Annotated in this window: 49 protein-coding genes (1 of these 49 only partly in view); 24 read left to right on the top strand and 25 right to left on the bottom strand. The window is 67.5% G+C overall.

Annotated features, from left to right (window positions below; translation table 11 throughout):
- The 3 genes from RT697_RS12495 to RT697_RS12485 form a co-directional block, all read left to right on the top strand.
- Positions 1-50, top strand: partial view of an MFS transporter gene (locus RT697_RS12495; protein ID WP_313699239.1) — the end only. It extends 1,231 nt beyond the left edge of the window; only the last 50 of its 1,281 coding nucleotides appear in the window; its start codon lies beyond the left edge, outside the window; the stop codon is at positions 48-50.
- Positions 51-149: 99 nt separating this feature from the next.
- Positions 150-3,146, top strand: coding sequence for a GAF domain-containing protein (locus RT697_RS12490; protein WP_313699237.1), 2,997 nt, complete (start codon positions 150-152; stop codon positions 3,144-3,146).
- Between the two features lie 145 nt (positions 3,147-3,291).
- Entirely contained in the window at positions 3,292-3,654 is a 363-nt protein-coding gene (locus RT697_RS12485) for a hypothetical protein (protein WP_313699236.1), read from the top strand.
- 359 nt (positions 3,655-4,013) lie between these two features.
- Here the strand turns inward: RT697_RS12485 and RT697_RS12480 are convergent, their stop codons facing one another.
- On the bottom strand, positions 4,014-5,459 hold the full coding sequence (locus RT697_RS12480) for an RNA polymerase factor sigma-54 (protein ID WP_313699235.1): 1,446 nt from the start codon (positions 5,457-5,459) through the stop codon (positions 4,014-4,016).
- Positions 5,460-5,616: 157 nt separating this feature from the next.
- A complete protein-coding gene (locus RT697_RS12475) occupies positions 5,617-6,621 on the bottom strand; it encodes a sigma-54 dependent transcriptional regulator (RefSeq protein ID WP_313699233.1) in 1,005 nt (334 codons plus the stop codon).
- A 176-nt stretch (positions 6,622-6,797) separates the two neighbouring features.
- Here RT697_RS12475 and RT697_RS12470 point away from each other — a divergent pair, with 176 nt between their 5' ends.
- Positions 6,798-8,183: a sigma-54 dependent transcriptional regulator gene (locus RT697_RS12470; RefSeq protein WP_313699231.1), complete on the top strand. Its 1,386-nt coding sequence runs from the start codon at positions 6,798-6,800 to the stop codon at positions 8,181-8,183.
- Positions 8,184-8,189: 6 nt separating this feature from the next.
- Here the strand turns inward: RT697_RS12470 and RT697_RS12465 are convergent, their stop codons facing one another.
- A complete protein-coding gene (locus RT697_RS12465; protein ID WP_313699245.1) occupies positions 8,190-8,564 on the bottom strand; it encodes a hypothetical protein in 375 nt (124 codons plus the stop codon).
- 151 nt (positions 8,565-8,715) lie between these two features.
- On the opposite strand from RT697_RS12465, the gene RT697_RS12460 reads away from it, so the two are divergent.
- Complete coding sequence (locus tag RT697_RS12460) at positions 8,716-8,931, top strand: hypothetical protein (protein WP_313699229.1); 216 nt, start codon at positions 8,716-8,718, stop codon at positions 8,929-8,931.
- Between the two features lie 70 nt (positions 8,932-9,001).
- Here the strand turns inward: RT697_RS12460 and RT697_RS12455 are convergent, their stop codons facing one another.
- Together RT697_RS12455 and RT697_RS12450 are read right to left on the bottom strand one after the other, a co-directional pair.
- Positions 9,002-9,349 carry a DUF378 domain-containing protein gene (locus RT697_RS12455; RefSeq protein ID WP_313699227.1) on the bottom strand — a complete coding sequence of 116 codons (348 nt, stop codon included), beginning with the start codon at positions 9,347-9,349 and terminating at the stop codon, positions 9,002-9,004.
- Positions 9,350-9,386: 37 nt separating this feature from the next.
- Positions 9,387-9,653, bottom strand: a complete 267-nt coding sequence (locus RT697_RS12450) for a hypothetical protein (protein ID WP_056561174.1) — start codon at positions 9,651-9,653, stop codon at positions 9,387-9,389.
- Between the two features lie 180 nt (positions 9,654-9,833).
- Between RT697_RS12450 and RT697_RS12445 the strand changes: the two genes are divergently transcribed.
- Both RT697_RS12445 and RT697_RS12440 read left to right on the top strand, forming a co-directional pair.
- A complete protein-coding gene (locus RT697_RS12445) occupies positions 9,834-10,424 on the top strand; it encodes a hypothetical protein (RefSeq protein ID WP_313699225.1) in 591 nt (196 codons plus the stop codon).
- A 29-nt stretch (positions 10,425-10,453) separates the two neighbouring features.
- Positions 10,454-11,074 carry a DUF4142 domain-containing protein gene (locus tag RT697_RS12440; protein WP_313699223.1) on the top strand — a complete coding sequence of 207 codons (621 nt, stop codon included), beginning with the start codon at positions 10,454-10,456 and terminating at the stop codon, positions 11,072-11,074.
- A gap of 42 nt (positions 11,075-11,116) precedes the next feature.
- Here RT697_RS12440 and RT697_RS12435 read toward each other — a convergent pair whose 3' ends face one another.
- The 3 genes from RT697_RS12435 to RT697_RS12425 all read right to left on the bottom strand — a co-directional run bounded on the left by RT697_RS12435 (position 11,117) and on the right by RT697_RS12425 (position 12,673).
- On the bottom strand, positions 11,117-12,007 hold the full coding sequence (locus RT697_RS12435) for an SDR family oxidoreductase (RefSeq protein ID WP_313699221.1): 891 nt from the start codon (positions 12,005-12,007) through the stop codon (positions 11,117-11,119).
- Positions 12,008-12,089: 82 nt separating this feature from the next.
- On the bottom strand, positions 12,090-12,410 hold the full coding sequence (locus RT697_RS12430; protein WP_313699219.1) for a glycine zipper domain-containing protein: 321 nt from the start codon (positions 12,408-12,410) through the stop codon (positions 12,090-12,092).
- Between the two features lie 95 nt (positions 12,411-12,505).
- A complete protein-coding gene (locus RT697_RS12425; protein ID WP_313699217.1) occupies positions 12,506-12,673 on the bottom strand; it encodes a hypothetical protein in 168 nt (55 codons plus the stop codon).
- 309 nt (positions 12,674-12,982) lie between these two features.
- Between RT697_RS12425 and RT697_RS12420 the strand changes: the two genes are divergently transcribed.
- On the top strand, positions 12,983-13,234 hold the full coding sequence (locus RT697_RS12420; RefSeq protein WP_313699215.1) for a hypothetical protein: 252 nt from the start codon (positions 12,983-12,985) through the stop codon (positions 13,232-13,234).
- Here the strand turns inward: RT697_RS12420 and RT697_RS12415 are convergent, their stop codons facing one another.
- The gene (locus RT697_RS12415) at positions 13,235-14,287 is read right to left on the bottom strand and encodes a DNA topoisomerase IB (protein ID WP_313699213.1); all 1,053 of its coding nucleotides are present in this window, start codon (positions 14,285-14,287) and stop codon (positions 13,235-13,237) included.
- A gap of 183 nt (positions 14,288-14,470) precedes the next feature.
- Here RT697_RS12415 and RT697_RS12410 point away from each other — a divergent pair, with 183 nt between their 5' ends.
- The 3 genes from RT697_RS12410 (at position 14,471) to RT697_RS12400 (ending at position 16,006) form a co-directional block, all read left to right on the top strand.
- On the top strand, positions 14,471-14,635 hold the full coding sequence (locus RT697_RS12410) for a hypothetical protein (RefSeq protein ID WP_167427925.1): 165 nt from the start codon (positions 14,471-14,473) through the stop codon (positions 14,633-14,635).
- A gap of 46 nt (positions 14,636-14,681) precedes the next feature.
- Entirely contained in the window at positions 14,682-14,834 is a 153-nt protein-coding gene (locus tag RT697_RS12405; RefSeq protein ID WP_082578807.1) for a DUF3309 family protein, read from the top strand.
- 215 nt (positions 14,835-15,049) lie between these two features.
- A complete protein-coding gene (locus RT697_RS12400) occupies positions 15,050-16,006 on the top strand; it encodes a 2-hydroxyacid dehydrogenase (RefSeq protein ID WP_313699211.1) in 957 nt (318 codons plus the stop codon).
- 125 nt (positions 16,007-16,131) lie between these two features.
- Here the strand turns inward: RT697_RS12400 and RT697_RS12395 are convergent, their stop codons facing one another.
- Complete coding sequence (locus tag RT697_RS12395) at positions 16,132-16,968, bottom strand: universal stress protein (RefSeq protein ID WP_313699210.1); 837 nt, start codon at positions 16,966-16,968, stop codon at positions 16,132-16,134.
- Between the two features lie 128 nt (positions 16,969-17,096).
- Positions 17,097-19,232, bottom strand: a complete 2,136-nt coding sequence (locus RT697_RS12390; RefSeq protein ID WP_313699209.1) for an FUSC family protein — start codon at positions 19,230-19,232, stop codon at positions 17,097-17,099.
- A gap of 261 nt (positions 19,233-19,493) precedes the next feature.
- Between RT697_RS12390 and RT697_RS12385 the strand changes: the two genes are divergently transcribed.
- Positions 19,494-20,432: an EAL domain-containing protein gene (locus RT697_RS12385; RefSeq protein WP_313699208.1), complete on the top strand. Its 939-nt coding sequence runs from the start codon at positions 19,494-19,496 to the stop codon at positions 20,430-20,432.
- Between the two features lie 164 nt (positions 20,433-20,596).
- Positions 20,597-20,773 (top strand): hypothetical protein, encoded by a 177-nt coding sequence (locus RT697_RS12380; protein ID WP_313699207.1) that lies wholly within the window; start codon positions 20,597-20,599, stop codon positions 20,771-20,773.
- Between the two features lie 133 nt (positions 20,774-20,906).
- On the opposite strand, the gene treY is transcribed toward RT697_RS12380, so the two are convergent.
- Genes treY through glgA form a run of 8 tightly spaced genes read right to left on the bottom strand, consistent with a single transcriptional unit; the run spans position 20,907 to position 39,960 of the window.
- Positions 20,907-23,534, bottom strand: a complete 2,628-nt coding sequence (gene treY / locus RT697_RS12375; protein ID WP_313699206.1) for a malto-oligosyltrehalose synthase — start codon at positions 23,532-23,534, stop codon at positions 20,907-20,909.
- Positions 23,531-25,711, bottom strand: coding sequence for a 4-alpha-glucanotransferase (gene malQ / locus RT697_RS12370; RefSeq protein ID WP_313699205.1), 2,181 nt, complete (start codon positions 25,709-25,711; stop codon positions 23,531-23,533). Before malQ ends, treY begins: the two co-directional genes overlap by 4 nt.
- On the bottom strand, positions 25,708-27,495 hold the full coding sequence (gene treZ, locus RT697_RS12365) for a malto-oligosyltrehalose trehalohydrolase (protein ID WP_313699203.1): 1,788 nt from the start codon (positions 27,493-27,495) through the stop codon (positions 25,708-25,710). Before treZ ends, malQ begins: the two co-directional genes overlap by 4 nt.
- Positions 27,492-29,603 (bottom strand): glycogen debranching protein GlgX, encoded by a 2,112-nt coding sequence (glgX, locus tag RT697_RS12360; protein ID WP_313699201.1) that lies wholly within the window; start codon positions 29,601-29,603, stop codon positions 27,492-27,494. Before glgX ends, treZ begins: the two co-directional genes overlap by 4 nt.
- A 4-nt stretch (positions 29,604-29,607) precedes the next feature.
- Positions 29,608-31,812 carry a 1,4-alpha-glucan branching protein GlgB gene (gene glgB, locus RT697_RS12355; RefSeq protein ID WP_313699199.1) on the bottom strand — a complete coding sequence of 735 codons (2,205 nt, stop codon included), beginning with the start codon at positions 31,810-31,812 and terminating at the stop codon, positions 29,608-29,610.
- Positions 31,809-35,162, bottom strand: a complete 3,354-nt coding sequence (gene treS / locus RT697_RS12350; RefSeq protein WP_409517431.1) for a maltose alpha-D-glucosyltransferase — start codon at positions 35,160-35,162, stop codon at positions 31,809-31,811. The genes glgB and treS overlap by 4 nt, the downstream gene beginning before the upstream one ends.
- A gap of 19 nt (positions 35,163-35,181) precedes the next feature.
- The gene (locus RT697_RS12345; protein ID WP_313699198.1) at positions 35,182-38,379 is read right to left on the bottom strand and encodes an alpha-1,4-glucan--maltose-1-phosphate maltosyltransferase; all 3,198 of its coding nucleotides are present in this window, start codon (positions 38,377-38,379) and stop codon (positions 35,182-35,184) included.
- Between the two features lie 12 nt (positions 38,380-38,391).
- Positions 38,392-39,960, bottom strand: a complete 1,569-nt coding sequence (glgA, locus tag RT697_RS12340; RefSeq protein ID WP_313699196.1) for a glycogen synthase GlgA — start codon at positions 39,958-39,960, stop codon at positions 38,392-38,394.
- Between the two features lie 286 nt (positions 39,961-40,246).
- On the opposite strand from glgA, the gene RT697_RS12335 reads away from it, so the two are divergent.
- From RT697_RS12335 to RT697_RS12310, 6 genes are all read left to right on the top strand, one after another.
- Entirely contained in the window at positions 40,247-42,019 is a 1,773-nt protein-coding gene (locus RT697_RS12335; RefSeq protein WP_313699194.1) for a thiamine pyrophosphate-requiring protein, read from the top strand.
- A gap of 41 nt (positions 42,020-42,060) precedes the next feature.
- Positions 42,061-42,261 (top strand): hypothetical protein, encoded by a 201-nt coding sequence (locus RT697_RS12330; protein ID WP_313699193.1) that lies wholly within the window; start codon positions 42,061-42,063, stop codon positions 42,259-42,261.
- An 88-nt stretch (positions 42,262-42,349) separates the two neighbouring features.
- Complete coding sequence (locus RT697_RS12325) at positions 42,350-42,691, top strand: DUF883 family protein (protein WP_313699191.1); 342 nt, start codon at positions 42,350-42,352, stop codon at positions 42,689-42,691.
- Between the two features lie 212 nt (positions 42,692-42,903).
- Positions 42,904-43,332: a PRC-barrel domain-containing protein gene (locus RT697_RS12320; protein WP_313699189.1), complete on the top strand. Its 429-nt coding sequence runs from the start codon at positions 42,904-42,906 to the stop codon at positions 43,330-43,332.
- 19 nt (positions 43,333-43,351) lie between these two features.
- Positions 43,352-44,050, top strand: a complete 699-nt coding sequence (locus tag RT697_RS12315; protein WP_313699187.1) for a PIG-L family deacetylase — start codon at positions 43,352-43,354, stop codon at positions 44,048-44,050.
- Positions 44,051-44,182: 132 nt separating this feature from the next.
- Positions 44,183-45,286, top strand: coding sequence for a DUF748 domain-containing protein (locus RT697_RS12310; RefSeq protein ID WP_313699185.1), 1,104 nt, complete (start codon positions 44,183-44,185; stop codon positions 45,284-45,286).
- Positions 45,287-45,339: 53 nt separating this feature from the next.
- On the opposite strand, the gene RT697_RS12305 is transcribed toward RT697_RS12310, so the two are convergent.
- Genes RT697_RS12305 through RT697_RS12285 form a run of 5 tightly spaced genes read right to left on the bottom strand, consistent with a single transcriptional unit; the run spans position 45,340 to position 50,176 of the window.
- Positions 45,340-46,098 carry an alpha/beta hydrolase family protein gene (locus tag RT697_RS12305; protein ID WP_105238891.1) on the bottom strand — a complete coding sequence of 253 codons (759 nt, stop codon included), beginning with the start codon at positions 46,096-46,098 and terminating at the stop codon, positions 45,340-45,342.
- Positions 46,085-47,215 (bottom strand): DUF3182 family protein, encoded by a 1,131-nt coding sequence (locus RT697_RS12300; protein ID WP_313699183.1) that lies wholly within the window; start codon positions 47,213-47,215, stop codon positions 46,085-46,087. The genes RT697_RS12305 and RT697_RS12300 overlap by 14 nt, the downstream gene beginning before the upstream one ends.
- A gap of 8 nt (positions 47,216-47,223) precedes the next feature.
- Positions 47,224-48,225, bottom strand: coding sequence for a lysylphosphatidylglycerol synthase domain-containing protein (locus tag RT697_RS12295; protein WP_313699182.1), 1,002 nt, complete (start codon positions 48,223-48,225; stop codon positions 47,224-47,226).
- Positions 48,222-49,412 (bottom strand): cardiolipin synthase ClsB, encoded by a 1,191-nt coding sequence (clsB, locus tag RT697_RS12290; RefSeq protein ID WP_313699180.1) that lies wholly within the window; start codon positions 49,410-49,412, stop codon positions 48,222-48,224. The genes RT697_RS12295 and clsB overlap by 4 nt, the downstream gene beginning before the upstream one ends.
- A complete protein-coding gene (locus RT697_RS12285) occupies positions 49,409-50,176 on the bottom strand; it encodes an endonuclease/exonuclease/phosphatase family protein (protein WP_313699178.1) in 768 nt (255 codons plus the stop codon). Before RT697_RS12285 ends, clsB begins: the two co-directional genes overlap by 4 nt.
- Positions 50,177-50,372: 196 nt before the next feature.
- Here RT697_RS12285 and RT697_RS12280 point away from each other — a divergent pair, with 196 nt between their 5' ends.
- The 5 genes from RT697_RS12280 to RT697_RS12260 are packed head-to-tail and all read left to right on the top strand — an operon-like array spanning position 50,373 to position 56,308.
- On the top strand, positions 50,373-51,977 hold the full coding sequence (locus RT697_RS12280) for an ABC transporter substrate-binding protein (protein ID WP_313699176.1): 1,605 nt from the start codon (positions 50,373-50,375) through the stop codon (positions 51,975-51,977).
- Between the two features lie 9 nt (positions 51,978-51,986).
- Positions 51,987-52,961, top strand: coding sequence for an ABC transporter permease (locus tag RT697_RS12275; RefSeq protein ID WP_313699174.1), 975 nt, complete (start codon positions 51,987-51,989; stop codon positions 52,959-52,961).
- Between the two features lie 3 nt (positions 52,962-52,964).
- A complete protein-coding gene (locus RT697_RS12270) occupies positions 52,965-53,795 on the top strand; it encodes an ABC transporter permease (RefSeq protein WP_105238898.1) in 831 nt (276 codons plus the stop codon).
- A complete protein-coding gene (locus RT697_RS12265) occupies positions 53,792-55,429 on the top strand; it encodes an ABC transporter ATP-binding protein (RefSeq protein ID WP_313699172.1) in 1,638 nt (545 codons plus the stop codon). The genes RT697_RS12270 and RT697_RS12265 overlap by 4 nt, the downstream gene beginning before the upstream one ends.
- 36 nt (positions 55,430-55,465) lie before the next feature.
- A complete protein-coding gene (locus RT697_RS12260) occupies positions 55,466-56,308 on the top strand; it encodes a VOC family protein (protein ID WP_313699171.1) in 843 nt (280 codons plus the stop codon).
- Positions 56,309-56,332: 24 nt separating this feature from the next.
- Here the strand turns inward: RT697_RS12260 and RT697_RS12255 are convergent.
- Positions 56,333-57,063: SulP family inorganic anion transporter (locus RT697_RS12255; RefSeq protein WP_313699169.1), on the bottom strand; the 731-nt coding region annotated here is incomplete at its 5' end.

Genomic DNA, 57,063 nt, shown 5'->3' with positions numbered 1-57,063 from the left:
GGCGCACCGGACGGCGGCATGCCGCGGCCGGCGCCGCCGGTCCGGCCTGAACGCGCCCTTTTTTCCCAGGAAGGGTAGCGTCGCGTTACGCAGGGTTGCGCCACGCGTGCGTCTATCGCGATACATTCTGTATTGCGATAGGGGGAACCATGCTGACCAAGCAAGACCGCGTGTCCCTGCCATGGACCGACACGCTAGCTCGTCTTGAAGACGAACGCATCATGCTGGAGCGCATTGCTGCCGGCGTACCGCTCCGGCAGGTGCTGGAACATGTGCTGCACGCCATCGAGGCCCAATCGAGCGTGAAGCTGCGCGCATCCATCGCGCTGGTGGACGACGCGGGCACCGGATTGCGGCACTGCGCCGCGCCCGAGCTGCCGGACGCGTTCAATGCTGCCGTGGACCGGGTAGCCATTGGGCCCATGGCCGCGTCCTGGGGCGCCGCGGCGCACTCGGGCATGCCGGTCTACACGGACGACATCGCCAACGACCCGCGCTGGGCGCCGTGGCGCGACCTCGCCCTGGAGAATGGCCTTCGCGCCTGTTGGTCCACGCCGATCAAGGCGCCGGATGGGCGGATCCTGGGCGTCTTCTCCAATTACTACGAAGAGAGCCGGCTGCCGTCCGCGCAGGATATCGATGCGATCGCGCTGGTCACGCGCAGTGCGGCGCTGGCGATCGAAAGGCATCTGCTGGACGTCGCGTTGCGTCGCAGCGGCCAGCGCTGGCGGGCGATGTTCGACGGCATGCAGGAAGCGTTCTTCCTGGCCGAAGCCCTGCGCGGCGATAACGGCCGCATCGCCGATTTCCGCTTTCTGGAGGTCAACCCCGCCTTTGAACGCCAGAGCGGCATGCGCGAGGGCGACACGCTCGGCCACACGCTGCGCGAAATGATTCCCGGGGTGCCCAGTCAAATCCTGGAAACGTTCGCCCAGGTCGTGGAGACGGGCGAGCCCACCCAGTTCGAGTTCGTCGTGCCCGCGCCCAAGGAGGCGTGGTACGAGGCGCGGGCGCGCAAGGAAGGCCCCGATCGCATTATGGCGCTGTTTCTTGACGTCACCGCGCGCAAGGCCGCCGAGACCGAATTGTGGGAAGGCCAGCATCGCAAGAATTTCCTGCTGGCGCTTGGCGACCGCATGCGTGAACTGCATCTGCAGCCGGCCATCGAGGAGACCGCCTGCGCGGGATTGGGACAGCATCTGTCGCTGGGTTTGGTGGCGGTGCTGGACTGGGCCGGCGACGGCGCGGCGCCGGTGGTGTCCACCTGCTGGCGGTCCGAGGCTGATCTGGTCAGCCACGACGCCCTGGCGACTGAACAGCTCGGCGACGATTTTTTCGACGCGGTGCGCAAGGGCCGCACGACCTATCTGCAGCCGCTGGTGGCGCAAGAGGGCGGCGACATCCGCCCGTCGGCCATTGTGGTGCCAATGCGCCGCTGGGCGCGGCAAGGCGGCGCCCTCATGGTCCGGCCCTCGGCGACCAGCCGGCTCAAGCCCGCGGATCTAGCCTTCGTCGAGGAAGTCGCCGAGCGGATGTGCGACGCGGTCGAGCGTTCGCAATATGCGCGCATGCTGGAGCAGCGGGTGGAGCACGCCATCGCCGAACGCGACCGCATCTGGCGGATGTCTCCCGAACTGCTGGCCGTCATTGACGGCCGGGGCCGGTTTGCCAGCGTAAATCCGGCCGTGCAACCCATCCTAGGGTGGAGTCCCGACCAGTTCCTGTCGATGGGGCTTGCCGAGCTGATCCACCCGGGCGACCTGGACGCGACGCGCGCCGCCTGGTCTCCGCACGCGGGGGCGGACGGGGCGCAACCCGCCCGGCACCTGGAGAACCGCGTCCTACGGCGCGAGGGCGGCTATAGCTGGATCACGTGGAGCATGTCGTGGTCGCAGGACAGCCTGTACGTGGCCGGACGCGACGATTCGGATCTGAAGGCCCAGGCCGAGGCGCTCGCCGACACCGAGAATGCGTTGCGCCAGGCGCAGAAGATGGAGGCGGTGGGGCGCCTGACCGGCGGCATCGCGCACGATTTCAACAACATGCTCCAGGGCATCACGGGCGCGCTGTATCTCGTTCAGCGCAAGCTGTCGGCGGGCGTGCCCGAACAGGCGCAGCGTTTCATCACGGTGGCCATGGACTCGGCGAACCGCGCGGCCCACCTGACGCAGCGCCTGCTCACCTTCTCGCGGCGTCAGCCGATCGACCCCAAGCCGTTCAGCGTCGAGGCCACGCTGCATTCCATGACGGACCTGTTCCATCGCTACACCGGCGAGCGCGTGAAACTGGTTTTCGATCTGGACCCGGACCTGTGGCCCGTCAACTGCGACAAGAACCAGTTTGAGAACGCGATGCTCAACCTGGTGATCAACGCCTGCGACTCGATGCCCAATGGCGGCGTGTTGACGGTTGCCGCCACGAACACGCAACTGGACGCGACGTCGCTGCGGCAGAGCCCGGGCGTCACGCCGGGCTCCTTCGTCGAGGTTACGGTGTCCGACGTGGGCTGCGGCATGTCGCCCGACGTGCTGGCGCACGCCTTCGATCCGTTCTTCACCACCAAGCCGCTGGGCGAGGGCACGGGGCTGGGATTGTCCATGACCTATGGCTTTGCCAAGCAGGCGGGCGGCAGCGCGGTGCTGGAAAGCGCCGAAGGCGTCGGGACGTCGGTCCGGCTGTACCTGCCGCGCCATCAGGGCGTGCCGGAAATGGCCGCCGATGCGCCGCGGGCGACTGGCGCCCAAGCGGCATCGGCGGGTCAGGCCTTCGTCATCGTCGTGGAAGACGACACGAACGTGCGCGAGATGGTGCGCGAGTCGCTGGTCGACATGGGCCTGCATGTGCTGACGGCCGGCGACGGCGAGGCGGGTCTGGAACTGGTGACGTCCACCCGCAACCTGAGTCTGCTGGTGACGGATGTGGGTCTGCCCAACCTGAACGGCCGCCAGTTGGCGGACGCGGCGCGCGTCGCACACCCTGGCCTGCGCGTCCTGCTCATGACGGGCTACGCCGAAAGTGCAGCCAGCGCGGGAGGCTTCCTGGAGGACGGCATGGAACTCATCGTCAAGCCGTTCTCGCTGGATGCGCTGGGCGAACGGGTGCAGCGGATGCTGGAGCAGAGCGCGGGGCCGCAGCGCGCGGGGTAGGGGTCAAATGAGGGGTCAAGTGTTTCAACGGCAGGTAAAAAATGCCCCGCATGGCGGACTACCAGTGGGGGAGAGGACGGAGAGGAAGTCAGGCACGGGGCTTGCGACTAGGTTGAGGCATTTCAACCAAGGAAGGAGCTACGCTATGAAATACCGTGCCATGACTTGCGCGTTTGCCATGATTGCAGGCCTTGCTGCCGGCGGTGCCTATGCCCAATCCACGGGCCGCAGCACGCAACCCACCACGCCGGCGACCACGCCGAACGACGGGGCAGCCGTGCCGCCGAACACCCAGGTGCCTCCGGGCCAGATTCCGCCCGCTCCGAACGCGGCGCCTCAGACCGGCACCACCCCGCCGAATCTGGACAAGAGCGGCCACATGAAGTCCGACAAGAGCCATTCGGAAATGCCCAATCGCAAGCGCGAGGCCAATGACAACGTGCCGAAGACCCCGGCCGGCGGCGCCACGCCTCCTCCGGGATATCCGAACACGGGCGGCAGCAAGTAAGCAGCCAAGCCAAAAAGGCTTCCGAGAGGAAGCCTTTTTTTATGGGGTGTGGTGTCTTTTGGGACGGTGTCAGACACCCTTGGGGCGGCTTGGCAACTTGGCGGTTGCTTCTTGCGGGTGTCAGACACCTGGGAGTTGAGCAACTTGAAGGTTGCTTCTTGCGGGTGTCAGACACCTGGGAGTTGAGCAACTTGGCGGTTGCTTCTTGCGGGTGTCAGACACCTGGGAGCCGTTGGCGCTGGCACCTAGGTGTCTGACACCCGCTGAGCCGCCATCACGCGTTGACGATGCAGCGCCCGGGGTGTCTGACACCGTCTCGCGCGAGCGATATCGGCACCGGTTCAGGACGGCGCCGCGCGTCAATGCTGGCGGCGCAACTCGGCTGGCGGCACGCGCAACTGGCCGCGGTATTTGGACACCGTGCGACGCGCGAGCAGGATGCCGTTGGACGCCAGTTGCTGCGTCAGCGCCACGTCGGAAAGCGGCATCGACGGATCTTCGGCGTCCACCATTTCCTTGATCAGCGCGCGCACCGCAGCCGCGGAACACGAACCGCCCGATTCCGTGGCGAGTTCGCGCGAGAAGAAGTGGCGGAATTCGAAGACGCCGCGGGGCGTGGTCATGTACTTGCTGACCGTGGCGCGCGACACCGTGGACTCGTGCATGTTCAGGTCGTCGGCCACCTCGCGCAGCATCAGCGGACGCAGGGCGACTTCGCCGTATTCGAAGAACATCTGCTGGCGCTTGACGATCGCCTCGGCCACCCGCTGGATGGTGGTGTAGCGCTGCTCGACATTGCGCACCAGCCAGCGCGCCTCCTGCAGTTCCTGCGCCATCGGGCTGCGGTCGTCCAGCCGGGCGCGGCGGAACAGGTCCGCGTAGGCGCTGTGCAGCCGCGCGCGCGGCATGGCGCTGCGATTAGGCAGCACGCGCCAGCGTCCCTGCCATTTGTCGACAAATACATCCGGCACGACGTAGACCGGCGCGTCGCCGCTGTAGCGTCCGCCCGGCTTGGGATCCAGGTGCCGGATCAGGGCGCACGCATCGCGCAGGGCGTCGTCCGAACACCCCAGGGTGCGGCGCAGACCCACGTAATCGTTCTTGCCGAGACGCTCCAGATGGTCCTGCACGATGCGCTGCGCCAGCGCGCGGGTGGCTTCGTCTTCATCCGGCAGTGCCGCCAGTTGCAGCGTCAGGCATTCGCGTAGATCGCGCGCGGCGATGCCGGGCGCATCCAGCTGCTGCACCAGACGCAGGGCCGCCATCCATTCGCTTTCGTCGGGAACCGGATTGATGTCTTCGTCGGCAGCCGTGCATAGATTCTCCAACGGCGTGCGCAGATAGCCGTCGTCGTCCAGCGCGTCGATGATGAATTCGGCCAGCAGACGGTCGCGCGGCTGCACGTGATAGTTGCCCAGTTCGAAGGACAGGCGATCGCGCATCGATACGCTGGCGCAGGCCCATTGGCCCAGGTCGCTGTCGCCGCCGGAAGGGGCGTGCGTGGGGTAGTCGCCCGAGTAGGCGGGGGCGTCGGGCGGGGGCTCATCAATGTCCGGGGTTTCGGAAGCCGCCACGGGTTCCGGCGCGGGCTGGCCATCGGCCTGTTCCGTCATCTCGCCGCGGACGCCAGGCGCAGCCGGGGCCACCTCGGGCTCCGATTCGTCCGGATCTTCGAGAAAAGGGTTGGTGGCAAGCGCGTGTTGCACCGCCGTTGTGAACTCCAACGCCGACATCTGAAGCAGCTTGACGGATTGTTGCAGACGCGGCGCCAGCGTCATTTGCTGGCGCAGGCGAAGTTCTTGCATCGGGTGGCCCAATCGAGTCTCCTGAAGGGGCAGCCGCCGGAAGGCGGCTCATTCCTTTCATAGACGCAAAGATCGTGCCAGCCTGTCCTGAGGGGCATGGCCGCGCCGGGAACGCGACATGCTGGGACAGTATTACAAAGGGGACGGTAATAACTGCTCAGGCGGCCGCTTCGGGCTCGTCCTTTTCATAGACATCCAGACGGTTGTAGAGCGTCTTCAGACTGACGCCCAGCGTCTCGGCGGCCAGGCGTTTGTCGCCGGCGTGATGCGCCAACGTGGCCAGGATGAATTCGCGCTGGGCGCGACCCAGCGGCATGCCCACGGGAAAGTTCAGCGAACCCTCGCGCACCTGCGCCTGGTTCGGGCCGTGCTTGCGCGTCAGGAGCTCGGTGTCGAGCTGCGTGTCGGCCATGATGTAGGCGCGCTGGATCACGTTGCGCAGTTCCCGCACGTTGCCCGGCCAGTCGTGCGCTTTGATCGCTTCCAGCATGTGCGGAGAAAACGTCTTTTGCGTGCCGTGCTGCGCATTCAACGTGTCCAGGAATTGCTTGGCGAGGAGCAGGGCGTCGTCGCCGCGCTCGCGCAGCGGCGGCACGCGCAATGGAATCACGAGCAGACGGTGCAGGAAGTCCTGGCGCAGCCGGCCGTCCGCGACGGAAGCGGCAGGGTCGCGGTTGCTGGCGCAGATGACGCGCACATTGGCGCGCAAGACGTCGGTGCCGCCCACGCGCTGATACGTGCCGACTTCCAGCACGCGCAGAAAGTGCACCTGCATGTCCGGCGGCATTTCCGTGACTTCGTCCAGGAACAGGGTGCCGCCGCTCGCAAATTCGAAATAGCCGGCGTTCTGGGCCACCGCCCCGGTGAAGCTGCCTTTCTCGTGGCCAAAGAGTTCGGCATGCGCCAACGATCCGCTGATCGCGCCGCAGTTGACCGCCACGAAGGGCTGGTCGCGGCGATCGCTTGCGTCATGGATGGAACGCGCTACGATTTCCTTACCCGCGCCACTTTCGCCGATAATGAACACGCTTGCATCGGTGGCCGCGGCAAGGGCGATCTGGCTTCCCAGCTTTCGCATCTGCGGCGACATGCCGCTGGTGTCTGCGAACACGGAAGAGGGCGAAGGTGCGGTGTTTCGCGTAGCGGTATTTCGACTAGCCATGCTTGATCCTCAGTCCCGGACTCGGGCCTGCAATAAGCCCATCGTAGAGGGCGGCCGGACGTCTGATTGCGACGAGTTGCAAGCATTGGAAAACGTTAGTGGAATGCGACACATATTTGCACGGCCCGACCCCATAGTGACTATTCTGAGGGTTATAGAAGGGATACGGAGATAGCATGCCTCACCTGCTAATCGTCGATGACGACGATGCGATACGAGAAACACTGGCCGAAATCGGCCGCGATAGCGGGTTTTCGGTGGCCCTGGCGGCCAGCGTCAAGGACGCCCTGATCCAGCTCGAACGGCAAGCGCCCGACCTGGTGCTGACGGACGTCCGGCTGCCGGGCGGCAGCGGCATGGACATTTTCAAGAACGTTGCCGCGAGCAGCGCCGAAGTGGTGGTGATGACCGGCCACGGTACTGTCGACAACGCCGTCCAGGCTTTGCGCCTGGGTGCGACCGACTATCTGGTCAAGCCGATCTGCATGGAGCGCCTGGAGGAAATTCTCAAGCGCATCATGATCAATTCGGGCGGCGAGTTGCCCGGTACGCCTTTTGAGGAACCGGGCCGTTTCGGCAAGCTGTACGGCAAGTCCGAACGGATGCAGGCGCTGTACCGTCAGATCGGGCGCGTGGCGCCCACCACGGTCACCACCTTGCTGATCGGTGAAAGCGGCACCGGCAAGGAACTGGCCGCTCATGCCATCCACGAACTCAGTCCGCGCCGGCAGCGGCCATTCATCGCGGTCAACTGCGGCGCGATTTCGCCCAATCTGATCGAAAGCGAAATGTTCGGCCACGAGCGCGGCAGCTTTACCGGCGCCGATCGCCAGCACAAGGGTTATTTCGAACGCGCGGATGGCGGCACGCTGTTCCTGGACGAAGTCACCGAGATGCCGCTTGACCTGCAGGTCAAGCTGTTGCGCGTGCTGGAGACGGGGCAGTTCATGCGCGTGGGGACCAATCGCGAGATCGCGTGCGACATCCGTGTGGTGGCCGCCACGAACCGCAATCCGGAACAGGCCGTGCAGGAAGGCAAGCTGCGCGAAGACTTGTACTACCGGCTGAGCGTGTTTCCCATCGAGCTGCCGGCGCTACGCGATCGCGGTAGCGACATCCAGTTTCTGGCGCAGCGTTTCCTGCAGACGCTCAACGAAGAGTCCGGCAAGAGCAAGGCGTTTTCGCCCGAGGCGGCAGCGGCGCTTGAGCAATATGAATGGCCCGGCAACGTGCGCGAACTGAAGAACTTCGTTCGCCGCGCGTTCATCATGGCCGATGGCGATGTGCTGGATCTGGAAATGCTGGTGCCGCAAGTCTCTCCGGCTGGCGAGTCGCCGGGCGGCCAGGTCAGCGTGCCCGTCGGGGAGACGCTGGCAGAAGCCGATCGGCGTCTTATCCTGGCGACGCTCGAGCGCTGCAATGGCGTGAAAAAGCAGGCTGCCGCCGTGCTGGGCATCAGTCCCAAGACGCTCTACAACCGTCTCGAGGAATACGCGGCAGCGGGCTATCCGCTACCCAGCGAAAATTCCCGGGCGGGTGGACCGTCCCGGGATTCCGCCTAGACCCGTTTATTTGTTGTAGCGGGTCTTCAGATCTGCCATGCAGGCGTCCTTGGCGTTACCGGACATGGCGTCGCACTTTTCCTTGCCGACTTTATAGTCGGCATCGTTGCGCGCCTTGGTCGCGTCATGGGAGGCTTCGGCCTTTTCCTTCGCGGCCTTGGCGTCTGCCTTGGCCTTGTCGCGCGTGGCTTCGGCCTGTTGCTGGCAAACGTCCTTCTGGTTGCCCTTCATGCCGTCGCATTGCTTCCTGTCCATCTTGTATTGATTGTCGATCTGATCGTCCGTGCGCACGCCGGCGGCGCCGGTCTGCGCAGAGGCCTGGAACGCCAGGACCGAAAAGCACAGGGCAAAAGCGGGGCAAATCGTTTTGGACAGCTTCATGACTGACTCCTTTGGAAAGTGGTCCGATAGTTGGCGGACCCAACCAGGCTCAGAGCAAGCGCCGTGCCCGGATTCATCAGGCACGGCGCTTGCGTACCAAGCCGCGTCCCATCCGCCATCCTCGGAGCGGCGCGTATCAAGGAGAGCATTCATGACGACCCAACACGAACAACAGCCGGGAAAGTCCAAGGCCAACACGCCGAAGGACGAAACCGAAGCGTCGAACCAGAGCGGGCAGTTCGGCTCGGACAAGCCGAGCGACAAGGGGCAGCCCTACAAGCGCGAGTCGGACAAGGCGCCGAATCGTGGGGGACCTGAGTATGAAGAGGGCGGGCAGTATCCAGGCAAGCGGCCTGAAGGGAAGTGACACGGGTTCAGCGGCGGCGCGGCCTGGCGCCACCCACCGCAGATGACGCGGGCGCCTGTGCTGAAGGGATTCAGCGAGGCGCTTCGCTCAGATCATCCGCCAGGCGGAACAGCAGCACGACGCAGTACAACGCCGCGAGCCCGATCAGGGCATAGGCGACGCGCGCTGCCGCGGCATGCGGCAGAATTTTTGCAATGACATCCAGATTGACCGCGGCGATCAAGCCGCTGTTCAACCCCCCGGCCACCACGGCGATCAGTGCCGTCCAATCCAGCACGGACAGGCTGCGCCTCGTGCTGTCAACGCCGTCTTCCGGCAGCGGCAGCGATATCGATTGCGGCAATACGTCCGTCAAAGGCTGCGGGTCATCCGTGTCGCGACCGCCAAGCAACGCCTCAGGTCGGGAAATTTGCATCATCTGTCCTTATGGGGCGGCGCGCCGCCGATGCGTGGTCTTAGCCGCCGTTGCGGACCGGGTCGGGCGCATCGCGCGAGATGCCGGCTTCGTCTGCGTCCGTGATGCGATCGGTGGCGACGTCGGCGCCGTCGTCGTCCTCGAAGTCCGGTTCCACGCTTTCGCGTTCGCCGGTGGCCTGCGAGTCGCTGTCGGTGTGCCGGCGGTCGAACGGCAGGTCGCTAGCGGAATCCGAAGAGTCGCTGGGACCCAGGTCGGGCCGGCCGCTGTCGTCGGGGTTCAGATCAGTATCGGGAATACGGGGCATGGCAATCTCCGGATAGGGACGGGTGCGGACGCGGAAGGGGTCGCGGGCGTCGCATTTCGTCGCACAATGGCAGCAAATGCCATGCCGAAGGGGCGGATCGACGACGCGACCGGACGGGGCCGGAGCAGCGCAGGTATGGAAGTTGCTCCTGCTGGGTGAATTTTCTACCGGGAGATTGTCATGTCCTTGATTGTCGCTGCACGGTTCCAGACCTTCGACGAAGCCACGCTGGCCGCCCAGAAGCTGTTTGCCGAGGGCTATACCGAGGACGACATCCACACGTTCTACGTCAGCATCGCGGGCGAGCACGGGCGGTTTCCATTGGGCGGCGACCGAATCGCGGATCCAGACGCCAAAGGCGGGCATTTTGGCGCCGTGGCCGGCGCCTCGCTGCTGGGGCTGGTGTTTGCCTTGGTGGCGGGGGTGATTGCCGCGCAATTGGCCGCGTCGATCTTCATCACGATCGCCGCTGCGGGCGTGGGCGCCTATATCGGCGCGCTGGCGGGCGCCATGTGGGTGATCGGCCGCAAGAAGCGCGTGCGAACCGCGCCCGGCGAACCGGAAAAGTCCCACCCGCCGGTGCGGCAGGCCGGCGTGATGCTGGCGCTGCATGTGGACTTTGGACGCGAGCAACAGGCGCGCCAGATTCTGCGCGATGCCGGCGGCACGGATATCGAGCGGGCGAACGGTCGCTGGCAGGATGGGAAGTGGCAGGATTTCGATCCCCTGGATCCGCCGCGCCGCGTCGAAGCGCCCACCACCGCGAACTGAAGGCCCTGTGGCCAACCGGAGATAGAACAATGAAGCCACTTTCCATCCCCTCGTTCGCGGCCGTGGCCGCAGCGGTTGTCCTGGCGGGCGCTGGCCATCTGAGCCACGCCGCGGAGCTGGATGCGTCCGACGCCCGCTTCCTGCAGGCTGCCTCGGGATCAGGCCTGTTTGAAGTGCAGGCCGCCGAGCTGGCCGGCAAGCGAGCGCAGGATGCGCAGGTGCGGGCCTTCGCGGCGAAGATGCTGGAACAGCACGCCGCCGTGAACAAGGAGCTGAAGGCGCTGGCCGCCGCGAAAAATGTGTCGCTGCCTGACCAACCGGCCGAGCCCGAACGCGCCACGCTGCACGAGCTGCGCGGCATGACCGGCGCAGCCTTCGACCAGCTATACATCCAGAAGGCCGCCGTCGACGCGCACGCCAACGCGAACCGCCTGTTCGAGACGGCGGCGAAAGCGTCAGAGGATGCGCAGGTGCGCGACTTTGCGGTTCGGACCTTGCCGATGCTCAGTGATCACTATGCGATGAGCCGCGCGCTGCAGCGAGAACCCGCCGTCAATGGCGAGAAGATCCACCCCGCGCCCAAGGGCGAAGCGCCGCCGGTGTCGCCGGCATCGCGCGCGGCCCCGGCTTCGGTCGTGCCGGAAAAGTGAAGACGAAGTGGGGCACGTTGTGGCGCCCGGTAATGTGGGCGTTCAGTCGCCCGCGCTGCCGGTGATGGGCAGCACGATGCCCGTGATGTAGCTCGAGCATTCGGCCGATGCCAGAAAGACGTAGGCCGGCGAGATTTCCTCGGGCTGGGCGGGGCGTTTCAAGTCAGTCTTTTCGCCGAACGACTTGATCTCTTCGGCGCTTCGATCGGCGGGATTCAGGGGCGTCCACACGGGGCCTGGCGCCACCGCGTTCACGCGAATGCCTTGCTCGGCCAGATTGGATGCCAGCGACCGCGTGAACGCGTGGATCGCGCCTTTGGTCGACGAATAGTCCAGCAGCTTGCCGCTGCCGTTCAGGCCCGTGACGGATCCGGTGTTGATGATCGCGTCGCCCGTCTTCAAGTGTTCAAGCGCTGCGCGCGCCATGTAGAAATAGCCGGTGATGTTGGTGCGAAGCGTCTTGTCCCATTTCTCGTCGCTGATTTCCTGCAGCGTGTCGGTGTGCAGCTGGTACGCGGCATTGTTGACCAGGATGTCGAGCTTGCCGAAATGCTTGACGACCTGCGCCACCGCTTCGTTGCAGAACGCCGAATCCTGCACGTCGCCGGGGATCAGCAGGCACTGACGGCCTTCCGCCTCGACCACGCGGCTGGTTTCCTTGGCGTCTTCGTGTTCGTCCAGGTACAGCACCGCGACGTCGGCGCCTTCGCGGGCAAACAGGACCGCCACCGCGCGGCCGATGCCGGAGTCGCCGCCGGTGACGATGGCAACCTTGTCCTGCAGCTTGCCGCTGCCTTTGTAGCCGGGCGCCTGGTACTGCGGTTTGAGCACCATGTCGGCTTCAACGCCTGGCTGTTCGTCCAGGTGCTGGCCCGGCATGGGCGGCGTGGGATGCGGGCGGTCGCCGGTCTGGGCGTTCTTGGGTGTGCTCATGTTCTCTCCCATTGGGCGGCGCGGGATGCGCCTTGCGCCCGGGAGTCAAGCAAACGCCGTTCCTGGCGACCGCGCTGACGGCCTACTGGCGGCCGACGATGACGCCGAGCAGAAACGCTGCACCCGCCGCCAGTCCGACGGCCTGCCAGGGGCGCGCGTGGATGTATTCCTCGGTGCAATCCAGGGTTTCGCGCATGAGGTCATGCGCGTTGTCGGACGCGTCGCGCAGGCTTTGACGCGTGGCCTGAAGCTGGTCGCCCAAACGCGCCTTCAAGGCCTCAAGGTCCGTTGCCGAGCTGTCGCTGAGCGTGGCTTCCAGCTCGTCGATCCAGCTTTCCGGATGCCGCGAGCGCCTGTAGGCGCCACGATTGTCGGGGCCGTTCTCGGGGAAGTCGGAAGGCATAGGGGTATTCGTCGTGGCCATCGAAAGCTCCTTGACTGTCGGGCGGAAAATGCGCCGTCGCGGCCGGCCCGGGCGGCCGCGGGGCGGGGCGAGGCTTACGCCTCGACCATGTCTCGGCATGCCAGCGTGCAGGCGATGCAGGCGCCCGCGCAAATCTGGCAAGGTTCGAAGTCGTGCGTGGAGCATTGCCGCGCGCAGGCATCGCAAACCAGCGCGCACAACGTGCACAGCGCCTGCGCAAATTCGCCTTCGCGGGCCAACATGGCCGCGCATAGCCGGCAGACTGCGGCGCAATCGGTGCACAAGCTGATGCAGGACCTGAGTTGCGCCGGATTCCGCCGCAGGCAGCTGGCGGCGCACTGGTCGCAGGCCACCGCGCATTCATAGCAGGCTTGCACACATTGTTCGAAGTTTGGGTCTCGCATTGCATCTCCTTGTGAGCGGCCGGGGCCGCGCAGCCACACAAGGGCAGGGCGGCGGGCGGCACATCCGCTTGCAATTTGAAGGTCTTGACAGTTTTTCCTGCGGGCGAGGGGCCGTAGGATGAAGGTTCGCACTGGCAGGAGATACCCATGAAACCTTCGTCCGCACCCAAATCCACCCCGTCGGCGCGCGCCGACAAGCCGTCGCAGGACAACGCTAAGATACTGCCGCCGAGCGGTCCCGTCGACGTGCCGAATCTACCGGATAAACCCGACGCCGATACGCCCGACGAGGCCGCGCGCGACAAGCGCGAAGTGGTCGACAACAAGACCGAGTCGAACTGGGCTGACGGCTCCGCGCCGCAGCCCCGCGCCAAGAACGCGCGCTCGTCGATCTTCTGATTACGCATCGGCCGCCTGCCGTTCGTGAAGGAACGCGAGCAGGCGCCGCTCGTCGGCGCTGAGTCCGCGCGGGCCCGCCGGGGCGGCCTTGCGGGCCGGCAGCATGCCGGTCAAGTACGCTTCCATGATCGCCGGATGCACATAACACGCGCGGCAGACGGCCGGCGTATTGGCCAGGCGTTTCGACACCTGCTTGATGATGTCCACGGCTTCCTGCCTGGCGTGGCGCTCGTCTTCAAACGGACGTGCCTGCAGCGCGGCATAGGCCATGACGGAGCCCGCCCAGGTGCGATAGTGTTTCGCCGTGTACTCGCCGCCGCCGGCGGTGCGCAGGTAGGCGTTGACCGCGCCTGAATCGACCGGACGTTTGTCGCCGTCCGCATCCAGATACTGAAATAACTGCTGCCCCGGGATATCCAGGCATTGCTTGATGATGCGGGCGACGCGCCGGTCCGTGACGGTGACGTCGTGCGCCACACCGCTCTTGCCCTGGAATCTGAACCGGAAGCGGCTCCCGGCCACGGTGGTGTGGCGGCGCGTCAGCGTCGTGAGGCCATACGATTTGTTGGCCCGCGCGTATTCGCGTCCGCCGATGCGGATCAGCGTGATCTCCAGCAGGCGCACCAGTACGGCGATCACCTTGTCCTGCGTGAGGCCCGGTATCTTCATGTCGCGCTCGACCTGGCGGCGGATGCGAGGCAGGGCATGGCCGAATGACAAGAGGTTCTTGTATTTGGTGGCATCGCGCACCGCCGTCCAACCCGGGTGGTAGCGGTACTGCTTGCGGCCCCGGGCGTCGCGCCCCGTGGCCTGCAGATGCCCATCCTTCAACGGGCAGATCCACACGTCTTCGTAGGCCGGCGGAATCGCCAGGGCGTTGATGCGCTGGATTTCCGATTCGTCGGTGACGCGTGCGCCTTTTTCGTCAAGGTAATGAAACGTATGGGCGTTGACCCGCATGCGGGTATAGCCAGGCTGCGTGTCGTCCACATAGATCAGCGCTGCCTCTTCGACGGGCAGCGGATCCGGGTCCTGTTGCGTGCGGGTGCTCATTCAATCTCCGGGTGCGCGCGGGTGCGCCCCGACCCAGCACGCCGCGTTCCCAACCGGGCCGCGCCGGGCGTCGCTCGGGTTTGGGCACGGCGCTTGCTGAAGGCCTTGTCGGCAATCGTGCTGCCGGAACCGCCCACCGGGCCGGCAGCGCCGCCCGCAAGAGAATCTTCAGAGGAGAGTGCAATGCAAACCGTCCTGCAACTACATGTGCCGCCGAAGCCGGACCCGATTCCGCCCGGCTCGCCACCGGGCGACCTGCCCGTGGATCCGGATACCGATGAGCCGGACGTGGATCTGCCGCCGCTGTCCCCGCCGGTCAAGGAAATCGTGCCGCCGAAAGACGCCTGACGCTTCGCCCCTTTACAACTCGAACCAATAAGACCAAGGAGTCATTATGTCGACCATCCTGCTGATCATCCTGATCCTGCTGCTCATCGGCGCCGTGCCTGCCTGGCCCCACAGCCGTGGCTGGGGCTACTACCCCAGCGGCCTGCTCGGCATCGTCGTGGTCGTGCTCATTGTGCTGCTGCTGATGGGACGCATATAGCGCCTTGACGCGCTGACGGCCGCCGGGCGCGTGCGCGCGCCTCGCCGGCCGCGCCTCGCCGGCCGCACCTCGCCGGCTGCGTTGCGATGGGCCGCCGCGGGATAGGCCGCATTGGAATGCGGCATCTCAGCGGGCGCCCGTTCTGGCGCGCTTGCCGCGTCGGGCGTAAGATCTGCGGGTTTCAGCAGCAACCCACATAGACCCGCAGCCCCGACATGAGCATCCCCTTATTGATCCTGATCGACAGCGTTCAGGACTATCTTCCCGTCATCGAATCCCAGGGCTTTCGCCCGATTCCCGCCACCACCGACCAGACCCGCGCCCAGGCCATCCAGGACCACGGCGCCGGGATTCGCGCCGTCTTGACGCGCGGCGCCACCGGCCTGCGTGCCGATGAAATCGCGGCATTGCCCCAATTGAGCATCGTGTGCTCGCTGGGTGTCGGCTATGAAAACATCGACCTCGCGGCGGCGCACGCGCGCGGCATCGAGGTCACGAATGGTCCCGGCGCCAATGCCGTGTCCGTTGCCGACCACGCGATGGCGTTGCTGCTGGGCGCCGCCCGCCGGCTGCCGCAGGCCGATGCCTGGGTCCGGCAAGGACACTGGAGCGGCTTCATGGGTCCGCAGGTCAGCGGCAAGCGGCTGGGCATTCTGGGGCTGGGCACGATCGGACTGGAAATCGCCCGGCGCGGCGCGAACGGCTTTGGCATGAGCGTGGGGTATTACAACCGCCGTGCGCGGCCGGAATCCGGCTACACGTATTTCGACAATCCGCGCGCGCTCGCTGCCGAGTCCGATTTTCTGGTGGTGGCCACGCCGGGCGGCGCCGGCACGCATCATCTGGTGGACGCCGGCGTGCTGGAGGCGTTGGGGCCGGACGGCTATCTGATCAATATCGCGCGCGGCAGCGTGGTCGACACGGACGCCTTGATTGCCGCGCTGGCCGACAAGCGCATCGCCGGCGCGGGCCTGGATGTGGTGGACGGCGAGCCGATCATTCCTGCTGCGCTGAAGCAGTTGGACAACGTGGTGTTGACGCCGCATAGCGCAGGGCGTTCGCCCGAAGCGGTGGCGGCGACCGTGGCGTTGTTCCTGGAAAACGCCACGGCACATTTTGCCGGTAAGCCGGTGCTGACGCCGGTGCGGGACGGGAACCTCGTGGCCGCGTGATTCCGTAAGACTGTTTGCCGTCGTGAAGGCGGCGTCGGCGGATATGCCGATCTTGAATGCGCCGAAGCCGCGTCCTGAGTGGACGCGGCGTCGGCGTTTTTGCGGCTAGGGTGCAGGCTATGCCATCAGTGCGAGAACATGATCGGCACCGTCATGCTCTTCAGGATGGAGGCGGTGGCGCCGCCCATCGCCCATTCCCTGAACTTGCTGTGGCCATACGCGCCCATGACGATCAGGTCGGCACTGTAATCGGCGGCGGCATTCAGGATGGTGCTGCCGACGCCGACGCCCTTGATGTCGCGGCGCACGTGATCCGGCGCGGGAATGCCGTGCGCCACGAAGTACGTGACCAGGTCTTCGAAGGGGATGGATTCGACGTTGCGGGTGGCCGCACCTTCGTCCATGGTCAGCACGACCACATGCGAGGCGCCTTGCAGCAGCGGCGTGGCATCGGCCAGTGCGCGGGCGGCTTCGCGGCTGCCGTCCCAGCAGAGCAGGACGCGGTCGCCGACGACCGGGAATTCGCCGCTGGACGGCACCACCATGACGGGGCGACCCGCGGTCAGCAGGGTTTGTTCGACGAATTCGTTTTCGTGGGCGGCCTCGACGTCGTCGCGGTTCTGCTGGCTGACGACGATGAGGTCGCCTGCGCGGCCGTGCAGGGCGACGGTGGCGCTGGGCGAGGATTCACCGGCGCGGACGACGGCCGGTACGTCTGCGGTGGCGGCCGCTTCCAGAAAGGCGTTTTGCACCTCGCCGCGGTTCTGGGCCTGCAGGTTCTTCATGATGTTGAGCGTGCGCGACATCATGACGGATTCGCCGTAGTAGTACTGCGGCGGGGCGGAGCTGGCGTAGACCCCCACCAGTTCGGCCTTGTGGCGCTTGGCCAGTTCAAGCGCCAGCGCGGTGCGGCGCTTGCAGTCAAATCCGTGGTCCAGGTGGACGGAAATGCGGCGGTACATGGTGGGCCTCCTTGGTTGAACGAGCCATGTCCGTATGGTTGCCGTTTAACCAGAGCACTCCATTGATGCGCGTCAAGCCGGTTGGAGTTTCGCCCCGCCGGCTCAATGCAAGCCGCTATTGCAAGCCGCTATTGCGGCGCCGGATCCCGCTGCACGCGGTCGCGCAGTTGGCGGATCTGGCGCGCCTGCTGCGCGATGCGGTCGAGCGGCGCGGCCAGCGCCGGTTCGGCGGCGGCGATGACTGCGGGAACCTTCATGCCGCGCGCCTCGGGGACGGGGCCGGGGCTGGGTTCGGAGCCTTCAGGATGCAGCACGTGCGCCAGCACCGCGCCGTAATCGCGCAGCGCGGCCGCCGCCGGGGAATCCGGCGGGAGCGCCGGCTGAATTTCCAGCACGGTGCCTGCCGCCGTGATGCGGCGCATGGCGTTGAGCAGGTTCACGGCGGTGTCCACGTTGCGCTCGCGATGCACCGGATTCTGTTGAAGGCGCTGAAGCGACGCCTCGGCGTTGTCGGCCGACAGGCACGCAAGCCGGCGCAGGCCGACGATGTCGCGGGCGGCGGCGTCGCCGCTCTTTTCCTCTGCCAGGGCCTGCGCGTAATCGGCATGCCGCTGCAACGCGCGGGCGAGGGCACCGGCCAGTTGCCGCGGCTCTTTCTCGGGCCAGACCAGAAAGCCGACCAGCAGCGCCAGGATGCCGCCCAGCACGCTGTTGAACGCGCGCAGCGCGGCCAGCGTCGGCTCGTAGATCTCGGGCTGCTGGATGTGGCTGACAAGCACGAACTGCGACGTCAGGAAGAAGGTGTACAGCGCGTAGTGGACGGTGCGTGCGGCGAACGTGCCCAGCGCGATGGGCAGGACCGCCAGCGCCACGGACAGCGGGGTGGTGAGCAACAGTCCCAGCAACGAGGCGCTGATGGCGCCGGCCACGCTGCCGATCACCCGCTCGACCGTGCGCTGCCAGGTGGTCGCAAAGTAGGGCTGCAGGATGAAGATCAGCGTCAGCGACATCCAGTAGCCGTGGTTGACGGCGAAGGTCTTGGACAGCGCCACGGCGATCGTGGCGCCCACGCCGACGCGCAGCGCGTGGCGGAAGGCATCGGATTCAAACCGGAGGTTCTGGCGCAAGGTGCGCCAGGCCTGCCGGGCGCCCGTGCCGTCGCTGGCGCGATGCGCCGGCGCGGCGGGGGTCGCGCCCAGGTCGAACAACGACTGCGTGACCGCCTGGGCGTTGTGCAGCAGGCGGTCCAGCACCGGCACCACGCTGGCCAGATCCGGTGCATAGGCCATTGCCCCGCCGCGCAGATCGCGCAGTCCGGCGTTGTAGTGCGCCAGGCGCTCACGCAGGCACTCAGCCTGCTTGGGGTCGCTGACGTCGGAGGTGCTGGCGATGGCGTTGCAGACACTGGCGTAGCGGTGCAACGCGTGCGACAAGTGCGCCCCGGCGCTGCGGCCCAGCCAGCGCGGGGCGTTGGATTCCAACAGGTCGGCGGCGGCGACCAGCGCAATGAAGCTGTCCTCGGCGCTGTCCAGCAGGTACAGCAATTGATGCGCGCGGGCGCGGCGCGAAGGGCGGGCGTCGAGCACCTCGCGGATGCGGACGCGGGCGGCCTCCAGCGCGGCGCGCTGGGCGCTGCGCTGCGGCCGGACGACGGCGCTCCAGGCCTGCGGCCCCGCGGCGGGCGCCAGGCCGGAATACATGCGGGCCAGTGCATCGGAAAAGTCCGCCAGACCCCGGTAGCAGTGGGCGACCGCGTGGGTCGCGTCCTTCCAGGGCCGGCGGCGCCACACGAGCGCCGTCATCAGGATCGCCCACACCGCGCCCGCCAGAAAGAACAGCGTGTACCAGAGGCTTTCGGTGATCGTCGGAGCCGGCAGTTCGGCGGCCACGACGAAGCCCGCCGACAGCAGCGTGCCCACGATGGCGGCGGCGGGACCCAAAACGCGCAGCAGTCCGCCGAAGGTGCAGCACACAAAGGTCAGCGGCAACAGCAGCCAGACATGGGATGCGCTGGCGCTGGCCAGCAGGCAGTACAAGGCGCCGATCAGGCCCAGCGCCAGCATCGACCCGGCGCGCTTGCGCAGCGGACCTCCGGGGTCGCCGAAGCAGGCCCAGAACGCGGCGATGGCGGTCCAGCCCAGGCGCGGCTCGTTCACCAGCACGGCGAGGATGACGGGGGCCGCGCTGATGGCGGCGGCTTGCAGGGCATCGAGCCACAGCACATTGCGCAGGGAGGCGCGCCAACGGGTAAGCAGACTAATCACGCGGATGAAATGCAGCGGAAAAAAGGGCGGGTCGGGGCCGAAAGACCGCAACCGTACCATGTCGACAAGACAGTGGCGGACGAATGCAGGACGAGATTTGCCGGTGCCCGGCAGGCGTCGCGCCAGCCGCCCGCAAAGCCGCGCCAAACATGAATTTGCGCACCTTAACACCGTTGGTTACATGTGTGTGACTTTATGGCGAGGAGGGCGCAGAATGCGTCAATATCGTGTTCCGATCTGCGCCCGGACAGCGTAGGCAACATGTCGGAACACAACTGGAGCAAGCCGATGATCAATACCGAGTCTTGCCAACATCCCGTGGTCAGCGATGCGGAAATCACCGCCATGATCACCGGCCGCGATGGGCTACGTGTGCTCTTGCAGCCGCAAGTCGACCTGCTGACAGGTCGCATCGTTTCTGCCGAAGCGCTGGTGCGCTGGCAGCACCCACAGCTGGGCATCGTCATGCCCGCCGATTTCATTCCCGCGGTGAACCGGCTGGGGTTGGACTGCATGCTGTTCGAGCGCGTGTGCGTGCGGGTCATCGACGCGCTGCAGACGCTGCGCCGCGTTGGCGTGGCCGTGCCGCTGGCGATCAATGCGCCGGCCACCACGCTTTCCGAACTGCGTTGCGTCGATTTCCTGCTGGACCGTGTGCGGGCTGCGGAATTGCCCCCGTCGCTGGTGCGCGTGGAATTGACTGAAGACCAGCCCATTCACGATCTGGACGTGCTGCGCGCGTCGCTGTTGCGTCTGGAAGAGGCGGGCTGCGAAGTCAGCCTGGACGACTTCGGCACCGGCCACGCGTCGTTGAAGCTGCTGTCCGCGCTCCCCCTGTCCGAAGTGAAGATCGATCAGTATTTCGTCACGCGCATGCGGCGCAGCGCGGTAGCGTTCGAGGTCCTGCGCACCGCCGCGGAGCTGGCCACCCGGCTGGGCTGGCGCGTGGTCGCGGAAGGCGTGGAAAACGTGGCGGACATTCCCGCCCTGCGTGCGGCGGGGTGCCGTTATGGGCAGGGGTTTTCGTTGGGCCGGCCCATGCCGCTGGACGAATTGATTCTGCGCCTGCGCACGCAGCGCGACGGCGGCGAGCCGCTGGCGGCGCCCGCCACCTATGCGTCGTCATGGTTGGACGCCTTCGACGGTCCCGGCCAGGATGCCGAACCGGGCCGTCCGGCCGTACGCACGGCCATGCTGTAGACACCCTGCAAGGGTAGTTTTTACCGATCGACGCGGGAATTTCCGCCCGGCGCCTCCGTCCCCAGAAATAGCCTTCCTCGTTTCTCCCGTGTGCGCCGGGTTAGGCACGGCGGTTGCTCAAGAGTAAGTGCGGAATATCTCCGCTTCTATTCAGGAGACGTGCAATGGCCAACCAGAACCAACCAGACCAGCAGAAGCAACCGCAAAAGCAACAATCCCAGGAAAATCCCCGGGATCGCAACCAGCCGGGGCAACAGCCCGGTCAATCGGGCCAGCAGATGGATAAAGACCGCAATCAGCAAGGTCAGACTTCCGATCAGCAAAACAAGACTCAGCGCTGATGGCGTTGGCTACGCCAGCCGCGTGACCAGCGCGCGGTTGAATGCGTAGTGCCTGACGGCCCCGGCCGCGTCCCCTCTCCGTGACGTGTCCGGGGCCGAATTGCGTTTGAATGGCGTGGCTGGAGGCCGTCTCCTATGCAGACAGGCAGAGCACGGAGGGACCGTCGCGCAGCAGCTCCGTCATCGGCAACAGCCCGTCTGCGCCCGCGCGCACGCGGCGTCCTGTCAGTGCGTCATGCAGTGACAGGCCGGGAAAGCCGGCGGGGAGGCGCAGCGCCGTGTCAGCCCAGAACGCACGCGCCCCGGTCGCATCGCCACGCGCGTACCCGGCCAACTGCAGCGCGCACGTCCGCGCCCCGACGATGAGGGCGGTCTGGCCGTCGTGTTGCCGAATATAAGCCAGTACATGTTCCGCCCGGGCACCCACGGCCGAGACGGAATGAAAGCCGCCGCGCGCGAAGGGCTCCGGGGCGCGCTGGCGGGCCATCAACAGCCGGTGGATCAGCGCCTGTTTGACCGCGCCGGTGCGCCAGGCGGATTCCGACAGGTCCACCGCCACATCGCGCGATCCGTCGGCCAGTAGCTTGGCGCGCAGGGCGTAGTCGACCGGCCGGCGATTGTCGGGATCGACCAAACTGAAATCCCACAGATCGGTTCCCTGATACAGATCCGGGACGCCGGGCAACGTATTGCGCAGCAGCGTCTGCGTGAAGCTGTTGATCATGCCGGCGGGGGCGATCTCCAGCGCGAAGGCGGCAATGCTGGCCAGCACGCGGCGGCCTTCGGGATCCCCGCCCAGCCATGCCAGGCAATCCTTCGCGGCGGCTTCGTACGTGGGATCCTGATCGGTCCAGCTCGTGTGCAGCTTGGCCTCGCGCAGGGCCTTTTCCTGCCATTGCCCGATCCGGTCCAGCCACTGCTGCAGGGCGTCGGGCGTCCAATCGGAGGGGGCCGCGCGCCATTCGGAGGGCCAGGCGCCGATCAGCGTCTGGATGAGCATGTAGCGGTCTGCGCGGGTGATGCCGTCGGGCAATGCGTCGATCCAGCCGCGCGCGGCTTCCTGCCAGCGTTCGGGCATTTCGGTCAGGACGGCAAGCCGCATCCGCGTGTCCTCGCCGCGCTTGTGGTCGTGCGTGGCGGTGGCCAGCATGGCGCGGGGATGGGTCTGCGCGCGGGTGGCGCAGGTGGCGAAGAAATCCTCGGCGGACAGGCTGAAGCACGCCGGCGAGGCGCCGACCTCGTTGCGCGACAGCAGCGGGCCGTATCGGTAGAAGAGGGTGTCTTCCAGCGCCTTGGCGGCCAGCGGCGGCGTCAACTGCTGGAAGCGGCGCAGGGCGGTGGGATGGTCCGCTTCGCCATTCAACCACTGCGCGATCTGCGCCAGGAGCGTCGCGTCGGCGGAGCCTTCGCGGGCCGCCAGCGCCGTCGCCGCGCCCTGGATTGCGACGTCCCGGTGCTGCGCGTCGGCCGGATTGCGGCCCTCGTCCTCCGCATACGTGCGGTAGACGGGGAAGGCAGCCAGCAGGGCGCTCAACGCGCGGTCAATCGCCGTGGCGGTCCAGTCGCGCGTGCGCAGGTCGCGGGCGGCGATCTGTTCCAGGCAGCGCACCAGCGCCTGCCGTTCCGCCGGGAAATGGCGGGCGAGCATGCGCACGCGCGCCGCGCGCAACTGCTCGGCGGCGTCGCGGTCGTCGCCCGTCAGCGTATGCCAGAACGCCCGCAGCGGCGCCTCGGCCCGCGGGTCGTGCAGCACCGCGCTCACCTGATCCATGAAGTCGTAGCCGGTGGTGCCGTCCGTCAGCCACCGCGGATCCAGCGCCTCGTCGTGCGCCAGGATCTTTTCGATCACGAGGTAGGGCTGGTCCTGGCGCACCGCTGCGGGGCGGCTCGCGTTGGCTTGTTCAAGCCGCGCCGACAGCCGGCGCAGATAGCCGCCCGGCGACGCCAGGCCGTCGATATGGTCAATGCGCAGGCCGTCGAGCACGCCTTGCGCGTACAGCCGCAGAACCAGTGCGTGCACGGCATCGAACACGGCCTCGTCCTCGACGCGCACGCCCACCAGTTCGCTGATCTCAAAGAAGCGCCGCCAGTTGATCTGGTCCGGCGCCGTGCGCCACCATGCAAGCCGGTAGTGCTGGCGTTCCAGCAATTCATGGAGGCGCTGCCGTCCGCCCGGTTGTGCGGCGTCGTGTTCGCGCAGCCAGGCCTGGCGCTCGGCGCCGCGCGGCACGGACGACGGCGTCAGCGGATAGCGCTGGCCGTGAACGTCCAGCTCCGGAGCGGCCGCATCGGCATCCCATTGCGGCGTGATAGCGCCGTGTTCCAGTGCCGCGCCGTACGGGTCGCCCAGCACGGGCAGCAGCACCTTGTTGCGCAGCGCTGGCGCGGGCGGGTTCCATTCGATGTCGAAGTAGCCTGAAAACGCGCTGGCCGGTCCGTTGGCCAGCACATCGCGCCACCACGCGTTCGCGGGATTGGCGGCCATGTGGTTGGGTACGATGTCCGCGATCAGGCCCAGGCCGCGAGCCCGCGCGGCGCTGGCCAGGCGAAGCAGGGCGGGCTCGCCGCCCAGTTCCGGACTGACGATGGCGTGGTCGATGACGTCGTAGCCGTGGGTGGAGCCCTCCCGCGCGCGCGTGATCGGCGACAGATACAGATGGCTGACACCCAGGTCTGCGTAGTAATCCACCTGTGCGCACGCGTCGTCGAGCGTGAAGCCTGCATGCAGCTGCAGGCGGGCGGTGGCTTGCGGCGTGCTCAAGATTGTCTCCTTCCGGCGCGCGCGGCATCCAGGCGGGCTTGCGCGGCGGGGTCTGCAAAGGTCGCGCGGATGCTCAAGGGCAAGCGCTGGCGCCAGTTGGGATGGGTATCGATGGTGCCGGGCAGGTTCGGCTGATCCAGCACGCCGGCGATGTCTTCCATCGGCACCAGCAGCAGCGGGCAGGGACTGGACGACACGAAGCGCAATAGCGCGGGGGCGGGGGCATCAACGGGCGGCGGGTCCGCATCGAGGTCCAGGGCGCGGGAAAGCGCTTCGCGGTCCTGCGCGCGGGCGGCGCGCAGGCTTGCCTCGTCGTCGTCGTGGCCCAACAGGTTCAGTTTGACGCGCCAGTCGATGTCGCGCTCTTCCCACCAACCGCGCAGGGTCGGCAGATCGTGGGTGGTGGTCATTGCGGCGGCGTTCTCGGGCCAATCGGCGGGCGGCGTGAAGCCGGCCGGCGCGTCAGGGCCAGGCGCCTCCGTGATCACGGCATCTGGACTTGCGGCATCCGCATCCGTCCTATCCGTGCCGGGCTGCGCGTCCGGCGCCTGGCGCATGAACCACAGCACGTTCATGCCAAGCACGCCGTTGTCCTTCAACCGGTCGTCAAACCCTTCGGGCACCGTGCCCAGGTTTTCGCCGATGGCGCAGGCCCGGTGGCGCCACGCCTCCAGCGCGATCAACGCCAGTATCTCGTCCAGCGGATAGCGCAGATAGGCGCCGTCGGCGGGCGAGCCGCCTTCCGGCACCAACCACAGTCGCGCCATGCCCAGGATGTGATCGATGCGCACGCCGCCGGTGTGCGCCAGCACCGCGCGCAGCATCTCGATGAACGCGGCGTAGCCGTTGTTGTGCAGCGCGCGCGGGGAAAACGCGGTGAGGCCCCAGCCTTGTCCGAGCGGGTTGTAGATGTCGGGCGGCGCGCCCACCGACATGCCGCGCATCAGGTCGGCCTGCCGGCTCCACGCGTGGCTGCCGTCCGGACTGGCGCCCACTGCCAGGTCGGCAAGCAGGCCGAGGCGCATGCCGGCCTCGCGACCGGCCGTGTGCGCAGCGGCCAGGTTTTCGGCTGCGAGCCACTGCGCGAACTGATGAAAGTCCACCTCAAGCGGATGGTCCTGCGCAAAGCGTCTGACCTGGGAGGATGCCGGATCGCGCAGGGCGGCCGGCCATTTCTGCCACGGCGGGATCGTGCCGTCCGGCGCGCGCTGGGCGGCATGCAGCGCCTCGAAGATCGCATGATCGCGCAGCGCCTGGCCGCGATCTTCGCAGAACTGCCCATAGCGCGCCCGCTGGCTGACGGCGCCGCTGCGGGAAAATTCCGCATGCAGGGCGCGCAGCACCCGCAACCGGATCGCCGCGGCGGCCGGCCAGTCGATGAGATCCAGCCCGTCCAGCGCGCTGAGTTCGGCGAGCTCGACACCGGACAACGCGCGCACCATGGCTTCCTGGCCAAGCACAGATGCGGGCGCCGCATACAACACGTTCAGAAAGAGCCGGTTGGAGGGCGAGTAGGGGCTGGAGCGCTCGGGCTGTGCGGTGTACATCGCGTGGACGGGGCTGATGGCCAGCATGTCCGCGCCTTGTTCCGCAGCGGCGACCGCCAGTTCGCGCAGCGCGCCGAAATCGCCGAAACCGTGTGTGCGCGGCACGGTAGCGCGCGCATCCTGGCGCAGGCTGTAGACCTGCGCGGCCAGGCCCCAACAGCGGGGGCTGGCCGCGCCGGTCAGATCGGCCAGACTGGGGGCCTTCTGCGGCGCGACGGCCAGGGTGGCCTCCGCAGACGTCAACAGCAAGCGGTGATAGCCGGGCTCGTCAGGCGCGACCATGAAGGGCACGCGGTCGGCGCCGGCCTGGATGTGGCCATCGAGGATGCGGCCCGACTCGCACAGAATCCGATACGGCCCGCGCGCGGACTGGGGCAAAACGGTGCGCGCGTTGCAGCGCGTCACCAGCATGGGGGGCAGCGCGTCCGCAGCCTGTTCCGCCAGCCGGCGGCGGCTGTCCTCGATATCCCCCGCCGTGCCGGCCGGCAGGTCCATGGCGGCCAGCAGCGCGCGCAACGTGTCGGGCGACACCTGTTGCGGGCGCTGGCGCGCGTCGGTCCAGTGTTCCGCGATGCCGGCGTCAAGGGCCAATGCGGATAAGCCGTCCGGCTCGGCCTTGGCGCGCTTCATGCCGGTTCCTCCAGCAGCCAGACGGTGCAATCCGGGCACAGCTCGCCTTGCGCGAGGCGGTCGCGTCCGCCGGCGGGCGATTCGAAGAGCAAGGTTGTGAACACGTCCGGTCCGGGCATCAGGGATTCCGGCACCGTCTGGGGATTGGGGCCCAGGTTCGTGTAGACGGTCAGCCGGGCGCCATCGGCCAGTTCCCAGCGTGCGAACACGCTGCGTTCGCCGACCGCCGCGGCGCCCAGGCTGACGGCGCCCGCCAGACGCGGCGCAATGGAGCGTGCCCGCAACTGCAGCAGCGCGGAATAGTCGCGCATCCACTCTGCCGAATCCGGGGCGTCCTGCCAGGGCGAACTGGCGTGGTAGGTGGATTCGTCGTTCGGATCGGCCAACTGCGCGGTGGGCGAGTCGCCTGCAAATTCCGGAAACGCCGCGAACTCGCGTTGGCGGCCGTCGCGCACGGCCTGCGCCAGTTCGGGATCGGTGTGGCTCGTGAAGTACAGGAACGGGGCGCGCGATCCGCGTTCCTCGCCCATGAAGATCAAGGGAATCTGCGGCGCCAGCAATTGCAGCGTCACGGCCGCGCGCAGACGCTGGGTATTGTCGACCAGCGCAGTCAACCGTTCGCCGCGCGCGCGGTTGCCGGTCTGGTCATGGTTCTGCAGGAACAGCACGAAGGCGGTCGGCGGCAGGTCCGCGCTGCGCTCGCCCCGCGGCTGGCCACCGCGATAGGGCGAGGGCTGTCCTTGATACACCCAGCCTTCGGCCAGGCAGCGCGCCAGCGCCTCTGCGGGCGCCTCGGCATAGTCGGCGTAATAGCCGCGCGATTCGCCGGTCAGCAGATGATGCAGGACGTGGTGCGCATCGTCGTTCCATTGCGCCTCGAAGTCGCCGCGCAGCAGGCTGGCGCGGTTGTCGTCGTTTTCCAGAACCAGATGCACGTTGCGTTCGGCCGAGATCCCGTCGCGCACGAAGCGGGCCATTTCGTGCAGCCACTCGTGGCCGGTGATGGCGTGGACCGCGTCCAGACGCAGTCCGTCGAAGCGGTATTCGGTCAGCCAGTACAGCGCGTTTTCCTTGAAATACGTGCTGACGGCTTCCTGGCGGAAGTCGATGGCGGCGCCCCACGGCGTGTCGATGTCGGTACGGAAAAAGGGCGCGGCGTAGCCGGACAGATAATTGCCGTCGGGGCCGAAGTGGTTGTAGACCACGTCCAGCATCACGCCCATGCCGTGGCCATGCGCGGCGTCAATCAGCTGCTTCAGGTCGTCCGGCGAGCCGTACGCGGTGTCGGGCGCATATGGCAGCACGCCGTCGTAGCCCCAGTTCCGTTCACCCGGAAAATCGGCGATGGGCATGAGTTCCAGCATCGTGATACCCATGTCCGCCAGTTCCGGCAACCGGGCAATCAGGCCCGAGTAGCCGCCGGCCAGACCCGCGTGGACCTCGTAGATGACCGTTTCTTCCCACGGGCGGCCGGTCCATTCCGGGTGGCGCCAGCGGTACGCGCCCGGCTGCACGACGATGCTGTCGCCATGCACGTCGCCGTCCTGCAGGCGCGAGGCGGGATCGGGCATGACGGTGTTCTCGTCCAGCCGATAGTGGTAGCGCGTCCCGGGCGCGCAGTCCACGTCGGCCTGTGCGTAGCCGTCGGGGCCGGGGCGCATCGGAATGGGCGGGTGGCCCTCGACCTCGAGCGCGAGTCCGGGCGGCGCGCTGGGCGCCCACAGCCGAAAGCGTGTGACGCCGCTTTCCAGCGGAATCGCGCCATAGGAGTACGAATGCGTCATGACGCGTCTCCGGGGTCCGCGCGCTGGGCCAGCAGGACGAGGCTATGCGGGGCCACTGTCACGGACGGCTCGTCCCACGGCGCGGGAGCGGCGGGCTTGTCGGAATCCAGCTCCAGCGACCAGGCGATCGTGGGCTCCGGCAGCGTGAAGGTGACCTCTTCATGGGTGGGGTTCATCAGCAACAGCGTCACATCGGCGCCGCCCTCGGGGCGCTGCGCGGCGCGGCGCAAGCCCATCACGCGTTCCTGCTCCGCTTCCCACGCCGGACCGTCCAGCTGCGCACCGGAAGCGTCGAACCAGGAAATCGCGGGGATGCCCGGCAGGATCTCCTGGCCGGCATCGCCGTAGCGGGCGCTGCGCACGCTGGGATGCGCGCGGCGCAACGCGGTCAGGCGGCCGACGTAGCGGCTGAGCGCGCGGCCGGCGTCGCTTTGCGCCTGCGTCCAGTCCAGCCACGAAATGGCGTTGTCCTGGCAGTAGGCGTTGTTGTTGCCGTCCTGGCTGTTGCCGAATTCGTCGCCCGCCAGCAGCATCGGCGTGCCGTCGGACAGCATGGCCGACCCCAGCAGCGCGCGTTGCACGCGGCCACGCGTCTCCAGGATCTGCGGATCGTCGGTCGGACCTTCGGCGCCCCAGTTGTGGCTGAAGTTCTCGGAATGGCCGTCGTTGCCATCTTCGCCGTTGGCTTCGTTGTGGCGACCGTCGTAGCTGACGATGTCGGCCAGCGTGAAGCCGTCGTGCGAGGCCACGTAGTTGATGGTCGACCAGGGGCGGCGATGGCGGCGGTCGAAGATGTCGCGCGACCCGCAAAGCCGGGCCGCCATGTCGCCGCGCACGCCCTCGTCACCGCGCCAGAAGCGGCGGGTGGTATCGCGGAACTTATCGTTCCACTCCGCGAACCCGGGCGGATGGTTGCCCAGCTGGTAGCCATCCGGGCCGATGTCCCACGGCTCGGAAATGAGCTTGAGCTTGGACAGGACCGGGTCCTGCAGGATGACGTCAAAGAACCCCGAGCCGGGATCGTAGCCGTTGCCTTCGCGCCCCAGCGTCACGCCCAGGTCGAAGCGGAAACCGTCAATGCCATACGAAGTGGCCCAGTAGCGCAGGGAATCCGTCACCATCTGCAGCACGCGCGGATGCGACATGTTGACCGTGTTGCCGCAGCCGGTGTCGTTGATGTAGTACCGCTCTTCGCCCGGCATCAGGCGGTAATAGCTGGCGTTGTCCAGGCCGCGCCAGGACAGCGTCGGCCCCATCTCGTTGCCTTCGCAGGTGTGGTTGTAGACCACGTCCAGGATGACCTCGATGCCCGCGGCGTGCAGGCGCCGGATGGCGAGCCGCAGCTCGTTGGGGTGCTGCATCAGGTAGCCGGGCTCGGGCGCGAAGTAGGACAGGGTGCTGTAGCCCCAGTAATTGCGCAGGCCGCGTTCGGTCAGGAAGTGATCCTGCAGGAAGGCGTACACCGGCAGCAATTCCACCGCCGTCACGCCGAGCCGGTGCAGATGTTCAATGAAATGCGGATCGGCCAGGGCGGCGCAGGTGCCGCGCAGCGGCTGGCGCAGGTCTTCGCGTTGCATCGAGGCGCCGCGCACGTGGACCTCGTAGATCGTGGTGTCGTTCCACGAGGTGCACGGCGCCTTGCTGTTGCCCCAGTTGAACGGAACTTCATCGGCCACGATGGCCTTGGGCATGGCGGGCGCGCTGTCGCGGCGGTCCAGGCTCAGGTCCAGCCGCGAGTGGTTCATGCGGTAGCCAAAGAGCGCGGGACTCCAGTGCAGCGGCCCGCTCAACTGGCGCGCATACGGGTCCAGCAGCAGCTTGTGGGGATTGAAGCGGTGCCCGTTCTGCGGATCGTACGGACCGTGCGCCCGGTAGCCATACAGCATGCCGGGCTGCGCGTCCGGCAGATAGCCATGCCAGATTTCGTCCGTGCACTCGGGCAGGTCGAAGCGCCGTAATTCCTTGCGGCCCTTGGGGTCGAAGATGCACAGCTCGATGCGGGTGGCGTGCGCCGAGAACACGGCGAAGTTCACGCCGAGCCCGTCGCTGGTGGCGCCCAGCGGTGTCGGCTGGCCGCCGGTGATACGGGTCAGTTGGGACGGATCCATGGAGTCAGCCTTCGTGCATCAGGAAGAGGGTCGAGAGAGGCGGCAGGGTGAGCGACAGGGCCTGCGGCTGCCCATGGGCAGCCATGTCGCCGGTGTGAGCCCCGCCCTGGTTGCCCTGGCCGGACCCGCCGTAATGGGATGCGTCGGTGTTCAGCCGTTCGGCCCAGCGGCCGGCGCGCGGAACGCCAATGCGGTAATTGTGCCGGGTGACCGGCGTGAAGTTCGACACCACCAGCACCTGTTGCTGGCCGTCGGTGCGCAGGAACGCGACGACGCTGTTGTCCTGGTCGTCCAGGATCGTCCACGCAAATCCCGACGGGTCCGAATCCCGCGCGTGCAGCGCCGGCAGGTCGCGATACAGCCGGTTCAGGTCGGCCACCAGGCGCTGGATGCCAAGGTGGCCGGCGTGGTCCAGCAGGTTCCAGTTCAGCGTGGCGTCGTGGTTCCATTCGGTGGGCTGGGCCAATTCGCCGCCCATGAACAGCAGCTTCTTGCCGGGGTGCGCCCACATGAAGCCGTAGTATGCGCGCAGATTGGCCTGGCGGGTCTGCGTGTCGCCCGGCATCTTGCCCAGCAGCGAGCCCTTGCCATGCACCACTTCGTCGTGCGACAGCGGCAGGATGAAGCGCTCGCTGAAGGCGTACACCATGCCGAAGGTGATGTCGTGATGGTGGTAGCGGCGATGGATGGGATCCTGCGACAGATAGCGCAGCGTGTCGTGCATCCAGCCCATGTTCCATTTGTAGTGAAACCCCAGGCCGCCTTCGGACACGGGCGCCGTCACGCCGGGCCAGGCGGTCGACTCCTCGGCCACCATGATCGCGTCCGGCACCTCGGCGCGCACCGTATCGTTCAACTCCTGCAGGAATTGGACGGCCTCAAGATTCTCGCGGCCGCCGTAGCGGTTGGGAATCCATTCGCCGGGCTGGCGGCTGTAGTCGCGGTAGAGCATCGACGCCACGGCGTCCACGCGCAGCCCGTCGATGTGAAAGCGCCGCAGCCAATGCATGGCGCTGGCGATCATGAAGGCCTTCACCTCGTTGCGGCCCAGGTTGTAGACCATGGTGTGCCAGTCGGGGTGATAGCCTTCGCGCGGATCCTCGTATTCATAGAGCGAGGTGCCGTCGAAGGCGGCCAGCCCGTGCGCATCGTCGGGAAAGTGCGCGGGCACCCAATCCAGGATGACGCCGATGCCCGCCGCGTGGCAGCGGTCGATGAAGCGCGCAAAGGCCTCGGGCGGGCCGTAGCGCGCGGTCGGCGCGAACATGCCCAGCGGCTGATAGCCCCACGAGCCGCCGAACGGATGCTCCATGATCGGCATCAGCTCCAGATGCGTGAATCCCATGGCGCGGGCATAGCCGGGCAGCTTGTCGGCCATCTGGTCCCAGCCGCAGACACCCGAATCGCAGCCTGCCCAGGACCCGGCGTGGACCTCGTAGATCGACACGGGCGCGTCGGGCGACTGTCGCGCGCCACGGGCCTGCATCCACGCGTCGTCGCTCCACGAGTAGGGCGCGGGATCGTCCACGATCGAGGCCGTGGCCGGCGCCATCTCGCTGCGCCGCGCCATCGGATCGGCCTTCATGAACTGATTGCCGTGGCGGTCGGTAATGGCGAACTTGTAGCGTTCGCCGGGGCGCACGCCCGGGATGAAGATCTCCCAGACGCCGGCCGCATGGCGCAGCCGCATGCCGTGCCGGCGCGCGTCCCAGCCGTTGAAGTCGCCCGCCACCGCCACCCGCCGGGCGTTGGGCGCCCAGACCGCGCAACGCAAGCCGCTGACGCCGTCGACCTCCACCAGATGCGCGCCGAGCGCCTCGCCGGCCTCGCGCCAGGCGCCTTGCGCCAGCCGTTGCAGCGTGTCGTCGTCGAGCAGCGCGCCGAAGGCATATGGGTCGGCGGTGATCTGCTCGGCCGCCGGCCATTGGATCGCCAGGCGGTACGAAGCGCCATCACCGGCCTGCGCGTAGGGCGTGCGGCCAATGAACAGGCCCTGCGCCTGTTCCGTCAGCGACGTGCGTTCGCCGTCCGGATCCATGACCGCCACCGCGGACGCGCCAGGCACGAAGACGCGCAGCCAGCCATTGTGAGGGCCCAGCACGCCGAACGGATTGTCATGCAGCCCGTGAGCCAGCGCGGTCAGTTCCTGCGGATCGATAAGGCCCTCCGCCACGTCGGCGGAGGGGGAGGAGGCGTGGGCTCCGCTCATGGCGTTTTTCCTTCGGCATCGATGGCGGCGGAAAGCAGGACGCTGCGCGCCAGTTCCGTCAGGGCGCACAGCGGAATCGAGATCCAGTCCGGACGGTGGGCGGCTTCGTAGCTGACTTCATACGCGGCCTTTTCAAGCTGCGCCAGCGTCAGCAGCGTGTTCTCGCGGCCCGCGCCGTCGGCGAGGTCGCCGCCGCGCGCACCCCGGTAACCCTGCAGGAAGGCGTCGCACGCCTGCTGCCGGAACCGCGACAAGAGCGCGTCGCGCTGTTCGGCCGGCGCGACCGTCGGCGCCGGCACCTCGTCCGCGCCCGCGTTGGCGTCCAGATGCGCGCCGCCGATCAGATCGGTGCGGGCGATGGATGCCGCCGCATAGTCGAACGAGCGCAACATGCCGGCCACGTCCTTGTAGGGCGACGCCAGCGCGCGCCGCGCCTCCAGGCTGCTGATCGGTTCGCCCTCGAAGTCGATGAGGTAGGCGTCGGTCTGCGCGACCAGCACCTGGCCCAGGTGGAAGTCGCCGTGGATGCGCAACCAGGGCGACCCGGCTTCGGCCTGCGCCATGGCGGACACCCGCTCGGCCAGGCGCGCATGATGCTCGAAGAACCATTCGGCGCAGGCGCGCGACGGCTCTTCCAGCTTGTCCAGCGCGGCCCGCAGGTTCTTCTCGGCGCGGTCCAGCAGCGCGCGCACCTGTTCGGCACGCGCGTCGGCGTCGGCCTCGCTGGCCGGGCGCGACTGGAAACCGGCGTCATCGGTTGGAGCCGCCAGCACCGTGTGCATCTGGCCCAGCCGCTCGCCGATGGTCACGGCCATCGCGGCATAACCCTGCAGCGTTTCCTCGTATTCCTCGGGCGAAGTTCCCACCAGCAGTGCGTTGGACAGCGTGCGCTTCAGGAAGTCCAGCGTCCAGCTCCAGGCGTCGCCTTCGTTCGGCACGTAGCCGTGCGCCACCGCCAGCGTATGCAGGACGCCGTCGGCGTCCACGCGCTGCACTTCGCCCAGCAGGGGCGGAATGTTGCCGTAGCCCGCACGGGTCAGGTAGCGCGTCATTTCCGATTCCGGCGACAGGCCCGGTTGCACGCTGCGGATGATCTTCAGGATGACTTGGTTGCCGACGATGACCGAGCTGTTGGACTGCTCGCCCGACAGCCAATGCATGTCCACGTCTCCATCGAAGTCCATGTCCTTCAGGCCGGCCTCCGGCAGGAAGCGGATCACGCCGGGCTTGTCGCCGGGCTTGCCGCCGGTGCGTCCGTCCAGCTCCGCACCGGCCTGCATGGCCTTGAGCGTGCTGCGCACGAACCCCGGCTGCAGGAAGGCGTCGGCGAGCACGCCGACCTCCGCGCCGCGGCGCACGCGGGCAATGGCGTACTGGATGACGGCGGTTTCGTCCCAGACCAGGACGAAGGGCGCCTGCGCCCGGATGCCCTTGGCGCCATCTTCCGGCTCGATCTCGGCCCAGTAGTATTCGCCGTCCGCCGACGCGAACGGCGTGGCGTAGGCCAGCCGCGCGCGCGAGGGCGGCTCCGAACCCGGATACCAGCGCTGCCGCGCCAGATACTGCGGCAGGATTTCGCGTTCGAGCGTGGCGCGCGAAGCGTCCGTCAACGCCGCGCCGCCGCGTGTCTTGAGCACCAGCGTGATCAGTTCAGGCATCTGCTCGGGCGCCGTCGCGTGCCATCCGGGCGGCGCGGCGTCCTGGCTCAGGTCCATCCAGTAAAAGCCGTAGGGCGGCAGCGTCAGCAGGTAGGGCAGTTCGCCGATGGCGGGGAAGGGCGTCCCGCCCAGCATTTCGACCGGCACCCGGCCATTGAACTCCTGCATATGCAGTTCGACCGGCTGCGCCGCGTTCGACAGGTTGGCGACGCACAGGATCGTGGTGTCTTCCCATTGCCGCAGGTAGGCCAGGATCTTGCGGTTGCCGGCAAAGATGAAACGCAGCGTGCCGCGCCCGAAGGCGTGGCTTTGGCCGCGTTGCGCCAACAGGCGGCGCGTCCAGTTCAACAGTGAATGCGGATCGCGCTGCTGCGCCTCGACGTTGACGGCCTCGTAGCCGTACAAGGGGCCCATCAGCACCGGCAGCGGCAGGCGCTCCGGGTCGGCGCGCGAGAAACCGCCATTGCGGTCCGGCGACCATTGCATCGGCGTGCGTACGCCGTCCCGGTCGCCCAGATGCACGTTGTCGCCCATGCCCAGCTCGTCGCCGTAATACAGCACGGGCGTGCCGGGCATCGACAGCAGCAGGCTGTTCATCAGCTCGACGCGGCGGCGGTCACGTTCCAGCAGCGGCGCCAGCCGGCGGCGGATGCCCAGGTTGATGCGGGCGCGCGGCTCGGCGGCGTAGACGTTCCACAGGTAATCGCGCTCGCGGCTCGTCACCATTTCCAGCGTCAGCTCGTCGTGGTTGCGCAGGAAGATGGCCCACTGGCAGGTGGGCGGAATGTCGGGCGTCTGGCGGATGATGTCGGTGATCGGAAAGCGGTCTTCCTGCGCGATGGCCATGTACATCCGCGGCATCAGCGGAAAGTGGAAGGACATGTGGCACTCGTCGCCCGCCCCGAAATACTCCTGTGCGTCCTCGGGCCACTGGTTGGCCTCGGCCAGCAACAGGCGGCCCGGGTACTCGGCTTCGATCACCGCGCGGATCTGCTTGAGCACGTCGTGCGTCTCGGGCAGGTTCTCGTTGTTGGTGCCTTCGCGCTCGACCAGATACGGCACGGCGTCCAGCCGCAGGCCGTCCACGCCCATGTCCAGCCAATAACGCATGACGGACAGCACTTCCTTGAGCACCTGCGGATTGTCGTAGTTCAGGTCGGGCTGATGCGAGTAGAAACGGTGCCAGAAATAGGCGTTGGCCACCGAGTCCCAGGTCCAGTTCGACTTTTCCGTATCGCAGAAGATGATGCGCGTGCCGGCGTAGGCCTTGTCGTTGTCGGACCAGACATAGAAATTGCGCGCCGCCGAGCCGGGCTTGGCCGCGCGCGCGCGTTGAAACCACGGATGCTGGTCGGACGTGTGGTTGACCACCAGCTCGGTGATGATGCGCAGGCCGCGGGCGTGCGCGGCGCGGATCAGCTTGCGCACGTCGGCAATCGTGCCGTAGTCGGTGTGCACGCCGCGGTAGTCGGCGATGTCGTACCCGTCGTCGCGGCGCGGCGACGGATAGAAGGGCAGCAGCCAGATGGTGTTGACGCCCAGGCTGGCGATGTAATCCAGCTTGGAGATCAGGCCTGGCAGGTCGCCGACGCCGTCGCCGTTCGAGTCAAAAAAGGATTTGACGTGCAACTGGTAGATGACGGCGTCCTTGTACCAGAGGGGATCGTCCTGAATGGGTTGGGATTTACTCATCATGGTCTGGGCGCGGGCTTCATCCATGCAGCGAAAGCCGCCACACGCGATAAGGTTGATCGGGGGTGAGCGTCAGCGTGCGGTGCTTCTCGTGCCAGGTCTCGCGGATTTCCGTCAGCAGGTCCTCGGCGGTCAACTGGCCGGCATCGGCCTCGCCGAACAGCCAGAACGGCGCCTCGATGCGCGTTTCCTGCGCCTGAAACGGATCCAGGCTGATGACCACCAGCACCACGTTGCCGTGGCCCGGCGTGGACTTGTAGAACGCCAGCACGCGGTTGTTGCTGCTGGCCGTCAGCGTCAGGCCGCGATGCGTCTGCAACGCGGGATTCGCGCGGCGGATCTGGTTCAGGCGCGTGATTTCCGCGCGGATGTTGCCCGGCGCGTGCCAGTCGCGCTGGCGCAATTCGTACTTTTCCGAATCCAGATATTCTTCCTTGCCCGGCAGCGCCGCGCCTTCGCAAAGCTCGAAGCCGCTATAGACGCCCCACAGGCCTGAGCCCAGCGCGGCCAGCGCCGATCGGATCAGAAATCCCGGGCGGCCCGACGTCTGCAGGAAGAACGGATTGATGTCCGGCGTGTTCACGAAAAAATGCGGCCGGAAGAAATCTGCCGCGGGTGGCGACGAGATCTCCTGCAGGTAGGCTTCCAGCTCGGCCCGCTCGTTGCGCCACGTAAAGTAGGTGTACGACTGCGTGAAGCCGATCTTCGCCAGGCGGTACATCATTTTGGGGCGCGTGAAGGCCTCGGACAGAAAGATGACGTCGGGATGCTTGGCCTGGACCTCGCAGATCAGCCACTGCCAGAACGGCAGCGGCTTGGTGTGCGGATTGTCGACGCGGAAGATGCGCACGCCGTGGTTCACCCAGAACAGCACCACGTCGCGCAGCGCGCGCCACAGGCCCAGCTTGCGGCTGCGGCGGTTCTGGCCGCCGTAGAAGGCCACATTGACGATGTCCTCATACTTTTTGGGCGGATTCTCGGCGTAACGCATCGACCCGTCGGGCCGCCACGAGAACCAGTCCGGATGCTGGGCCAGCCACGGGTGGTCCGGCGAGCACTGGATGGCAAAGTCCAGCGCGATCTCCATGCCATGCTGCGCGGCGGCGTCCACCAGATTCAGGAATTCCGTCAGCGTGCCCAGCGCGGGTTCGATCGCGTCGTGCCCGCCGCTCTGCGCGCCGATGGCGTAGGGGCTGCCGACGTCGCTGGGCTCGGCGCGCAGGCTGTTGTTGCGGCCCTTGCGGTTGCGCTGGCCGATCGGATGGATGGGCGGCATGTACAGCACGTCGAACCCCATCTCGCGCACGTCGGGCAGCCGCGCGATCACGTCGTCGAAGGTGCCGTGGCGCCCGGGCTCGGTGGCCTGCGATCGCGGAAACAGCTCGTACCAGCTGGAATGGCAGGCCTGGGCGCGATCGACCCAGACCGGATAGGCGATGGCGGTGACGGCTTCGAACGGATGGTCGTCCAGCTCGTGCATGGCCCGCGCCAACGCGGGATCGAGCAGCACGGCGACCTGCTCGGCCGTCGGCGGAACGGGATTGGCGAGGTCGGCGTCCGCAAACGCGTCCAGCGCGTTGCGCACCGGCTCGGCGTCGGCCCCGGCGGGCGAGCCGGCTTCGGCCCGCGCCAGGGCATCGCGCAGCAGCGCCAGCCCCTCGTGGACTTCCAGGCTCAGGTCGCGGCCCGCCTGGTGTTTGACTTCGATGTCATGCGAAAAGGTGTGCCACGCGTCAAACCACGCGGCCACGACAAATTCATGCGCTCCGATGCGGCGGGGCCGGAAGGCGGCCTCCCAACGGTCGTTCAGGCCGCGCGTCATGGGGACGGTGTGCCAGCGGGCTTCGTCCTTGGCGCGCCAGCGCACTTCGGCCGACAGCTGATCGTGGCCGTCCATGAAGATGTCGGCCTGCACGACGATGCGCGCGTGCGGAATGGTCTTGACGGGATAGGCTCCGCCATCGACGGCCGGACTGATGTTTTCCAGCGCGACGCGCTGGCTGGCCAGGTCATCGGCGCGGGTGCGGTGATGGCGCACGGCGTCGCGCACCGGTTGCGTCGGCTGGAACATCAGCATCGCGCACTCGCCGCCTGACAGATCGTTGGCCTGCGCCTGCAGACCGGTGGGCGGCGTGAATGGGACGAGATCCGCCGGCGGCAGCATCGGCGCCAGCGCGTCCCAGTCCATCGCGGCATCCTGCGTGGCCGAGGGGTTGATGGCGAGCGCCAGCGTGGCGCCGTCGCCGGCGTCTCGCAGCAGCGCCGTGCAACTGCCGTCGCGCCCGCCCAGCATGCACAGCGGCCCCTTCAGGCGCGGCCCGGAGAACCAGGCGTTCACCGTTTCCACGTCCGGCAGCCGGCGTTCGTCCTCGTCCGTCAGCATCAAGCCATCGCCGGTGACGGCCGCGCTCCAGATGGCGCGTCGGCCGTCCTCCGACGGCCGCTGCGCGCCGGACTGCGGCGGCGCCGCGATGACCTCGCCGATGGCGCGCAGCCGCGCGTCTTCTTCAGCCAGCCACGAGGACTTGAAGTCCCACCACGGCAGTGACGAGAACGCCGCGTCGAACGCGGCGTCGCGCAAGGCCGCCAGGTTGGCGGGCGACAGACCGGGTGTCCAGGCCAACAGCCGCACGTCGGGATTCTGTGCGCGCAGGGCGCCGCCCAATTCGCGCCACGCGTCGGTGGGCAAGCGGTGGGGCGCCTGGAACACCAGTCCCTTGACGCCGCTACGGGCCCAGCCCAAAAGGCGTTCCGTCCATGCGGTCAGGAATCCGGGCGGCAGGGCGCCTTCGGGCAAATGCAGCACCCCGCGCTCTTCCTGCGTCAGCCGCGGATCGCGCGCGGGCTCTTCGTGCAGCGACCGGTACCAGCCCGGGGCGGCGGTCGCGGCCACGGCATTGCGCGCGCTGCGGTCCAGGATCACATCCACAAACAGCGCGAGGCCGTGCGCCGACAATTGCGCCGTCGACTGCGTGTACCAGTCGATGATCGGCGTTTCCTGTCCATCCCTCAGCGCCGTATCGGCGTCCTGCGCGGCCAACGAACCCGGCTGCGGCCCCGTCAGCCAGGGGGCCGGCACCAGCACGGCGTTGAAGCCGCGTTGCGCAAGCCGTTTGCTCAGGGCCTGGACGGCGGCTTCGCCGTCCGGCAGACCGTGGCGGGCGTGGTAAAGGCGTATCGGGGCGCGGGACGGCGCGGGGACGGCGGGATGGGACACCGGTGTCGCTCCTTAGATGGCGGCCGGCATGGCGCCACCTGTGCGCGGCTGGCGGCGGTTGACGGCGGAGGCGCTGGCCGGCTGCAAGGCAGGGGCGGGCGCCGCGTCGCGGTAGTTGGGTTCCACCAGCGACCGGTACAGGCTGGCGTACAGACTGACGGCGGCGCGCCAGCCGAAGTCGGTGTTCATGGCGTTGCGCTGCATCAATCGCCACAGAATGCCGTGGGCGCGCAGGTCGATGGCCCGTTCGATGGCGGCTCTCATGGCCTGCGGCGTGTCGCCTTCAAAGAGCAGGCCGGTGGCCGACGACATGGCGGACAGCGGCGCGCGCGGACCCGGATCCTGGATCGTGTCGGCCATGCCGCCGACGCGCGAGCCGATGGGCAGCGTGCCGTAGCGCATGGCGTACAGCGGCGTCAGGCCGAAGGGCTCGAAACGGCTGGCGTGCAGCAATATGTCGGACCCTGCGTGCAGGCGATGGGCGATGCCCTCGTCGTAACCAATATGGGTGCTGCAGCGCCCGGGGTAGCGGCGGGCGATGTCCTGCAACGCCTCTTCAAGCCGATGGTCGCCCTGGCCCAGAATCGCGATCTGCAGGCTCGGGTGGCGGTCCAGCGCTTCCGGCAGCGCGTGCACGGCCACGTCCGCCATTTTCTGTTCGGTCAGGCGGTTGCCCATGCCCATCAGCGTCGCGGCCGGATCGGGCCGCAGACCGAATTCGCGCTGCAAGGCGGCCTTGCAATGGATCTTGTTGGTGAGGTCTCGCACGGAATAGCGATGGCTGCGCAGGTACGGATCGCGCGCGGGATTCCACAGCACGTCGTCGATGCCGTTCGGAATCGGCAGCAGGTCGTCCGCACGGCTGCGCAGCAACTCATCGAGGCCGCAACCGAATGCGGGCGTCATGATTTCGCGGGCATAGGTGTGGCTGACCGTCGTCACGCGGTCGGCGTAGCGGATGCCGGCCTTCAGGAAGTTGAGCTGGCCCCAGGCTTGCGCGCCGTCATCATTTCGGGCCCATTCCGGCACCCCGAATTCGTCCGCGTTGGCCATCGGGAACAGGCCCTGGAACGCCAGGTTGTGGATGGTCATCACGCTCTTGACGTCGGGCAGGTCGGCGGCGCGCAGCAGCAGCGGCACCAGACCGGCGTGCCAGTCGTGCGCATGCACCAGCGTGGGGCGCATCACGCCCGGCAGGCCGGCCGCCACGCGCACGGCTGCGTGCGCCAGCGCCGCATAGCGCAGGCCATTGTCCGGATGTTCCTTCCCGTTCTCATCAGCGTAGAGACCGCCGCGGTCATACAGGGCGTCGTTTTCGAGAATCAGGTAATCGATGCCCGACTGCGGACACTTGCCTTCCAGCAGCACGGCCGGACCGCCCGGCAGGTCCTGCAGCGTCGCAACCTGACGGACGCGGTTCAGCTTGGCTTTCACGCCCCGATACCCGGGCAACAACACGCTCAGGGGCATTCGCGCCTCGATCAACGCGAGCGCCATGCCAGTGATGGCATCCCCCAGGCCGCCCGTTTTGGCCAGAGGGAAAGCTTCTCCCGCAACGATCAGGGTTCTCGTCTTTGCCATGCTTGCTCCAGTTGATAGGCCGGTCGAGACAGTTGCGACTCGATCGCGATTACGCCGAGGCTTCTCCTTACGCAAGCTGTGTGCCTAAACCGCCGCCCGCGAGAAAAATTGCGCAATGCAGCAGAAACTCCGGTCATCCAAAGGATGGAAAGGCGGCGCGCGCAACGCCCAGCGCCCGGTCGCTTTGTAATTTTTATCTGCGCGCACGCGCCCAAATTCCCATCGGGGCCAGGAACGGCGGTTGCTGAACGCAGTCGCTTTCAATGACGACCGCCGGGAGAAATGTATGGAAACAGTGTCGGACTTCGTGTTGAAGCGGCTGTCGCAGTGGGGCGTGCGCAAGGTGTACGGTTACCCCGGCGATGGCATCAACGGGCTCATCGGCGCCTTTGGCCGCACCGAGGAGCCGCTGGAGTTCATACAAGCCCGTCACGAGGAAAGCGCGGCGTTCATGGCGTGCGGACACGCCAAGTTCACCGGACAGGTGGGCGTGTGCCTGGCCACGTCGGGTCCCGGCGCCATTCACCTGCTCAATGGCCTGTACGACGCCAAGCTGGATCATCAGCCGGTGGTGGCGCTGGTCGGACAGCAGGCGCGTAGCGCGCTGGGCGGGGACTACCAGCAGGAAGTCGACCTTATCAGCCTGTTCAAGGATGTGGCGCACGACTACGTGCAGATGGCGACGACGGCCGAGCAGGCGCGCCATATGGTGGATCGCGCGATGCGCATCTCCCTGGAGCGCCGCAGCGTCACCTGCGTCATCTTTCCGAACGACGTGCAGGACCTGCCTGCCGTGCCGACGCCGCCGCGCGAGCATGGCACGGTGCACACGGGCATCGGCGTTACGTCGCACGCCGCGGTGCCGGGTGCGGACGCGCTGCGCAACGCGGCCGACATCCTGAATCGCGGCGAGAAAGTGGCCATTCTGGTCGGCGCCGGCGCGCTGGAGGCGGGCGAGCAGGTCAGCCAGGTTGCCGAACTGCTGGGGGCGGGCGTGGCCAAGGCGCTGCTGGGCAAGGCCGTGCTGCCGGATAGCCTGCCCTACGTGACGGGCGCAATCGGCCTCCTGGGCACGCAGCCAAGCTGGGACATGATGAACGAGTGCGACACGCTGCTGATGGTGGGCACCTCGTTTCCGTATGCGGAGTTCCTGCCGGAGGAAGGCCAGGCGCGCGCCGTGCAGATCGACCGCGACGGGCGCAAGCTCAGCCTGCGCTATCCGGTCGAGCTCGGCCTGGTGGGCGACAGCCGGCTGACGCTGGAGGCGCTGATTCCGCTGCTGGAACCCAAGAAGGCGCGCCGCTGGCGCGAGCGGATCGAAAAGCAGGTGGCGGCCTGGCGCGAGACCGTGCATGCCCGCGCCATGGTCGACGCCAAGCCGATCAATCCCCAGCGGCCGTTCCTGGAACTCTCCAAGCGGTTGCCGGCGCAGGCCATCCTGACGTGCGATTCGGGCTCGGCCGCGAACTGGTACGCGCGCAATGTCGATATCCAGGCGGGCATGATGGGCTCCGTGTCGGGCGGCTTGGCCACGATGGGTTGCGGCGTGCCGTACGCCATTGCGGCGAAGGTGGCCTATCCCGACAGGCCGGTCATCGCGCTGGTGGGCGACGGCGCCATGCAGATGCTGGGCATCAACGAGCTCATCACCATCGCCCATCGCTGGAAGGACTGGAGCAATCCCACGCTGATCGTCATGGTGTTGAACAACGGCGACCTGAACCTGGTCACGTGGGAGCAGCGGGTGATGGGCGGCGATCCGCGCTTTCCAGATTCGCAGTGGCTGCCCAAGTTTTCGTACGCGGAGTACGGCAGGATGCTGGGACTGGAAGGCGTCCGGGTCGACAGCCCCGACGACGTGGGGCCGGCCTGGGACCGCGCGCTGGCGGCTGGCCGCCCCGTGGTGCTGGAGATGGTGACCGACCCCGAGATGCCGCCGTTGCCCCCGCACATTCCGGCCAAGCAGATCGGCGCGTACTTCAAGGCGTTGCGCAAGGAAGATGCCGCCTCGGGCAGCGCCGCGCTGCGCGCCACGATCAAGCAGTGGTGGGCGGGCTGACACGCCCGCCCGATCGATCCATTCATTTCAGGAGGCACATCATGGCAAATACCGGAGGGACGAGTTCCCAACAGCCCGGGCAGGGAGGTCAGAAAACGCCGGACCAGTCGCCTGCCGAACAACCCAAACCGGATGTCCCGGAAACGGGCAAGGACGAGAAGGGCCATTGGCCGCCGGACAGCATTCCGAATCCCATGCCGGGCGTGGACCCGCAGCAGACGCCGGGCATCGACCGTCAGTGATGGTCCTGCAAGGCATGCGGCCTGCGGGCCGCGCTCCGCGTGCGCCGTGCCGCGGGGGGAGCGACCCGCAGTTTTTCAAGGAGAACACATGAACAAGCGAGATAGGCTGCGCGATATGTTTCACACGTCGGACACGACTTCGCACACGATGCGTGACCTGATTTCGGGCACCGAGGATCTGCTGCGAAGCACCGCCAGCTACAGTGGATCCGAGATCGAATCCGCGCGCGACAAACTGAAGCTTCGGCTGGACGCCGCGCGCGACCAGGCCCGCGGCTGGGAACGCGCCGCCTGGGACCGGGCGCGCGAGGTGTCGCACGCCACGGACGACTACGTGCATGAAAACGCCTGGAAGAGCATCGCAGGCGCGGTGCTGCTGGGCGTGCTGGCCGGCATCTGCATGATGTCGGACCACGGCAAGCGGCGGTAACGCCCGCCGGGCGCGTAAGGCCTCAGCCGGGGCCGGCTCTGCACAGTGCAGGGCCGGCCCCGGCATTTTTGTGGAAGCTTGCTGTAAGAAATGCCGTTGTCGGCGGTATATCGCGCGCCATCAAGGGCGGCAAAGCCCTGGCACACGGCTTGCGTATTGGAAGCACGGCGTGGCCGTTCGCCACGCGGGACCTTTCAACGAAGGAGACTCACATGAACCAACCATTGACCGGCGCCGGCCAGGCGCAAGTCGCAACCCAGATCGTGGGCGGCCCGAAGAGCGATCCGAGCGGTCCCGGACCCGAAATCATGGCGGCCAGCACGCTGGAAGGCAACGACGTGTACAACCCCGCCGGCGAATCCCTGGGCAGCATCCAGGAGATCATGGTGGACGTTCCGCGCGGGCGCATCGCGTATGCCGTGCTGTCGCGCGGCGGCATCCTGGGCATCGGCGATAAGCTGTACGCCATTCCGTGGAGCGCGCTGACGCTGGATACCGACCGCAAGTGCTTCGTGCTGAACGTGGACAAGGAAGTGCTCAAGAACGCGGAGGGGTTCGACAAGGACAATTGGCCGAGCATGGCGGACGAAACCTGGGCGCGCGGCATCCATCAGTACTACAACCAGCCTCCGTATTGGTAAGCCGGGCAGCGAGGGCAGCATGCTTCGCGAAGGCAGACTGGTCGCGGTTTCTCCCTGCTTCAACGACGCCGTCGTCGGTTGTGCCGGCCTGCTCGCGGCGCGACCGGACAGCAACGTCTTGACGGTGTACTCGGGCTTGCCGCTGGAGCCCGAATCCGGCAGCGCAGCGGATCGCGACTGCGGATTCAAGAATGGCCGCCAGGCCGTTCTTGACCGACGTGCCCGCAACGACCGCGCCTTGTTGCTGCTGGGCGTACGCGGCGAGCAGATGGATCTGGTGCACGACGAGTATCTGGAAAGCGGCGGGGAGGGACGCCTGACGGGCGCATTGGCGGCGGCACTGTCCGCGCTGCGGCCGCGCGTCGTCCTGATGCCGCTGGGGCTACGCAGTGCGGCGCACGTGCGCGTGTCCGAGGCGTGCCTCACCCTGCGCGCGCTGTTCCAACGGGTGGAGTGGGTGACGTACGAAGAGGTTGCGGAGGCCGAGCCGGGGGCGGTCCAGGAACGCCTGGCCGAATTGCTGGGCCGGCGGATCCTGGCCTCGCCGCTGGATGTTGGGGCGGAGGTTGACGTGGACCGCGCGCGGCAGCGCGCATTGGACGCTCGCAGCAGCCTCGCGCTGGATCCGCTCGGCGCGCAGCTGGACACGGCGTTGCGCGCATCGGCATCCCGGCCCGAGCGCTACTGGCGCCTGTCGTGGCGGCGTGACAAGGTGTGAGGTGTAAGCCCGTTGGATGAGCGATTGCGCATCCCGGACGATGCCCTGGTTGCGCCAGTGGCCGGGCCTCGCTATGGTGCAAGGGATGCGGCGCGTTTCGCGCCGCTGTCCCGTACAACTTCGGAAACCACAATGAGTTCGAACGCAGCCGATGCGCGTGGCCGGTCACGCTGGGGCACCGCCCTGGCGATATTGCTGTTGATTGGCGCGGTGCTCGCAGTCCTGGCGCTGGCCGCGACCCGCGTGGCCGAGCAGCGCATCGCCAGCATTCTCGGCCCCCGCAGCCAGGTCGGCAACGTGCAGGTCGGCCTGCGGCAAGTCGTGCTGACCGATGTCACCGTGGCTGGCGCTTCCGGTCAGCCCGGCGCGCGTGCCCGGCGCGTCGAACTGGAACCGGAATGGACGGCCTTTCTGCGCCGCGAGGCGGTGTTCAAGCGAATCACCGTCGATGGATTCGATTTCGCCGTGGTGCGCAGCGCCGATGGCGACATGCAGATTGCGCCCGCGCTGCAAGCGGCGCTGCGCGCCGGCGACGGCAAAACGCAGCGCAACGGTCCCATCCGCGTCGCCGAGCTGATCCTGCGCGATGGCCGCCTGGATTACCTGGACGGTGCGGTCTCCAAGCCGCCGCATCGCATTCCGTTCAAGGACGTGCAGGCGCACTTGCAGCCCGTGGTGATCCCGGGCGACGGCACCGCCAGCGAGATGGAATTCACCGGCAAGGTCGAAGACAACCGCAATGGCGAAGCTACCGTGCGGGCAAAGGGCAAGGTTGTGGTGGGCAGCTCGGATGCGGACATCACGGTGGCGGCGCGCAACATGGACATCCGCCATGCCGCGCCTTATCTGGCGGATAACGGCGCCGGTTCGCTGTCCGGCGGATCCATGGACCTGGACATGAAGACGGTCATTGCCCGCCACGAACTCAAGGCATCGGGCACCGTCGCGTTGCACAACCTGAAGTTCAGCGGCGACGGCAGCCTGTTTTCGTTGCCGCGCAAGGCGGTGCTGGCGGCCATGAAGGACAAGCGCGGCGTCATCCGATTTGAATTCGCGCTGGCCGGCAGCCTGGACAATCCCAAGTTCTCGGTCACGCGGGGCTTTTCGGCGCAGGTGGCGCGCGGGTTCGGGCATGCCATCGGCGTGGGGGCGGAAGGCGCGGCGGAAGGGGTGGCGGGCGCCGTCAAGGAACTGGGCGATGCGCTGTCGGACATGCTGAGCCCGACGAAGCCCTGAGCCGCTTTGCTCGCCTTAGATACAGCGCTGGCCCGTCTACGGCGCCGTCCCGCCTACGGCACCGGCCGCGCCCGTCCCACGCGCGCGCCCATCACCATCTCGGTCACCCAGTTCACCAGGATCGACGTGTAGGCCTGCTGCGAGGCCTTGTCGGTCAGCGCGTGGTCGGCGCCGTCCAGGATGCGGTGCGTCAGCGAATGCGACCGCCGGAAGGCCGAGCGGTAATTCATGATCGTGGAGTGCGGGATATAGACGTCGTGCTCGGCCTCCACGATCAGCACGTCGCCCGTGAAATTGGCGCAGCACGACAGCGCGCGATTGCTTTCGGGCTCGATATGCGTGTTGCGGTAGGCGCGCAGGGTCTCGCGGTTGAGCTGGTTTTTGGGCAGCATCCACTCGTCGTCGCGATACAGCGCGGGGACGTGCAGGCCCAGCCACCGCACGCGGCGCAGTCCGCTCAGGATGGCGGCCAGATAGCCGCCGTAGCTGCTGCCCACCACCGCCACGGAGCCGCTGTCCAGCGACGGGTGGGCCGCCAGCCGGTCGTAGGCGGCCATCACGTCGCGCAGGTTGTCGTCGCGCGAGACCTGCATCTGCTGCGCTTGCGTGGCGGCGTGGCCGCGCAGGTCGAAGGTCAGGCAGACGCAGCCCAGCGCGGCGATGCCCTTGGCGCGGGCCAGGTCGAACTTCTGGTCGCCGCCCCAGCCGTGAATGAACAGCACGCCCGGCACTTTGCTTTCGGGCGTGAGAAAGGTGCCGGCCAGCCGCTGGTCCGCCACCTCGATGTCGATTGGGTCGCTAAAGGCGGCCATTGTCGTCCTCCAGGATGCCCCCCGATTTGGTGATCATACCGACGGCGGAATCTTCACCGCGATACACGTATTGCTCCGACGTGGGCGCGGGTTCGTCCGCGCCGTAGCGCTCGCGCGTAAAGGCTGACACCGACTTGAGCGACGGGGACAGCATGAACGCCTGCAGGGCGGACAGCTCCGCGATGCTGGCGCCGCCGGCGCGCCACGACTGTTCCAGCACGCCCGCGCGGGGCTCGCCGCGGGCATTCTGGCCGATCCCAACGTCGTAGTTGCGGCGCGATGCGAAGAAGTCGGGATACGCGGTGGATACCGCCGTGTCGTAGCGGCAGCTCAGGTCCACCGCCTGCCGTTCTTCGTCCGACAGATTCAACGCCCGCAGTTCGTCGAACCCGCCGCGCGCGAACGTCAGCGCCGAGCCGCCGTACACCGGCTCTCCGCTGTTGTCGCGGGTAAGGCTTTGCGTGCCCACGTACGACGCTTCCAGCTTGCCGATCCGGATCCAGCCCACGCTGTAGGTCGCGATCTGCGCCAGATCCTCTTCCAGCACGAGCCCAAGCCGGCGCATGCTGGCGGCGTCCTGGCCGTTCAGCGCGGCGTGCAGCTCCTGCGCGTCGCGCACGACGATCTGGCCGCGCCCCGCGTTGGCGTCGGCCGGCTTCAGCCGCAGCGCTCCCGCCTGGAGCAGGCGTTCGCCCGCGCGGTGCGCATCGTCCAGCGTGAAGGCGGTGTACCCGCGCAGCACGACCTCATCCAGCTCGCCGGCCAGCGGCCGCACCCAGCCCTGCGGCGCTTTGGCCTGGGCGTCGACGACGCCGTGGGTGATGGATTTGGTCGCGACGAAGGCGTGCGGCGTCACCCCCCCGAACAAGTCGGCCGCGCGCGAGATGCCCAGCTTGGCCGCACGGGCCAGGCTGGTGATGCTGCGGTCGGGCACGTAGTAGGGCGGTGGCTCGCCGCGGTTGCGGGTCGGCCGGTAGTCCGGCACGAAACGCCGGCCCAACAAGGCTGCAATCCGCAAGGCCAGCGCCTCCTGCGAGGCGATCTCATGTTCGGACGCGCCGGTGCGCCGGGGGTAGGCGGCGACGGTGCCTGCTGAGTCGGGTTGGGGTCGATTCATGGCGGGCCTCATAGCAGGGGGCGAGCCTGGCCGGGGGGAGCGTCTTCTCCCTTGCGTTTGCGCATGCCCAGCTTCAGCTCGATCAGGGGATAGGCCACCAGCGCCAGGCACAACGGCGCCAGCGCATACACCGCGCGGTACGCCAGCGCCGCGCCCAGCACTTCGGTTGGCGGAATCTGAGATCCCAGCGCGGCCACGAAGATCGCCTCGGTCGTGCCCAGGCCGCCGGGCACGCGGGTGATGACTGACGCGAAGCTCGTGCACAACAGGATGCCGAGCACGGCGGGGTAGCTTGCCTTGCCCTGCAGCAGCACGAAGCAGATGGCGCCCATCAGCGACCAGGACAGCGCGGCCACGGCGCATTGGGCGACCGCCATGCGGGTGCGCGGCAAGGTGATGTGATGGCCCATCCAGGTGGCGCTGCGGCGCTTTGCCCGCGCACACGTCACCACGTAGGCGATGCCCAGCGCGAGCAGCGCCAGACCCAGCACGCGCAACATGCCGGACCCGATTTCCCAGCCTGCCGGCACCGGCACTACGCCCAAGGCGAACACGATGCCCGCCAGCCACGCATAGCCGATCCAGTTCGATGCCGCCGCGAACAGGGCGACGCGGGTCGCCACCGACTTGCGGCAACCCAGCCGGGTGTACAGCCGCAGACGGGCGCCCAGGCCGCCCACCAGCACGCCCAGGTTCAGGTTCAGCGCGTAGCTCAACATGGCCACGCCCAGCGCCTTGGGCGCGGGTAGGTGATGCCGTGTGTACTTTTTGCCGAGCAGGTCCAGGCTGCCGTACGCCAGATAGCCGGCCACCACCAGGCCGCCCGCAATGGCAATGGTCTGGCCGGGGATCTTGCGCATCGCCACCCACACCTGAGGCCAGTCGACGGAACGCCCGAAGTAATACAGCAGCCCAGCGACCACGATCAGCACCAGCACGGGCAGGACACGCTTGATCCGCGGCCAGCGGCGGCGCAGCGCCCGCATGGGAGACGAGTGCAGGATCTTCATGCCGTCTCCCTGCCGGTGTCCGCCGTGACGGATTGCAGGCGCGGCTTGTGGGCCGGCAGGCTGCCGGCCCAGGCGGGAAAACGCCGCAGGAAGTGGAACACCACCACGCCCAGCCACAGGCGGCGCAACCGGCGCCGTGAATTCTTGGGCATCTCGACGGGGCGGCAGTCCTCTGCGATCAGCCGGTCTAGGCTCTTGCGCAGAGCAGCGTTCAGCGACGCGTCCCGCACCACGACGTTGGCCTCCAGATTGAGCGCAAGGCTAAGGGGGTCCAGATTGCTGGAGCCGATCGTCGACCAGTCCTCGTCCACGCACGCCACCTTGCCGTGCAGCGGCTGCTTGCAATATTCGTGGATCTCCACGCCGGAGTCCATCAGGTAGTCGTAGAGCATCGAGGCGGCCAGCCGGGCGACCAGCACGTCGGGCTCGCCCTGCAGCAGCAGGCGCACGCGCACCCCGCGGCGGGCGGCCTTCACCAGATCCCGCAACAGGTGGTAGCCGGGAAAGAAGTACGCATTGGCGATCAGCACGTCCGACCGTGCCGACCGCACGCCCGCGCGGTAGTAGCGTTCGATGTCGCTGCGATGGCTGACGTTGTCGCGCACCACGAGCCGGCCGCCGCCGTCGCCGGCGGGCAGGGGATCCATGCGCGCAGGCCGGCGCCGCAGCCCGCGCTTGCCCTTGCCCAGCGCGGCGCGCGCGTAGTCGGCAAGGTCGGCCGCCAGCGGGCCTTCCACCAGGACGGCGTAGTCCTGCTTGGCTTCCGGGCCGTAGTCGGGCAGGTGGTCCGCGGAAAAGTTGATGCCGCCAATGAAGGAGCGTTGACGGTCGATGGCCACGATCTTGCGGTGCATGCGCCGGAACACGTTCGTGCGCACGCCCAGAAAGCGCGGTCGCGGATCGAAGACGTGGAAGCGCACGCCGGCCTCGGTCATCGCCCCGATGAAGTCATCGCTCAATTCGTCGGAGCCGTATCCGTCGACCAGCAGGTCCACGCTGACGCCGCGCCGCGCCGCGCGGATGAGGGCCTGCTGGATGTCCCGGCCGACGACGTCGTCAAACAGGATGAAGGTCTCAACCAGCACTTCGCTGGCCGCGGCGTCGATGGCTTCGACGACCGCGGGAAAGTACTCCGTGCCGTTTTCCAGCAGGGTGTATCGGTTGTTTTCGCGCCAGCCCAGGTTCATAGCGCAATCTCCGCGCAAATTGGCACATGATCGGAAAGGCGCGACCACACGCGCGACGCCAGCGGCACCGGCCGCCAGTCGCGCACGCTGCGCACGTAGATGCGATCCAGCCGCAGCAGCGGCCAGCGCGCGGGAAACGTCCGCGCCGGCCGTCCCAGCCGCGAGGTGAACACCTCGGAGGTCCCGCAGTCGCGCATCAGGGTGTCGGCGCGCAGGCGCCAGTCGTTGAAGTCGCCGGCGATCAGCAGCGGCTCGTCGGCCGGCACGTCGTGCGACACCAGCTTGCAAAGGCGGCGCAGTTGCTCGCCCCGATGGCGCTCGAGCAGGCCCAGATGCACGCAAATCGCATGGATGGGCGAGGCGAGTGCTGGAGGCCTCAGTATGCAGTGCAGCAGGCCGCGCCCCTCGTGGCCGTCCACGCTCACGTCGTGGTTGTGGTGGCTTTCGATCGGGTAGCGCGACAGGATGGCGTTGCCATGATGACCCTCCGGGTAGACGGCGTTCTGGCCGTAGGCAAAGTCGGTCCACAGCGTGTCGGCCAGGAATTCGTACTGCGACTGCGCCGGCCACGACTCGTGGCGGCCGGCATGCGTCTGGTGTTCGCCCAGGACTTCCTGGAGGAACACCACGTCCGGCGAAGCGGTGCGCAGCGCTTCGCGCAGATCGTGCAGCATGAAGCGGCGGTTGAAACTGGTGAAGCCCTTGTGGGTATTGACCGTCAGCACCGTCAGCGTCGTGGTGTCGAGGGAAGGCGAAGCGGGCATGAAAACTCCGTCAGATGCGATCTGGCGGTGGGAGCAAGCCGCGTGCCTGCGACGTAATGAAACGTGTAGAGAAACGACTTCTTCTGCGGGAAGCGGCGCGGGGGACGCATGAGCAAATGAGAAATCGGCATTTCTCAAGCCCGGCGTCGCAGGCCTAAGATCCGCAGCTTCCAACCAGGCAGAACCAGAGTCCCACATGCGCACCACCCGCCGCGAATTCCTGTTGTCTTCCGGGGCGCTTGCCGCCGCGATGGCATTCCCCACGTCGCTTCTGGCGCAGTCCGCCGCGCCGCGTCATGGGGGGGTGCTGAACGTGCATCTGGGGTCCGAGCAGCGGATCCTGAATCCGGCGCTGCGCGCCTCGACCGGCGTGTACATCGTTACCAGCAAGATCATCGAATCGCTGGTGGACCTGGATGCGGCCGGCAAGCCCGTCGGTCAGCTCGCCACCGCCTGGACCGCCGCCCCCGACGGCAAGACCATCACGTTCAAGCTGCGCGAAGGCGTGACCTGGCATGACGGCAAGCCCTTCACGTCGGCTGACGTCCAGTACAACGCGCTGGAATTGTGGAAGAAACACCTGAATTTCGGCACCGCGCTGCAGCTTTATCTTGAGGCGGTCGACACGCCCGACGCGCACACGGCGGTGTTCCGCTACAGCCGCCCGATGCCGCTGGACCTCTTGCTGCGCGCGCTGGCCGATCTGGGCTACGTCGTGCCGCGCCATCTGTACGAAGGCACCAACGTGCTGGAAAACCCGGCCAACACCGCGCCGGTCGGCACGGGTCCGTTCAAGTTCGTGCAATACCAGCGCGGCCAGTTCATCATTGCCGAGCGCAACCCCAATTACTGGCGCAAGGGCGAGCCCTATCTGGACCGCGTGGTCTGGCGCATCATCACGGACAAGTCGGCCGCCACGGCCGCGCTGGAAACCGGCCAGTTGCAGCTCAGCGCCTATTCGCAGCTGACGCTGGCCGACCTGGACCGCCTGAAGCAGAACCCGCAGTTCGAGGTGCGCAGCAAGGGATTGGAGGCCAACGTGTTCAACAACACGCTGGAATTCAACTTCCGGCGCAAGGAACTGGCCGACTTGCGAGTGCGGCGGGCCATTGTCCACGCCATCGACATCGAGTTCTTCATCGAGAACTTCCTGTACGGGCTGGGCAAGCCGGCGACCGGTCCCATTCCGTCGTCGTCCGAGGCGTTCTTCCCGGCGGGCAGCAAGCCGCCGTATCCGTTCGACGTCAAGCGCGCCGAGACGCTGCTCGACGAGGCCGGCTTCAAGCGCGGCGCCGGCGGCGTGCGCTTCACGTTGAAGCTGGTGCCCATCCAGAACGGCGAAGACGTGCCGCTGCTGGCAACCTTCATCCAGCAGTCGCTGGAGGCGGTGGGCATCAAGGTCGAGATCGTGCAATACGACATCGCGGGCGCGCTGTCCTCGGTCTACAAGGAACACAACTTCGACATCGCCACGGGCTGGCACCAGTACCGCGGCGATCCGGCGGTGTCCACCACGGTCTGGTACCGCTCGGGCAGCCCGGCGGGCGCGCCTTGGACAAACCAGTACGGCTGGCAGTCGGACAAGGTCGACAAGCTGATCGACGACGCCGCGTCCGAAATCGACGCGGCCCGCCGCCGTGCGCTGTATGCGGAGTGGGTGCAAGCCGTCAACGACGAACTGCCCATCTGGATGGCGACCGAACGCCAGTTCTATTCGGTGGCCAGCCGCAAGCTGCAGAACGGCCATAACAATGCGCGCTGGCCGTCCAGCGACTGGCATGACGCCTGGCTGTCGGCATAGGACCGCGGCATGGGGTTCCTGACTCTCGCGGCGCGGCGGCTTCTGGCGGCGGCGCCCGCGCTACTCATCATCCTGGCGGGCCTGTTCCTGCTGCTGCAGCTGGCGCCCGGCGATACCGTCGACGCGCTGGTTGCGCAGATCGGCGGCGCGGACCCGGCCACCATTGCGGCCATGCGCACGCACTACCAGCTCGACGAGTCGGCCAGCGCGCGCCTGGGCAGCTATCTGTGGCGGCTGGCGCATCTGGACCTGGGCTATTCCGCGATCTATGGCAAGCCGGTGGCTGCCGTGATCGCCGAACGTCTGCCGGCGACCCTGCTGCTGATGGGTTCGGCGCTGTCGTTCGCCTTTGCGGGCGGCATGGCGCTGGGCGTCATCGCGGCGCGGCGCGTGAACGGCTGGGCGGACGGGCTGATCTCGACGCTGGGGCTGGTGTTCTGCGCTACCCCGTCTTTCTGGTTCGGGCTGATGGGGATCTTTGTGTTTGCCGTGTGGCTGGACTGGGTGCCGGCCGGCGGATTTGAAACCATTGCGTCCGGCTACACGGGCCTGACCCGCATCCTGGACATCGCGTGGCATTTGATTCTGCCCACCGCGACGCTGGCGCTGATCTTTCTGGCCATCTACCTGCGCATCATGCGCGCGTCGATGCTGGAAGTCGCCGCGCACGATTTCATCCGCACCGCTCGCGCCAAGGGACTGCGCGAGACCGCCGTGGTCGCGCGGCACATGCTGCGCAATGCGCTGCTGCCGATGGTGACGCTGCTGGGCCTGCAGGCCGGGACCATGCTGGGCGGATCCGTCGTCGTCGAAAGCGTCTTTGCCTTGCCCGGCCTGGGCCGCTTGGCGTACGAGTCCGTCGTGCAGCGCGACCTGAACACCTTGCTTGGCATCGTGTTCGTGTCCGCGCTGCTGGTGATCGCCATCAATTTCATCGTCGACCTGCTGTATGCGCGGCTCGACCCTCGCATCGTGCGGAGCTGAACCATGGAAACGCTACGCCGTTACTTTCACAGCCCCGTCGCCGTGCTGGGCCTCGTGCTGCTGGCCGCCGTCTGCGCGGCCGCGCTGGGCGCCGACTTCTGGTATCCGCGCAATCCGCTCAGCCTGGCGGGCCGGCCGCTACAGTGGCCCGGCGACAACGCGCGCTTTCTGCTGGGTACCGATCAAGTGGGGCGCGACATCGCCGCGCAGATCCTGCACGGCGCGCGCGTCACGCTGGCCATCGGGCTTGCCGCGACTGTCGTGTCCGTGCTGATCGGCGTGGTGCTGGGCGCCGTGGCGGGCTATTACGGCGGCCTGGCCGACGACCTGCTGATGCGCGTGACCGAGGCCTTCCAGATCCTGCCTAATTTCCTCTTGCTGCTGGTGCTGGTGGCGGTCTTCGGTTCGGACCTGCGCACGGTGGTGCTGGCCATCGGGCTGGTGTCGTGGCCGCCCGTGGCGCGGCTGACCCGCTCCGAATTCCTGACGCTCAAGACACGCGAGTTCGTGCAGGCGGGCAGGGCGCTGGGCATGGGCGACCTGCGCCTCATCTTCCGCGAGATCCTGCCCAACGCCTTGCCGCCCGTGATCGTCTACGCCAGCGTCATCATGGCCACGGCGATCCTCCTGGAAAGCGCGCTGGCCTTTCTGAACCTGTCGGACCCCAACGTGCCGTCCTGGGGCAACCTCATCGGCGGCGGCCGCGGGGTGATCCGGGTGCAGTGGTACGTGTCCGCCATTCCCGGCATTGCCATCCTGCTGACCGTCCTGGCGATTTCGCTGGTCGGGCAGGGGGTGAACGACGCTCTCAATCCCAGGCTGAAACGATCATGACCGAACTGCTTCGCATCGAAAACCTTACCGTGGACCTGCCGCCCGGGGCCGACCGGCCGCATGCGCTCAAGGGCCTGACGCTGGCGGTCAATCCGGGCGAGATCGTCTGCGTCGTGGGGGAAAGCGGCTCGGGCAAATCGCTGACGGCCGGCACCATACTCGGCCTGCTGCCGCAAGGCGTGCAGGCCAGCGCCGGACGCGTGCTGTGGGAAGGCCAGGACCTGCTGACGCTCGCGCCCGATGCGCTACGGCGGCTGCGCGGCCAGCGCATCGGCATGATCTTTCAGGAACCGATGACCGCGCTCAATCCGCTGCGCACCATCGGCGACCAGATCGCCGAGGTATTCCGCACGCACACGCGGCTCTCGCGCGCCGTGATCCGGCAGCGCACGCTGGACCTGTTGGACTCCGTCCGGCTGCCCGACCCCGTTCAGGCGCTGGGCGCTTACCCACACGAGCTGTCCGGCGGACAGCGGCAGCGCGCGATGATCGCCATGGCGCTGGCGCTGGAGCCGGCGCTGCTCATCGCCGACGAACCGACGACCGCGCTGGACGTGACGACGCAGGCGCAGATCCTGCATCTGATCCACGACCTGCAGCGCCGCAAGGGCACGGCGGTCCTGTTCATCACGCACGATTTCGGCGTGGTGGCCGAGATTGCCGACCGCGTCGCCGTCATGCAGCGCGGCGAACTGGTGGAAAGCGGCACGGCCGACCAGGTGCTGGAGCATCCGCGCCATCCCTACACCCGCGCGCTGATTGCCGCGGTGCCGCCGCTGGCGCCCGCGCCGGCCCGCGCCGACCTGGACGCGGACGCGCCCGCCATCCTGACCACGCAGGGGCTGTCCAAGACCTATCGCAAGCGCGGCTGGTTCGGCCGGCCGGGCCGTGTGACGCACGCGGTGGACGACGTGACGCTGACGCTGCCGCGCGGCGGCACGCTGGGCATCGTGGGTGAAAGCGGATCGGGCAAGTCCACGCTGGCGCGCACGCTGCTGGGCCTGTTGCCGCCCGACGGCGGCGACATCACGCTGGCCGGCGAGCCGCTGTCGTTCAAGGGCGCGCGCGCCCGCCGCGCCCATGCGCAGCGCGTGCAGATGGTGTTCCAGGATCCGTACGGGTCGCTGAATCCGCGCCAGCGCGTCGGCGAGATCGTGGCGCAGGGCCCCATCGTGCATGGCACGCCGCGCCGCGAGGCGCTGGCCCGCGCGCAGGAACTCTTCGAACTGGTGGGCCTGTCGCCCGACGCCGTGCGGCGCTTTCCGCACGAGTTTTCCGGCGGCCAGCGCCAGCGCGTCGGTCTGGCGCGCGCCTTGGCGATGCGGCCGCAGGTGCTGATCGCCGACGAACCGGTGTCGGCGCTGGACGTGTCCGTGCAGGCGCAGGTGCTGGCGCTGCTGGCCCGGCTGCGCGAGCAACTGGGCCTGTCCATCGTCTTCATCACGCACGATCTGCGCGTGGCCGCACAGGTCTGCGACCACATCGCCGTCATGAAGTCTGGCCGCGTCGTGGAAGAGGGCGTGTGCGCCGACGTGTTCAACAATCCTTCCCATCCCTACACGCAGGCGCTGCTGGCGGCCGTGCCGGGCCGCCGTTGGGATCCGGCCGCGGTCGCAACGCGGCTCGCCGCCTGACCCGGCGGTGCTGCATTCATAGTTCAAGGAGTTTGAGTGACCTTACGCATCGATCACGTCGTCATCCAGGCGGGCCTGGATCTGGACCAGTCAGCGGCACGCTTCCGCCGGCTTGGCTTTCTCCTCACCGACCGGGGGCACCATTCGCTGGGGTCGAGCAACCATCTGGCGATCTTTGGCGACGATTATCTTGAGCTCATCGGCGTCGAGCCGCCCAAGGCCGATATCCCAGGCGCCCGCTGGGAGCATCCGCTGGGCCTCGCGGGGCTGGTGTTCAAGACGGCCAATGCCGACGCGACCTGGAAGGATCTGGCCAACCGCGACGTGCCGCTGGAAGGCGACGGCGCGCGCAGCTTCCATCGGCCGGTCACCGCAGGCGGACAGACGCTGGGCGATGCGCGCTTTCGCACGCTGCGCATCCGCGCGGACCGGATTCCGAATGGCCGGGTGTTCTTCTGCCAGCACGAAACGCCGGAACTGGTGTGGCGGCCTGAATGGCGGCAGCACCCGAATGGTGTGCGCGGCATTGCCGAGTACGTCTATGTGAGCGAGAAGCCCTCGGCTTCGGCCGAACTGCTGGAGCAGGCCTTCGGTCCCGGCGTGGTGCAGGAGGTGCAGGACGGTGTGGCCGTTGCCGCGGGCCGCGCCAGCGTGTTGTATCTGACGCCGGCGGGCATCCAGGCGCGCTTTGGGGTGGATGCCGCGCCGCTCATCGCTGGCGGCGAACGCGCCGCGGCGCTGACGCTGCGCACCGATGCGCTGGCACGCGTGCAGGAGGCGCTGGCCGCAGCGGGCGTGGCGCATCAGGCGCACAAGTCCCGCATCGTTGTGCCGCCGTTGGAAACCGGCGGCGTGATCCTGGCCTTCGTCGAATCCTGAGCCAGCGGGCAGGCGCGGCGGGGGCTAGTGGCCCGCCGACGCGCCCGGCTGCGTATAGCGGCCGACCAGCGTCGCGCTGGCCTCGTTCAGCCCCACCACGTCGACCTGACGGCCGGCCCGGCGCAGCTTGAGCGTCACCTTGTCCAGTTCGCCGACGGCCGAAATGTCCCAGAAGTGCGCGGCCGACAGGTCGATCACCACGCGTTCGACGGCTTCGTGAAAGTCGATCGCCGCCGAGAACCGCGACGCCGAGGCGAAGAAGATCTGGCCCGTATAGCGGTAGGTGCGCGTGCGGCCGTCTTCGGACAGCGACGCGTCCACGTCGAGCAGCCCCTTCACCTTGCCGGCAAAGAACAGGCCGCTCAGCACCACGCCCACCAGCACGCCGCGCGCCAGGTCATGCGTCCAGACCACGACTCCAACGGTGGCCAGCATGACCACCGACGATTGCCACGGATGCGAGCCCAGGTTGCGCAGCGAGCGCCAGTTGAAGGTGCCGATGGACACCATGATCATCACGGCCACGAGCGCCGGCATCGGAATCTGCGCCACCAGCGGGCCCAGCGCCACGATCAGGAACAGCAGGAAGACGCCCGCCACGCAGGTCGACAGACGCGTCCTGCCGCCGGCGCGCACGTTGATGACCGACTGGCCGATCATGGCGCAGCCGCCCATGCCGCCCAGAAAGCCGGTGACGAGGTTGGCGATGCCCTGGCCCTTGCATTCGCGGCGTTTGTCGCTGGGCGTGTCGGTCA

Source organism: Achromobacter sp. (assembly GCF_032113835.1).
Lineage (GTDB): Bacteria > Pseudomonadota > Gammaproteobacteria > Burkholderiales > Burkholderiaceae_B > Achromobacter.
This window is presented reverse-complemented; position numbering and strand designations above follow the sequence as displayed.

What these genes read in the sequence shown, in the direction of transcription:
- RT697_RS12270 (WP_105238898.1), top strand. Translation starts at nt 52,965, where the DNA reads ATGGAAACGCTACGCCGTTACTTTCACAGCCCCGTCGCCGTGCTGGGC.
- clsB (WP_313699180.1), bottom strand. Translation starts at nt 49,412, where the DNA reads ATGAACCTGGGCTGGCGCGAAAACAACCGATACACCCTGCTGGAAAAC.
- RT697_RS12425 (WP_313699217.1), bottom strand. Translation starts at nt 12,673, where the DNA reads ATGTTGGCCCGCGAAGGCGAATTTGCGCAGGCGCTGTGCACGTTGTGC.
- RT697_RS12315 (WP_313699187.1), top strand. Translation starts at nt 43,352, where the DNA reads ATGCTTCGCGAAGGCAGACTGGTCGCGGTTTCTCCCTGCTTCAACGAC.
- RT697_RS12410 (WP_167427925.1), top strand. Translation starts at nt 14,471, where the DNA reads ATGCAAACCGTCCTGCAACTACATGTGCCGCCGAAGCCGGACCCGATT.
- RT697_RS12420 (WP_313699215.1), top strand. Translation starts at nt 12,983, where the DNA reads ATGAAACCTTCGTCCGCACCCAAATCCACCCCGTCGGCGCGCGCCGAC.
- RT697_RS12455 (WP_313699227.1), bottom strand. Translation starts at nt 9,349, where the DNA reads ATGATGCAAATTTCCCGACCTGAGGCGTTGCTTGGCGGTCGCGACACG.
- RT697_RS12440 (WP_313699223.1), top strand. Translation starts at nt 10,454, where the DNA reads ATGAAGCCACTTTCCATCCCCTCGTTCGCGGCCGTGGCCGCAGCGGTT.
- RT697_RS12445 (WP_313699225.1), top strand. Translation starts at nt 9,834, where the DNA reads ATGTCCTTGATTGTCGCTGCACGGTTCCAGACCTTCGACGAAGCCACG.
- glgX (WP_313699201.1), bottom strand. Translation starts at nt 29,603, where the DNA reads ATGGATCCGTCCCAACTGACCCGTATCACCGGCGGCCAGCCGACACCG.
- RT697_RS12485 (WP_313699236.1), top strand. Translation starts at nt 3,292, where the DNA reads ATGAAATACCGTGCCATGACTTGCGCGTTTGCCATGATTGCAGGCCTT.
- RT697_RS12385 (WP_313699208.1), top strand. Translation starts at nt 19,494, where the DNA reads ATGTCGGAACACAACTGGAGCAAGCCGATGATCAATACCGAGTCTTGC.
- RT697_RS12490 (WP_313699237.1), top strand. Translation starts at nt 150, where the DNA reads ATGCTGACCAAGCAAGACCGCGTGTCCCTGCCATGGACCGACACGCTA.
- RT697_RS12280 (WP_313699176.1), top strand. Translation starts at nt 50,373, where the DNA reads ATGCGCACCACCCGCCGCGAATTCCTGTTGTCTTCCGGGGCGCTTGCC.
- treS (WP_409517431.1), bottom strand. Translation starts at nt 35,162, where the DNA reads ATGAGTAAATCCCAACCCATTCAGGACGATCCCCTCTGGTACAAGGAC.
- RT697_RS12330 (WP_313699193.1), top strand. Translation starts at nt 42,061, where the DNA reads ATGGCAAATACCGGAGGGACGAGTTCCCAACAGCCCGGGCAGGGAGGT.
- RT697_RS12400 (WP_313699211.1), top strand. Translation starts at nt 15,050, where the DNA reads ATGAGCATCCCCTTATTGATCCTGATCGACAGCGTTCAGGACTATCTT.
- malQ (WP_313699205.1), bottom strand. Translation starts at nt 25,711, where the DNA reads ATGAAGCGCGCCAAGGCCGAGCCGGACGGCTTATCCGCATTGGCCCTT.
- RT697_RS12470 (WP_313699231.1), top strand. Translation starts at nt 6,798, where the DNA reads ATGCCTCACCTGCTAATCGTCGATGACGACGATGCGATACGAGAAACA.
- RT697_RS12405 (WP_082578807.1), top strand. Translation starts at nt 14,682, where the DNA reads ATGTCGACCATCCTGCTGATCATCCTGATCCTGCTGCTCATCGGCGCC.
- RT697_RS12450 (WP_056561174.1), bottom strand. Translation starts at nt 9,653, where the DNA reads ATGCCCCGTATTCCCGATACTGATCTGAACCCCGACGACAGCGGCCGG.
- RT697_RS12275 (WP_313699174.1), top strand. Translation starts at nt 51,987, where the DNA reads ATGGGGTTCCTGACTCTCGCGGCGCGGCGGCTTCTGGCGGCGGCGCCC.
- RT697_RS12305 (WP_105238891.1), bottom strand. Translation starts at nt 46,098, where the DNA reads ATGGCCGCCTTTAGCGACCCAATCGACATCGAGGTGGCGGACCAGCGG.
- RT697_RS12325 (WP_313699191.1), top strand. Translation starts at nt 42,350, where the DNA reads ATGAACAAGCGAGATAGGCTGCGCGATATGTTTCACACGTCGGACACG.
- RT697_RS12380 (WP_313699207.1), top strand. Translation starts at nt 20,597, where the DNA reads ATGGCCAACCAGAACCAACCAGACCAGCAGAAGCAACCGCAAAAGCAA.
- RT697_RS12430 (WP_313699219.1), bottom strand. Translation starts at nt 12,410, where the DNA reads ATGCCTTCCGACTTCCCCGAGAACGGCCCCGACAATCGTGGCGCCTAC.
- RT697_RS12285 (WP_313699178.1), bottom strand. Translation starts at nt 50,176, where the DNA reads ATGCCCGCTTCGCCTTCCCTCGACACCACGACGCTGACGGTGCTGACG.
- RT697_RS12465 (WP_313699245.1), bottom strand. Translation starts at nt 8,564, where the DNA reads ATGAAGCTGTCCAAAACGATTTGCCCCGCTTTTGCCCTGTGCTTTTCG.
- glgA (WP_313699196.1), bottom strand. Translation starts at nt 39,960, where the DNA reads ATGGCAAAGACGAGAACCCTGATCGTTGCGGGAGAAGCTTTCCCTCTG.
- RT697_RS12460 (WP_313699229.1), top strand. Translation starts at nt 8,716, where the DNA reads ATGACGACCCAACACGAACAACAGCCGGGAAAGTCCAAGGCCAACACG.
- RT697_RS12300 (WP_313699183.1), bottom strand. Translation starts at nt 47,215, where the DNA reads ATGAATCGACCCCAACCCGACTCAGCAGGCACCGTCGCCGCCTACCCC.
- RT697_RS12435 (WP_313699221.1), bottom strand. Translation starts at nt 12,007, where the DNA reads ATGAGCACACCCAAGAACGCCCAGACCGGCGACCGCCCGCATCCCACG.
- RT697_RS12415 (WP_313699213.1), bottom strand. Translation starts at nt 14,287, where the DNA reads ATGAGCACCCGCACGCAACAGGACCCGGATCCGCTGCCCGTCGAAGAG.
- RT697_RS12320 (WP_313699189.1), top strand. Translation starts at nt 42,904, where the DNA reads ATGAACCAACCATTGACCGGCGCCGGCCAGGCGCAAGTCGCAACCCAG.
- RT697_RS12335 (WP_313699194.1), top strand. Translation starts at nt 40,247, where the DNA reads ATGGAAACAGTGTCGGACTTCGTGTTGAAGCGGCTGTCGCAGTGGGGC.
- treZ (WP_313699203.1), bottom strand. Translation starts at nt 27,495, where the DNA reads ATGACGCATTCGTACTCCTATGGCGCGATTCCGCTGGAAAGCGGCGTC.
- RT697_RS12480 (WP_313699235.1), bottom strand. Translation starts at nt 5,459, where the DNA reads ATGCAAGAACTTCGCCTGCGCCAGCAAATGACGCTGGCGCCGCGTCTG.
- glgB (WP_313699199.1), bottom strand. Translation starts at nt 31,812, where the DNA reads ATGAGCGGAGCCCACGCCTCCTCCCCCTCCGCCGACGTGGCGGAGGGC.
- RT697_RS12265 (WP_313699172.1), top strand. Translation starts at nt 53,792, where the DNA reads ATGACCGAACTGCTTCGCATCGAAAACCTTACCGTGGACCTGCCGCCC.
- RT697_RS12475 (WP_313699233.1), bottom strand. Translation starts at nt 6,621, where the DNA reads ATGGCTAGTCGAAATACCGCTACGCGAAACACCGCACCTTCGCCCTCT.
- RT697_RS12395 (WP_313699210.1), bottom strand. Translation starts at nt 16,968, where the DNA reads ATGTACCGCCGCATTTCCGTCCACCTGGACCACGGATTTGACTGCAAG.
- RT697_RS12310 (WP_313699185.1), top strand. Translation starts at nt 44,183, where the DNA reads ATGAGTTCGAACGCAGCCGATGCGCGTGGCCGGTCACGCTGGGGCACC.
- RT697_RS12295 (WP_313699182.1), bottom strand. Translation starts at nt 48,225, where the DNA reads ATGAAGATCCTGCACTCGTCTCCCATGCGGGCGCTGCGCCGCCGCTGG.